This is a genomic window from Streptomyces sp. WMMB 714 (assembly GCF_900090125.1).
In the GTDB taxonomy this organism is placed as follows: Bacteria; Actinomycetota; Actinomycetes; order Streptomycetales; family Streptomycetaceae; genus Streptomyces; species Streptomyces daqingensis.
Genome location: NZ_FMHJ01000006.1, coordinates 396170 through 452629 on the forward strand (window position 1 = coordinate 396170; position 56460 = coordinate 452629).

Annotated in this window: 49 protein-coding genes (2 of these 49 only partly in view); 19 read left to right on the forward strand and 30 right to left on the reverse strand. The window is 71.6% G+C overall.

The window, feature by feature from the left end; all coding sequences use genetic code 11:
* Together H181DRAFT_RS13815 and H181DRAFT_RS13820 are read left to right on the forward strand one after the other, a co-directional pair.
* Positions 1-351: the final stretch of an OFA family MFS transporter gene (locus H181DRAFT_RS13815; RefSeq protein WP_045864671.1), read on the forward strand. It extends 1038 nt beyond the left edge of the window; only the last 351 of its 1389 coding nucleotides appear in the window; its start codon lies beyond the left edge, outside the window; its stop codon occupies positions 349-351.
* Positions 352-741: 390 nt separating this feature from the next.
* Positions 742-1047, forward strand: coding sequence for a hypothetical protein (locus tag H181DRAFT_RS13820; protein WP_045864672.1), 306 nt, complete (start codon positions 742-744; stop codon positions 1045-1047).
* Between the two features lie 81 nt (positions 1048-1128).
* Here H181DRAFT_RS13820 and H181DRAFT_RS13825 read toward each other — a convergent pair whose 3' ends face one another.
* The 10 genes from H181DRAFT_RS13825 to H181DRAFT_RS13870 form a co-directional block, all read right to left on the reverse strand.
* Positions 1129-2160, reverse strand: coding sequence for a sugar phosphate isomerase/epimerase family protein (locus H181DRAFT_RS13825; RefSeq protein ID WP_045864673.1), 1032 nt, complete (start codon positions 2158-2160; stop codon positions 1129-1131).
* On the reverse strand, positions 2157-3545 hold the full coding sequence (locus H181DRAFT_RS13830; protein WP_045864674.1) for an alkaline phosphatase family protein: 1389 nt from the start codon (positions 3543-3545) through the stop codon (positions 2157-2159). The genes H181DRAFT_RS13825 and H181DRAFT_RS13830 overlap by 4 nt, the downstream gene beginning before the upstream one ends.
* Positions 3542-4720, reverse strand: coding sequence for a metabolite traffic protein EboE (eboE, locus tag H181DRAFT_RS13835; RefSeq protein WP_045864675.1), 1179 nt, complete (start codon positions 4718-4720; stop codon positions 3542-3544). Before eboE ends, H181DRAFT_RS13830 begins: the two co-directional genes overlap by 4 nt.
* Positions 4721-4736: 16 nt before the next feature.
* Complete coding sequence (locus H181DRAFT_RS13840; protein WP_045864676.1) at positions 4737-5600, reverse strand: TatD family hydrolase; 864 nt, start codon at positions 5598-5600, stop codon at positions 4737-4739.
* Positions 5600-6433: an EboA domain-containing protein gene (locus tag H181DRAFT_RS13845; protein ID WP_074467851.1), complete on the reverse strand. Its 834-nt coding sequence runs from the start codon at positions 6431-6433 to the stop codon at positions 5600-5602. Before H181DRAFT_RS13845 ends, H181DRAFT_RS13840 begins: the two co-directional genes overlap by 1 nt.
* A complete protein-coding gene (locus H181DRAFT_RS13850) occupies positions 6427-7329 on the reverse strand; it encodes a sugar phosphate isomerase/epimerase family protein (RefSeq protein WP_045864677.1) in 903 nt (300 codons plus the stop codon). Before H181DRAFT_RS13850 ends, H181DRAFT_RS13845 begins: the two co-directional genes overlap by 7 nt.
* Complete coding sequence (locus H181DRAFT_RS13855) at positions 7326-8213, reverse strand: SCO3242 family prenyltransferase (RefSeq protein WP_045864678.1); 888 nt, start codon at positions 8211-8213, stop codon at positions 7326-7328. Before H181DRAFT_RS13855 ends, H181DRAFT_RS13850 begins: the two co-directional genes overlap by 4 nt.
* On the reverse strand, positions 8210-9361 hold the full coding sequence (locus H181DRAFT_RS13860; RefSeq protein ID WP_045864679.1) for an inositol-3-phosphate synthase: 1152 nt from the start codon (positions 9359-9361) through the stop codon (positions 8210-8212). The genes H181DRAFT_RS13855 and H181DRAFT_RS13860 overlap by 4 nt, the downstream gene beginning before the upstream one ends.
* Before the next feature lie 341 nt (positions 9362-9702).
* Positions 9703-11040 carry a ThuA domain-containing protein gene (locus tag H181DRAFT_RS13865; RefSeq protein WP_045864804.1) on the reverse strand — a complete coding sequence of 446 codons (1338 nt, stop codon included), beginning with the start codon at positions 11038-11040 and terminating at the stop codon, positions 9703-9705.
* A 128-nt stretch (positions 11041-11168) separates the two neighbouring features.
* Positions 11169-13610, reverse strand: a complete 2442-nt coding sequence (locus H181DRAFT_RS13870; protein ID WP_045864805.1) for a PQQ-dependent sugar dehydrogenase — start codon at positions 13608-13610, stop codon at positions 11169-11171.
* A 686-nt stretch (positions 13611-14296) separates the two neighbouring features.
* Here H181DRAFT_RS13870 and H181DRAFT_RS13875 point away from each other — a divergent pair.
* Together H181DRAFT_RS13875 and H181DRAFT_RS13880 are read left to right on the forward strand one after the other, a co-directional pair.
* Complete coding sequence (locus H181DRAFT_RS13875) at positions 14297-15190, forward strand: helix-turn-helix domain-containing protein (protein WP_045864680.1); 894 nt, start codon at positions 14297-14299, stop codon at positions 15188-15190.
* Positions 15187-15432: a DUF397 domain-containing protein gene (locus H181DRAFT_RS13880; RefSeq protein WP_045864681.1), complete on the forward strand. Its 246-nt coding sequence runs from the start codon at positions 15187-15189 to the stop codon at positions 15430-15432. The genes H181DRAFT_RS13875 and H181DRAFT_RS13880 overlap by 4 nt, the downstream gene beginning before the upstream one ends.
* Positions 15433-15468: 36 nt before the next feature.
* Here the strand turns inward: H181DRAFT_RS13880 and H181DRAFT_RS13885 are convergent, their stop codons facing one another.
* The 6 genes from H181DRAFT_RS13885 to H181DRAFT_RS13920 all read right to left on the reverse strand — a co-directional run bounded on the left by H181DRAFT_RS13885 (position 15469) and on the right by H181DRAFT_RS13920 (position 24425).
* Positions 15469-16884 carry an FAD-binding oxidoreductase gene (locus H181DRAFT_RS13885; protein ID WP_078895735.1) on the reverse strand — a complete coding sequence of 472 codons (1416 nt, stop codon included), beginning with the start codon at positions 16882-16884 and terminating at the stop codon, positions 15469-15471.
* Between the two features lie 220 nt (positions 16885-17104).
* A complete protein-coding gene (locus H181DRAFT_RS13890; protein ID WP_052708581.1) occupies positions 17105-17605 on the reverse strand; it encodes a hypothetical protein in 501 nt (166 codons plus the stop codon).
* Positions 17606-17961: 356 nt separating this feature from the next.
* Positions 17962-18459 (reverse strand): GNAT family N-acetyltransferase, encoded by a 498-nt coding sequence (locus tag H181DRAFT_RS13900; RefSeq protein ID WP_045864682.1) that lies wholly within the window; start codon positions 18457-18459, stop codon positions 17962-17964.
* A 370-nt stretch (positions 18460-18829) separates the two neighbouring features.
* The gene (locus H181DRAFT_RS13910) at positions 18830-23413 is read right to left on the reverse strand and encodes a putative T7SS-secreted protein (protein ID WP_052708582.1); all 4584 of its coding nucleotides are present in this window, start codon (positions 23411-23413) and stop codon (positions 18830-18832) included.
* Between the two features lie 2 nt (positions 23414-23415).
* A complete protein-coding gene (locus H181DRAFT_RS13915) occupies positions 23416-24042 on the reverse strand; it encodes a hypothetical protein (protein WP_052708583.1) in 627 nt (208 codons plus the stop codon).
* Positions 24039-24425, reverse strand: coding sequence for a hypothetical protein (locus H181DRAFT_RS13920; RefSeq protein WP_045864683.1), 387 nt, complete (start codon positions 24423-24425; stop codon positions 24039-24041). The genes H181DRAFT_RS13915 and H181DRAFT_RS13920 overlap by 4 nt, the downstream gene beginning before the upstream one ends.
* 468 nt (positions 24426-24893) lie before the next feature.
* Here H181DRAFT_RS13920 and H181DRAFT_RS13925 point away from each other — a divergent pair, with 468 nt between their 5' ends.
* Both H181DRAFT_RS13925 and H181DRAFT_RS13930 read left to right on the forward strand, forming a co-directional pair.
* The gene (locus H181DRAFT_RS13925; protein ID WP_045864684.1) at positions 24894-25781 is read left to right on the forward strand and encodes an AraC family transcriptional regulator; all 888 of its coding nucleotides are present in this window, start codon (positions 24894-24896) and stop codon (positions 25779-25781) included.
* A gap of 62 nt (positions 25782-25843) precedes the next feature.
* Positions 25844-26383 carry a flavoprotein gene (locus H181DRAFT_RS13930; protein WP_045864810.1) on the forward strand — a complete coding sequence of 180 codons (540 nt, stop codon included), beginning with the start codon at positions 25844-25846 and terminating at the stop codon, positions 26381-26383.
* A 210-nt stretch (positions 26384-26593) separates the two neighbouring features.
* On the opposite strand, the gene H181DRAFT_RS13935 is transcribed toward H181DRAFT_RS13930, so the two are convergent.
* From H181DRAFT_RS13935 to H181DRAFT_RS13965, 7 genes are all read right to left on the reverse strand, one after another.
* Positions 26594-27592: a sugar phosphate isomerase/epimerase family protein gene (locus tag H181DRAFT_RS13935; protein ID WP_045864685.1), complete on the reverse strand. Its 999-nt coding sequence runs from the start codon at positions 27590-27592 to the stop codon at positions 26594-26596.
* 65 nt (positions 27593-27657) lie between these two features.
* Entirely contained in the window at positions 27658-28863 is a 1206-nt protein-coding gene (locus H181DRAFT_RS13940; protein WP_045864686.1) for a Gfo/Idh/MocA family protein, read from the reverse strand.
* A gap of 76 nt (positions 28864-28939) precedes the next feature.
* Complete coding sequence (locus H181DRAFT_RS13945; RefSeq protein WP_045864811.1) at positions 28940-29953, reverse strand: substrate-binding domain-containing protein; 1014 nt, start codon at positions 29951-29953, stop codon at positions 28940-28942.
* A gap of 98 nt (positions 29954-30051) precedes the next feature.
* Positions 30052-31071: an ABC transporter permease gene (locus H181DRAFT_RS13950; RefSeq protein WP_175439762.1), complete on the reverse strand. Its 1020-nt coding sequence runs from the start codon at positions 31069-31071 to the stop codon at positions 30052-30054.
* Positions 31065-32654 (reverse strand): sugar ABC transporter ATP-binding protein, encoded by a 1590-nt coding sequence (locus H181DRAFT_RS13955; RefSeq protein ID WP_045864687.1) that lies wholly within the window; start codon positions 32652-32654, stop codon positions 31065-31067. The genes H181DRAFT_RS13950 and H181DRAFT_RS13955 overlap by 7 nt, the downstream gene beginning before the upstream one ends.
* Before the next feature lie 357 nt (positions 32655-33011).
* Positions 33012-34193 carry an ROK family transcriptional regulator gene (locus H181DRAFT_RS13960; protein ID WP_045864688.1) on the reverse strand — a complete coding sequence of 394 codons (1182 nt, stop codon included), beginning with the start codon at positions 34191-34193 and terminating at the stop codon, positions 33012-33014.
* A 316-nt stretch (positions 34194-34509) separates the two neighbouring features.
* The gene (locus H181DRAFT_RS13965) at positions 34510-35109 is read right to left on the reverse strand and encodes a helix-turn-helix domain-containing protein (protein ID WP_078895718.1); all 600 of its coding nucleotides are present in this window, start codon (positions 35107-35109) and stop codon (positions 34510-34512) included.
* A gap of 90 nt (positions 35110-35199) precedes the next feature.
* Between H181DRAFT_RS13965 and H181DRAFT_RS13970 the strand changes: the two genes are divergently transcribed.
* Positions 35200-36231, forward strand: coding sequence for an NAD(P)/FAD-dependent oxidoreductase (locus tag H181DRAFT_RS13970; protein WP_078895719.1), 1032 nt, complete (start codon positions 35200-35202; stop codon positions 36229-36231).
* 22 nt (positions 36232-36253) lie between these two features.
* Here H181DRAFT_RS13970 and H181DRAFT_RS13975 read toward each other — a convergent pair whose 3' ends face one another.
* Positions 36254-36931, reverse strand: a complete 678-nt coding sequence (locus H181DRAFT_RS13975) for a GntR family transcriptional regulator (protein WP_045864689.1) — start codon at positions 36929-36931, stop codon at positions 36254-36256.
* Positions 36932-37282: 351 nt separating this feature from the next.
* Here H181DRAFT_RS13975 and H181DRAFT_RS13980 point away from each other — a divergent pair, with 351 nt between their 5' ends.
* From H181DRAFT_RS13980 to fdhD, 8 genes are all read left to right on the forward strand, one after another.
* Positions 37283-37984 (forward strand): class I SAM-dependent methyltransferase, encoded by a 702-nt coding sequence (locus H181DRAFT_RS13980; RefSeq protein WP_045864690.1) that lies wholly within the window; start codon positions 37283-37285, stop codon positions 37982-37984.
* Between the two features lie 172 nt (positions 37985-38156).
* Entirely contained in the window at positions 38157-39566 is a 1410-nt protein-coding gene (locus H181DRAFT_RS13985; protein WP_045864691.1) for an L-lactate MFS transporter, read from the forward strand.
* Positions 39538-39696, forward strand: a complete 159-nt coding sequence (locus H181DRAFT_RS29445) for an MFS transporter small subunit (protein WP_175439763.1) — start codon at positions 39538-39540, stop codon at positions 39694-39696. The genes H181DRAFT_RS13985 and H181DRAFT_RS29445 overlap by 29 nt, the downstream gene beginning before the upstream one ends.
* Positions 39697-39861: 165 nt before the next feature.
* Positions 39862-40839 (forward strand): 2-dehydropantoate 2-reductase, encoded by a 978-nt coding sequence (locus H181DRAFT_RS13990; protein ID WP_045864692.1) that lies wholly within the window; start codon positions 39862-39864, stop codon positions 40837-40839.
* Positions 40836-42788, forward strand: a complete 1953-nt coding sequence (locus tag H181DRAFT_RS13995; RefSeq protein WP_045864693.1) for a molybdopterin oxidoreductase family protein — start codon at positions 40836-40838, stop codon at positions 42786-42788. The genes H181DRAFT_RS13990 and H181DRAFT_RS13995 overlap by 4 nt, the downstream gene beginning before the upstream one ends.
* Positions 42789-42796: 8 nt before the next feature.
* Entirely contained in the window at positions 42797-44776 is a 1980-nt protein-coding gene (locus tag H181DRAFT_RS14000) for an NAD(P)H-dependent oxidoreductase subunit E (protein WP_045864694.1), read from the forward strand.
* Positions 44773-45639 carry a 2Fe-2S iron-sulfur cluster-binding protein gene (locus tag H181DRAFT_RS14005; protein ID WP_045864695.1) on the forward strand — a complete coding sequence of 289 codons (867 nt, stop codon included), beginning with the start codon at positions 44773-44775 and terminating at the stop codon, positions 45637-45639. Before H181DRAFT_RS14000 ends, H181DRAFT_RS14005 begins: the two co-directional genes overlap by 4 nt.
* Before the next feature lie 101 nt (positions 45640-45740).
* Positions 45741-46595, forward strand: a complete 855-nt coding sequence (gene fdhD, locus H181DRAFT_RS14010) for a formate dehydrogenase accessory sulfurtransferase FdhD (protein ID WP_045864696.1) — start codon at positions 45741-45743, stop codon at positions 46593-46595.
* Positions 46596-46719: 124 nt separating this feature from the next.
* Here fdhD and H181DRAFT_RS14015 read toward each other — a convergent pair whose 3' ends face one another.
* The 3 genes from H181DRAFT_RS14015 to H181DRAFT_RS14025 all read right to left on the reverse strand — a co-directional run bounded on the left by H181DRAFT_RS14015 (position 46720) and on the right by H181DRAFT_RS14025 (position 48923).
* Entirely contained in the window at positions 46720-47157 is a 438-nt protein-coding gene (locus H181DRAFT_RS14015) for a VOC family protein (protein ID WP_045864697.1), read from the reverse strand.
* Between the two features lies 1 nt (position 47158).
* Positions 47159-47743, reverse strand: a complete 585-nt coding sequence (locus H181DRAFT_RS14020; RefSeq protein WP_045864815.1) for a DinB family protein — start codon at positions 47741-47743, stop codon at positions 47159-47161.
* Positions 47744-47900: 157 nt separating this feature from the next.
* Entirely contained in the window at positions 47901-48923 is a 1023-nt protein-coding gene (locus tag H181DRAFT_RS14025; protein WP_078895720.1) for a bile acid:sodium symporter family protein, read from the reverse strand.
* 476 nt (positions 48924-49399) lie between these two features.
* On the opposite strand from H181DRAFT_RS14025, the gene H181DRAFT_RS14030 reads away from it, so the two are divergent.
* The 4 genes from H181DRAFT_RS14030 (at position 49400) to H181DRAFT_RS14045 (ending at position 53779) form a co-directional block, all read left to right on the forward strand.
* Positions 49400-51226, forward strand: a complete 1827-nt coding sequence (locus H181DRAFT_RS14030) for an AMP-dependent synthetase/ligase (protein ID WP_045864698.1) — start codon at positions 49400-49402, stop codon at positions 51224-51226.
* A gap of 114 nt (positions 51227-51340) precedes the next feature.
* Positions 51341-52177, forward strand: a complete 837-nt coding sequence (locus tag H181DRAFT_RS14035) for an aldo/keto reductase (protein ID WP_045864699.1) — start codon at positions 51341-51343, stop codon at positions 52175-52177.
* 235 nt (positions 52178-52412) lie between these two features.
* Positions 52413-53000 carry a sigma-70 family RNA polymerase sigma factor gene (locus H181DRAFT_RS14040; RefSeq protein WP_045864700.1) on the forward strand — a complete coding sequence of 196 codons (588 nt, stop codon included), beginning with the start codon at positions 52413-52415 and terminating at the stop codon, positions 52998-53000.
* Positions 52997-53779 carry an anti-sigma factor gene (locus tag H181DRAFT_RS14045; RefSeq protein ID WP_045864701.1) on the forward strand — a complete coding sequence of 261 codons (783 nt, stop codon included), beginning with the start codon at positions 52997-52999 and terminating at the stop codon, positions 53777-53779. The genes H181DRAFT_RS14040 and H181DRAFT_RS14045 overlap by 4 nt, the downstream gene beginning before the upstream one ends.
* 37 nt (positions 53780-53816) lie before the next feature.
* On the opposite strand, the gene H181DRAFT_RS14050 is transcribed toward H181DRAFT_RS14045, so the two are convergent.
* The 3 genes in view from H181DRAFT_RS14050 to H181DRAFT_RS14060 are tightly spaced (each overlapping or abutting the next) and all read right to left on the reverse strand, a layout consistent with a single transcriptional unit that may run on beyond the window.
* Entirely contained in the window at positions 53817-54650 is an 834-nt protein-coding gene (locus tag H181DRAFT_RS14050) for a DUF1295 domain-containing protein (RefSeq protein WP_045864702.1), read from the reverse strand.
* Entirely contained in the window at positions 54647-55930 is a 1284-nt protein-coding gene (locus tag H181DRAFT_RS14055) for an SAM-dependent methyltransferase (protein ID WP_045864703.1), read from the reverse strand. Before H181DRAFT_RS14055 ends, H181DRAFT_RS14050 begins: the two co-directional genes overlap by 4 nt.
* Positions 55927-56460 carry the 3' end of an SAM-dependent methyltransferase gene (locus tag H181DRAFT_RS14060; RefSeq protein WP_045864817.1) on the reverse strand. 750 nt of this gene lie beyond the right edge of the window, so only the last 534 of its 1284 coding nucleotides appear in the window; the start codon falls outside the window, past its right edge — the gene reads right to left on this strand; the stop codon is at positions 55927-55929. Before H181DRAFT_RS14060 ends, H181DRAFT_RS14055 begins: the two co-directional genes overlap by 4 nt.

Consider the following 56460-nt stretch of genomic DNA (forward strand, 5'->3'; position numbering starts at 1 on the left):
TCCGGCGAGGCGAAGTCGATGCCGCTGTTCCTGCTCTGCTCGATGATCTCGGGCTTCGGCGGCGGCGCCATCTTCCCGATGTTCGCGGCGCTGACCGCGGACTACTTCGGTGAGAACAACAACGCCACCAACTACGGCATGGTCTACAGCTCCAAGCTGCTGTCCGGTATCGCGGGCGCCGGGCTGGGCTCCATGGTCGTCAGTGCCTGGGGCTTCGCCGGCGCCTTCTGGCTCGCGGGCAGCACCTCGCTCCTGGCCGGTGTCGTGGCGCTGTTCCTGCACCAGCCGGGCAGGCCGCGCAAGTCCTCGATCAAGCCCAACCCCCAGCCGATCAGCAGGGAAGTGATCTGACCGGGCCGGGACGCAGACGGCTGCCGGGCCACCCGCTCCTGATGGGTGGCCCGGCAGCCGTCTGTCCGGGCGCCCCACGCGCAGCGGTGGAGCCCGGCCGCGTGCCCGCTGCCGCCCCGGCTCCCTGTACACGTCCATGCGCCCCCGATAGCCTGGAACGTTCTGCGCATCCGTGCGGAACGTGTGCCGAACTCCCCTGTGGCGTACGCCGGTTGGTCGCGTCGCCGGGAGCGCGCACACCGGGACGCGCCCGTGCTCGCGGCGGGTGCCGCACCGGCCGGGCAGCGGCCGGTGCCGCGGACGAGGAAGAAGGTGTGGCCGTGCGATTCCGAACCTGGCCGCCCGCCCGGAAAGTCCGGGAGCACGGGCGGCGGTTCCGGAAGGAACACGATGTCCCATACGGACAAGACCAAGCCCCTGCGGGTGCGCCACGCGGAGCACGACCCGCGGCCGGTGCACGACCACCGCTACGGCGCGTGCGATCTTCCCTCTGACCCGCTGTCGCGGGGTCCGGAGACCCGCTGCCGGTGGGAGCACCCCGCGGCCCACCTGTTCTCGGGCAACTGCTGCGCCGGGTGCAAGGTGCGCTCCCACATCAGGGAGTGGCAGGAGTGGAAGAAGGCCGGCAACCGCAGGGAGAGGTACGCGGGCCGCCGTGAGGCCCGCCGTCTCGCGGCCGAAGACGGCGGCGAATAGCACGCGCAGGCGAACAGGACCCGGGGGGCGGGCCGTTCACCTCGGGGCGGAACGACCGAGGTGAACGGCCCGTACGTGCCCTCAGCCCCCCGTCCTCTTCAGCGAACGCAGATGGGCGGCGGACCGGCGTGCCGTCCTGAAGGAGTCGGCCGGATTGTCGTGCTCCACCTGCCAGTTGTGGTGGCGGCCGCCCCGCACGCGGGTGACCTTCCCGATGAACCGCCGGTAGTCGATGTCCCCGTCGCCGACGTCGACCATGCGGTAGCCGTCCTCCGAAGTCTCGTCGTGCTCCCCGTCCTTGACGTGGAAAAGGGGGTAGCGCTCCGGCTGCGCCAGCACGTACTCGACCGGCTCGAAGGGGGCGGGCGTTCCGTCGGGGCGGACGCTGAAGCGGTACTTGCCCGCGAACGCCCAGTAGATGTCCATCTCCAGGTACACCAGCTCCGGATCGGTCTCCGCGAGGAGGACGTCGTACAGGCGCACGTCCGGCCGGTCCTCGGCGAAGCCGAACTCCATCTGGTGGTTGTGCTGGTAGAACTTCAGGCCGCGTCTCCTCGCGGCCGCGCCGTACCGGTTGAAGTCCTCCGCGGCGCGCTTCCACGCGTCGACGGTCCTGCCGTAGCGGTCAGGGGCGGCGGCGGTTCCCACATGGGGCAGGCCGAGTTCGGCGGCGTCGTCGAGCACCTTCTCCAGCTGCGTGTCGAAGGTGTAGTCGTCCGGGTCGTCGGAGTAGTAGCCGACGTGGCTGCCGATGCCGCGCAGCCCGTACTCCCGCAGCAGCCGCCCCAGTTGTGCCAGCGAGATGTCCCCGGTGCCCTGGGTGTAGCCGGCGAACTCGACCTGCTCGTAGCTGTGGCGGGACAGCTCCTCGAAGACGGCGGCGAAGCCCAGGGACTGGACCTTGTCGCGGAGCGTGTAGAGCTGGATGCCGAGGCGGCCCTTCGGCAGCAGGGGGCCGCACCGCCCGGCGTCCGCCGCGGAGGGCGCGGCCGCCTGTGCGGTGCCCGCACCGGCGCCGAGCAGCGAGGCGGCCGCCGCCCCCGCGGCGACGCCCAGGAAGCCGCGGCGGCGCAGGCGGTGTACGAGTTCGGGGTCGTGAGGTGTGCGTCTCATGTGGGCTCTCCCAGAGCGAGGTTGACCAGCAGGGGCTTGATCTCGGTTGCGGCGAGGGGGCCTTCGGCGGCACCGGGCCGGGAGCAGATGAACACCGGTCCCTCGCCGGTGCTTTCGGGGAGCCGGCCGTGGCTGCCGCGTACCGGTGACGGGTCGAGCGGGACGACCGCCATGCGGTAGCGCATCCCGGTCTTCTTCCGTGCCAGGGCCGTCGCGGCGCGCAGCCGCACGTACGGGTCGTGCGGGTCCATGAACAGCTCGGCCGGGTCGTAGCCCGGCTTGCGGTGGATCTCCACCAGCCGGGCGAAGTCGGGCGCCCGGGAGTCGTCGAGCCAGTAGTAGTAGGTGAACCATGCGCCGGGCGCGGCGACGGCGACGAGTTCGCCGGAGCGCGGATGGTCGAGTCCGTGTGCCTTCTTGCCGCGTTCGTCGAGCAGCTGCTCGATGCCCTCCAGTCCTTCGAGGACGTCGCGGGCGGCCGGCAGGTCGGCGGGGTCGCGTACGTAGACGTGCGCGATCTGGTGGTCGGCGACGGCGAACGCCTTCGACATGGTGGGGTCCAGGTACTCCATGCCGTCCTGGGTGTGGACCTCCAGCAGCCCGGCCCGGCGCAGGGCGCGGTTGACGTCGACGGTGCGGTCCACCGCGGTGATGCCGTACTCGGAGAGCACGACGACGGTGCGGCCCTCGGCGCGGGCGTCCTCCAGCAACGGCGCCAGTACGGCGTCGAGTTCGGCCGCCGCCCGGTGGGAGCGCGGGTCGTCGGGCCCGTACCGCTGGAGGTCGTAGTCGAGGTGCGGAACATAGGTGAGGACGAGGTCGGGACGGCGGGTGCGCATCAGGTGCCGTGCGGCACCGGCGATCCAGCGGGAGGAGGCGATGCCGGCTCCCGGGCCCCAGAACTGGAAGAGGGGGAACGTGCCCAGGGCGCCTGTGAGTTCGTCGTGCAGGTCCGGGGGGCGGGTGTAGCAGTCGGGTTCCTTGCGGCCGTCGGCGTAGTAGACGGGGCGCGGTGTGACGGTCCAGTCGGTGCCCGCTCCCATGGCGTACCACCAGCAGACGTTGGCGACGGTGTAGCCGGGGTGCCGGGCCCGGGCCGCGTCCCAGAGCTTCTCGCCGCCGACGAGCGCGTTGTGCTGGCGCCACAACAGCACCTCGCCCAGTTCGCGGAAGTACCAGCCGTTGCCGACGATGCCGTGGCCGGAGGGCTCCAGACCCGTGAGGAACGTGGACTGGGCCGCGCAGGTGACGGCGGGCAGCACCGTGCCGAGCGGCACGTGCGTGCCCTTCCCGGCGAGAGCGCTCAGGACGGGCATGTGCGTGAGGAGCCGGGGGGTGAGCCCGACGACGTCGAGGACGAGCAGCGGCTGCGGTTCCTGCGTCACGGCAGCTCCTTGAGGCCGAGGTCGATGAGCATCTCGCGGGCGGCGTCCAGCTCCGCGGCGATGCCGTCGGCCAACTGGGCGCGGGTGCGGGGGCGTTGGCCTTCGGGGAGGGCCTGCCACGTGTAGGTCTCCACCTCCAGGTGGCGCGTGAGCGGCACGGGGCCGCCGACGAGCCGTCCCAGGGCCGAGCGCAGCACGTCGAGCGTGGAGCTCAGCGGCGGCGGGGGCGGCGCGTGCAGCGGCATGTGGAAGTGGGACCTCCAGGGGACGTCGGGGGGCAGGGCCCCGGGCCGGAGCGCTTCACCGAGGTCGTCCACGGCGAGTACGCCGGTGTCCGTACATGCCCGGGTCTGGTGCAGGAAGCGGGGCTCGGCGAAAGCGGACAGCGCCTCCGACGCGCCGTCCTCGTGCGGGTCCTGGGCGTGCAGCGCGGCGGAGAGCTGGCACTTGACGACGGGTACGTGGGCGGCGGTGAGAGCGGCGAGCGCCCCCTCGGGGTCCTCGAACTGCGTCGCCAGGTGGCAGGTGTCGACGCACACCCCCACCCGGTGGGGCGGCGGCGCTCCCGGGCCGGTCAGCGCCGCCACGGCGTCGTCCGTCGTCTCGACGGTGCATCCGGGCTCCGGTTCGATCCCCACGCGGATGCTGCGGCCCGTCAGCTCCTCCAGGGCGTCCAGCCGACCGGCGAGGGTGCCGAGGGCGGCGAGGGCCGTGCGGCGCCGCTCGGCGGTGAAGCCGGTGCGCCATGCCAGCGGCAGGGTGGAGACGGTGCCTTCGACCGCGTCCTCGGGCAGCAGCGCCGTCAGCAGCCGCGCCAGGTCCGTGGTGTGCTCCAGCCGTTCCGGTTCCGTCCAGTCCGGCCTGTAGACGCGGTACTTGACGTGCTGGTCCCCGAAGCCCCGGTAGGGGAAGCCGTTGAGGGTGACCACCTCCAGGCCGCGCCGGTCGAGTTCGCCGCGCAGCGAGCGCAGCGCCGACGGGTCGGCGGTGAGCGCGCGGGCGGCGTCCCGGGCGAGCCAGAGGCCGATGCCGAGCCGGTCGCGGTGCAGCCTGCGCCGTACGGGTTCGGCGAACTCGCGCAGCTGGGCGACGACGCCGGCGAGGTCCTCGGCGGCGTGCACGTTGGTGCAGTAGGCGAGGTGGACGGTCGTACCGTCGGGATGGCGGAAGCGCACGATGTCCCGGCCTCCCTCATTCCCCGCCGCGCAGGACGGAGTTGCCCTCGTGGGTCGTGGGCGGTGCTCCCGACTGCGGTGCGGCGGCGTCGAGTTCGAGCCGGCCGCTCTGCCCGTAGAAGGCCACCGGGTTGCGCCACAGCACCTGGTCGACCTCGTCGTCCGTGAAGCCCGCGTCGAGCATGGCGTCGCCCACGGCGCGGGTCTTCAGGGGGTCGCTGCGGCCCCAGTCGGCCGCGGAGTTGACGAGCACGCGGGCCGTGCCGTGCAGGCGCAGCAGCCGCACCATGCGGTGCTCGTCCATCTTGGTGTCGGGGTAGATGGAGAAGCCGAGCCAGCAGCCCGAGGCCGCCGCCGCGTCGACGGTCGTCTCGTTGAGGTGGTCCAGCAGCACGCGTTCGGGCGGCAGCCCCGATTCGCGCAGCACGTCGAGCGTGCGGGCGAGGCCCGCGGCCTTGTCCCTGTGCGGCGTGTGGACGAGGGCCGGGAGGCCGTGCTCGGCGGCGAGTTGGAGCTGGGCGGCGAGCGCGGTGTCCTCGGCGGGCGTCATCGAGTCGTAGCCGATCTCTCCCACCGCCACGACGCCGTCCTTGGCCAGGTAGCGGGGCAGTTCCTCCAGCACGGGCACGCAGCGCGGGTCGCCGGCCTCCTTGGGGTTGAGGGCGATGGTGCAGTGGTGGGCGATGCCGTGCTGCGCGGCGCGGAAGGGCTCCCAGCCCAGCAGGGAGTCGAAGTAGTCGTAGAAGGAGCCGGGCGAGGTCCGCGGCTGGCCCAGCCAGAAGGACGGCTCGACGACGGCTCGCACACCCGCTTCGTACATGGCGGTGTAGTCGTCGGTGGTCCGCGAGGTCATGTGGATGTGCGGGTCGAAGATGCGCATCAGATCTCCTCGGGCGGCTGCGGAGCGGCTTCTGCGGGGGCGTGGGCGGGGGTAGCGGTCGGGGCTTCGAGGGCGTCCGGACCCCCAGGGTCGTCCGGACCTTCGAGGGCGTCCGCGGGGGCTTCGGCGATGTCCAGGACGTGGTGGAGGTCTCCGGGTACCCGGCGTCCGGCCGCGCTGCGTTCGTGTGCGAAGTCGCGGAGCATGCGCGCCAGTTCGCCGTCCCCGCGGGCACGCTGCGCCAGTGCGGCGACCGCCTGGAGCGGCACACCGGTGAACAGGCACTTCAGTACGGCGTGCCGCCAGCCGTGCGGGTCGAGGTGCGCGGCGGCGTACGGGCCGACCGCCGCGGCGACGAGACCGGTGTCGTTGGCGCGCAGCGCGTCCTCGACGAGGGGGACGCACTCGGCCGGTGCGGCGTCCGGAAGGTGGGGCAGGGCGCTCAGTACCGCCGTGCGTTCCGCTGCGGTGCCCTGCCGGTAGAGGCGGGTGAGGGTGGCGGTGCCGGCGCGGGCGGCGTGCAGCAGCAGCACGCGGACGTCGCACGCCGCGAGGCGTCCGCAGTGCCGTCCGGCCGAGGCGAAGTGGCTTTCCCACGCGGCGCCTTGGGCGTCGACGCCCTCGGGTGCCCCCGCGGGCGGTGCGGACACCGCCGCGGACGCCGCCGCGTCCACCAGCGCCCGGCGCAGCCAGGCCGCTCGGGCGTCGTCGAGCCGCGCCTCCACGCGTGCCCGGATCTGCGCGGGCGGCACCGGGACGGGGCTGACGGGAAGCCGGTCGGCCGGACCGTCGCCTCCGGGGTACGGACGGGCCGGTTCGGCGGGGCTCAGCATGGGGGCGATCCCTCCTCGGGTCGGAGACCGGACTGCCTGCGGGCGGACTTCTCCGCCTCTTTCAGGAAGCGCAGCGAGTCGCGGGCACGGTCGGGACCGGCGTGGGAGTCCCGGGGCAGCTCCACGGTGACGAGCCCGGCGTATCCGCTCTCGTGGAGCGCCGCCAGCACCGGCGGTACGTCCATCTCCCCCTCGCCGAACGGGAGATGCTCGTGGACGCCGCGCCGCATGTCCTCGATCTGCACGTGCCGGAGCCAGGGCGCGGCCGAACGGACGCACTCCGGCGGGGACTCGGCCTCCAGGCAGAGGCAGTGCCCGACGTCGAGGGTGAGTCCGAGGCCCTCGGGCTCACCGAGGGTCGTACGCAGCCGCTGGAACGCCCCCAAGTCGCCCAGCAGATGGCCCGGTTCGGGCTCGACCGCGAGCGGCACCCCGGTCGCGTCGGCGGCGCTGAGCAGGGCGCCGACCCCGTCGGCGAAGCGCGGCCACGCGGTGTGCGGATCGGCGCCCTCGGGCAGGACCCCGCTGAAGAAGTGCGTGGCGTGCGCGCCCAGATCGGCTGCGACGCGTACGGCCTTCAGCAGCAACTCCAGGCGTGCGCCGCGGCCTTCGGGGTCCGGGTCGAGCAGAGTGGGGCCGTGCTTCCGGCGGGGGTCGAGCACGTAGCGGGCTCCGGTCTCGACGGTGACGGACAGGCCGTACCGGTCGAGTGCCCGTGCGACGGCGGCGGTCCGGCGCGGCAGGTCGCGGGCGAGCGGGTCGAGGTGCATGTGGTCGAGGGTCAGGCCCACACCGTCGTATCCGAGGTCGGCGAGCAGCGCCAGGGCGTCCTCGAGCCGCAGGTCCGCGAGACCGTTGGTGCCGTAGGCGTAGCGCAGCCGTCCGGAGCCGCTCATGTGGGGCTGACCTTCCGTGAGAGCCGCCCGGCCAGGGGCAGCAGGGCCAGCAGCGCGGCGGCGGTGCCGGGGCGGGCGGCGCGGGCGGCGAGAGCCGCCTGGAGCGGGATGGTGGCCCTGATGCCGCCGCCGACCGCGCGCTGCAGAAGCTGCGGCGAGGGGTTCGCCGCGGCGTGTGCGAGGGGCCGGGCGGCAGCGGCGCCGTAGGCGGCGGCGAAGACGGCCGGTACGCGGCCGGCACGTCCCGTGGCGGTGGCCACCGCCGTCGTCGCGCCGAGCGCCGCCAGGGGTACCGCGGCGGGCGCGCCGAGCGTCTCGTGGCGCGACACGGCCGTCACGGCGTACGTGTGCGCGCCGAGCAGCGCGGCGCTGCCCGCGACCGCCCGGCGTCGCCGCGAGCCGTCCGCGGGACGGGTGCCCCGCGTCGCCACGGCACCCAGCACCAGGTCGAGGGCGCGGGCCGCCGCCATGCCCGCCGGTCCGAACGGGGTGTGCTTCAGCCGCATGTCGTACGCCCAGACCGTGCCCGCGAGCGCCGTCGCCGTCAGCAGCGCGGGGCGCCCGGCCGCCGCCGCGAGCCGCAGCCCCGCCGCCGTCAGCACCACGGAGGCGGCGAGCGTGGCGGCAGGGGCGATCCTGCCGGAGGGCAGCGGCCTGCCGGGCCGTTCGACGGCGTCGATCTCCCGGTCGGAGTAGTCGTTGAGGGCCATGCCCGCCTCGTACAGGCACAGGGACGCGCCCATGGCCGCCAGCGTCCCCCGGTCGGCCCGCTGCCCGCAGGCCGCGGCGCCGGCGAGGGCGTCGCCCGGGACGCTGAAGACGGCGGAGATGCGCAGGAGTTGCGCCCAGTCCGCGGCGCGGCCGAACGGCCGCGCGCTCCTCATGCGCCCGCCCTCAGACGGTCGGCGAGGCCGAGCAGCGCACGCCACTGTCCGGGCAGGGCGCTGGGACCGCTGTCGGGGTCCTTGAAGTAGAAGCCGAGTCCGTCGACGGGGCCGCTCATGCCTGCTGCGTGGGCACGGCCGAGGAGCCGGGCGAGGTCGAGGACGAGCGGTGCCGCCAGCGCCGAGTCGCAGCCCTGCCAGATCGTCTGGAGCACCATGCGGGAGCCGAGGAAGCCGTCGAAGGCGACGTGGTCCCAGGCGGTCTTCCAGTCGCCGAGGGCGGGGACGTCGTCGATGTGCAGCTGCCCTTCGGGGAGTTGGCCGAGGCTGTCGGCGAGTACGCGTTCCTTGCCGGAGTTCTTCGCCGCCGCGGCGCCGGGGTCGGCGAGGGCGGCGCCGTCGCCTCCGCCGAGGAGATTGGTGCCCGACCAGGCGCGTACGGACAGGGCCCGCTGCGCGAACATGGGGGCCAGCACCGAACGCAGCAGCGTCTGACCCGTCTTGCCGTCGCGGCCCGCGTAGGGCAGGCCCGACGCGCGTGCCTCGTCCGCGAGCGCCGGGTGGTGGAGTCCCGTGGAGGGCGTGAAGTTGACGTACGGGCAGCCCGCCCGCAGAGCGGCCGCCGCGTAGCGGGAGCTGGGCGGCAGCGCCGCCTCGCCCGCCGCCGGAGCCCCTTCGGTGGAGGCGACGTTGACGACCACGGTGCGGACGAGGCCGTTGGCCCGGCTGAAGGCGGAGATGTCCGCGGCGAGGGAGGCGATGGCCTCGTCCTCCTCGCGCGGGTCCTCAAAGGTCGCCGGGGTGCCGGGACGTATGTACGCGTCCGCCGCGCCGAGTTCGGCGTGCAGGGCGGCCGGGAGACCGTGCGGGAGCACGCCGGCCGCGACGAGCTGCTCGGCGCGTTTCGGCAGCGGACACGACGCGATGTCGTGGCCGCCGAAGACGAGACGCTCCAGTGGCGGGAGGCCGCAGCCGCTGAAGGCGCCGGTCTCGGTGACCATGCCGGTGGGCGGATGCATCCCGGCCGCCACGGCGGCGGATCCGGCGATGGCGGTGGTGGCGACGGAACCGCGGGCGCCGACGAGCCATACGCCGGTGCGGGCGCTGTCGGGGGCGGAAGCGTGCTGCTCGGGTCGCTCTACGGTCACGGCCTGCCTCCGTGGTGAGGGGGTGAGGGGGACTGCTGCCGAGGGGGGTTCGGGTCGATGGGCCGTCAGGCCGGCGCGGCAACGGAGCGTCGGGGCGACGGGAGCCGGACGACGGTCGGCCGGGGTCGCCGGGCGCCCGGCGCTGCCGGAGGAGCGGAAGTCGCAAGCGAGGGGGCAACGTTGTCGGTGGGCGGCGGGGAGGAGTCGGCGTTCTCCTCCCCGCCGCCTGCCCGGCGTCCCACGGCCCCCCTCGGGCCGCCGGACACCGGGCGGGCGAACCGCTGGCTGCGGCTCGTCGTCCGGCGTGCGCCGGACGGTCTCCACGTGCGTCGGGCCGTGCGTCACGAACCCGGGGCGCCGCCTCTTCCCTCGCCGGGGCCCGCGGGGGCCGGCTCCCTCAACCGCACGTCGCGGAAGGCCACTTCGTCCTCGTCGCCGTGGTTCTGCAGGCCGATGTGGCCGTCCGTGAGGCTGCGGACGGGGTCGGTGTTGGTGAAGTCGTTGATCCGGACGCCGTTGAGCCAGACCTGGAGGCGTTCCCCCTCGACGCGGATCTCGTAGGTGTTCCACTCCCCCGGCGGGTTCAGCGCCCGGTCCCGCGCTTCGAGGTCCGCCGACTGGAAGCCGTAGACGGAACCGGTCGTCTTCTCCGGCACGTCGGTGGCGTCGATCTGGATCTCGTAACCCTGGTCGACGGCCGTCCACGGGTCGTCCGACGCGGGGAAGCCGACGAAGACCCCGGAGTTGTCGTCGCCGGACATCCGCCAGTCGAACTTCAGGGAGTAGCTGCTGACTTGCTCGGTGCCGTACCACAGCAGGCCCATGCCGCCGACCGTGGTGAGGGTGCCGTCCTCGGCCTGTTCGAAGTGGCCCGGCCCGGCCTGCTTCCAGCCCTCCAGCCCCGTCCCGCTGTCGTAGACGGCGGTGTAGCCGTTCTCGGGGCGGCAGTCGGCCTGCGCGGCACCCGACGCCCAGCGGATTCCGCCGAGCAGATGCGTGCGGAAGGCCTCGTCGGCGTAGGACTCCTTGGTGTGGCCGTTGCCCGTGTAGAAGGACCTGCCGCCCTCGTACTCCCGGCACCAGGAGATGGGGTGGTCCTCGCCCATGTTGCCGCCGAGGTAGGAGCTTTCGTCGAGCGCGGCGAGCACGCGGACGTTCTCCCGGGGATTGGAGCGGTAGTTGTACCACTCGTCCGTGCGCTTCCACTCCTCGTCGAGATGCGACGTGGCGGGGTGCGCGCGGTCCTGGACCTCGACGGTGGCCGGCTGGATCAGCGGATGGGAGTCGAACCAGGCCCCCACCAGCCCGCCGTACCACGGCCAGTCGTACTCGGTGTCGGCCGCGGCGTGCACCCCGGCGTAGCCGCCTCCCTTCTCGATGTACCCCTCCAGCGCGGCCTGTTGCCCGTCGTCGAGCACGTCGCCGGTCGTCGAGAGGAAGACCACCGCGTCGTACTCGGCGAGCCTCTCCGGGGTGAAGACGTCCGCGTCCTCCGTCGCGTCGACGGTGAAGCCGTTCTCCGCGCCCAGCTCCTGGATCGCCGCGATGCCGTCGGGGATGGAGTCGTGCCGGAACCCCGCCGTCTTGGAGAAGACCAGGACGTGTTCGCCGTCGCGTGAGTGGCCGGGTGGCTCCGCCGCGGCGGAGCCCGGCACGGCGACGGTCAGAGTCAGCAGCATCGCGGAGGCCGCGACGAGCGCCGGCCTGCCGGCCCGGCGGGCGCGCCGGCCCGGACCGGGCACGCGCGACCGGAGCCGCGGCTTTCCTGATTCCGTGTCCGGTGTACGTCTCATCTGCCCTCCTCCTCTCATTCCGTCTTCACCGTGAAGCTGTCCACGTCGAAGAGGTCGACGAGACCGCCGGTGAACACCAGGTACAGCTCGCCGCTGCCTTCCGGTGCGTTCCCGATCGGTGTGGTCACGTCGCTCCAGGCGTCGCCGGCCGCCACGTCGGCCTTGCCGAGCAGGGTGCCGTCCGGCGCTCCCGCACGTACCTCGACGGTGCCGCCGCCGAGACCGGCCGCCTTGACGCGCGCCGTCAACTCCGTGACGTCCGCGGTGACATAGGGCTTGAAGGCGATCCACTGGCCGTTGTCGACCCCGGTCACGGCCTTGCTGCCCTCGGCGCCCTCGACGTCGGCGACGGTGACTCCGTCGGCGGAGTCGGTGAAGTGCTCGGCCTGCCGGTGCTCGGGTTGCAGGATGTTCTGCGCGTGCCCGGTCAGCGGGTCCTGTCCGCCTCCACCGCCGTCGGTGTACTCGGCGTCGAAGACCCCGAAGATGTCGGCATTCGGGTCGTGTTCGCCGTCGGCCGGTGTCTTCAGGGTGCCCTCGCAGCCCTTGGCCGAGGTGATCGGATGGCCGTGGCTGTCGTGACCGAGGATGTAACTGACCTCCACCTTGGAGCAGTCGATCTCCCCGTCCTCCGGATCGGTCACCTCCACCTTGAAGGGCACCTCGTCCCCGAAGGCGAACGGCTGGCCGTCGGCGGGCAGTTGCATCTCCACCTTCGGCGCGGTGTTGCCGACCGTCACGATGACGCTCGCGCTGCCGGTGCGTCCGCCCGGGTCGGAGACGGTGACGGTGGCCGAGTACGTGCCGTTCTCGGTGTAGGTGTGCGTGGGGTTCGCCTCGTCCGACGTGGCTCCGTCGCCGAAGTCCCAGCTGTAGCTGATCTCGTCGCCGTCGGCGTCGCTGCTGCCCTCGGAGGAGAAGGCCACCTCCAGCGGAGCCTGCCCACTGGTCCTGTCCGACTTCGCCTCGGCGATCGGACTGTGACCGTCGGTCGCGTTCTCGATGCGGTAGACGGCGGAGTTCGCGTCACCGTTGAAGTAGCCGGTGCCGTAGTCGAGTACGTACAGAGCGCCGTCGGGCCCGAACTCCATGTCCATCACCTGGGTCCCGTCCCAGGGGAAGGAGTTGATGGACGTCACGCCGCCGTTCTCGTCCTGGTCGACGCGCTTGATCCAGCGGCGGCCGAACTCACCCGCGAAGAAGTCCCCGTCGTACTCCTGAGGGAACTTCACGTCGGATTCGAGGTCTTCGTCGTAGCGGTAGACGGGGCCGCCCATCGGCGACTCGGAACCGTCGCCGAACTCCGGGACGGACGCGCCGTCGTAGGGGATCCACGCGGCCTGGGCCGGGGGCAGCTCGGTGAGTCCGGTGTTGTGCGGCGAGTCGTTCTTCGGAGCGGCGCAGTCGAACTTCTCCCCGGACTCCTCGCTGCCGAAGTCGTAGTCCGTGTACGCGTCGTTGTCGCCCGTGCAGTACGGCCATCCGTAGTTTCCGGCTTCGGTGACGCGGGCGAACTCGACCTGACCGGCGGGACCGCGGGCCGGATCGGCGGCACCCGCGTCGGGACCGTAGTCCCCGACGTAGACCGTGCCGGTCGGCTTGTCGACGGTCATGCGGAACGGGTTGCGGAAGCCCATCGCGTAGATCTCCGGACGGGTCTTCTCCGTCCCCGGCTCGAAGAGGTTGCCCTCCGGGATGCCGTAGGAGCCGTCCTCCTCGACCTTGATCCGGAGGATCTTCCCGCGCAGGTCGTTGGTGTTGCCGGAGCTGCGCTGCGCGTCGAACGCCGGGTTGCGGTCGGCCCGTTCGTCGATGGGCGTGAAGCCGTCCGACTGGAACGGGTTGGTGTCGTCACCGGTGGACAGCAGCAGGTTGCCGTCCGCGTCGAAGGCGATGTCGCCGCCGACGTGGCAGCACAGTCCGCGGTCGGCGGCCACCTCGAGGATGGTCTTCTCGGAGTCCATGTCGAGGGTGCCGTCTTCCGAAAGCACGAACCGGGAGAGGCGGTTGACGCCCTCGAAGGGTTTCCAGTCGTCCGGGTTGCCCGTCTCGGGGGCGTCGCCCTCGGGGGTGTTCATGGGCGGCGCGTAGTAGAGGTAGACGAAACGGTTCTCCGTGAAGTCCGGGTCCACGCCGACGCCTTGGAGACCTTCCTCGTCGTGGCTGTAGACGGGAAGCTCGCCCGCGACCTTCGTGGCGCCACCCGCGTCCGTCAGACGCAGGGTGCCCTCACGGGCGGTGTGCAGCACGCCGCCGTCCGGCAGCACGGCGAGCGTCATGGGCTCGCCGGTCTCGGCGACCCCCTTGGCGAGCGTGACCTGCTGGAAATCGGCGGCGGCAGGCTCGCCGCCGGGGGCTGCGGCCTGGCTCGGCGGTGCGCCGCCGATACTCAGGGCGCCGCCGAGGAGCAGCGTCGCGACGAGTACGGCGGTACGTGAACGGAGCGCGGCGCGCAGCCGGCGACGGCGGGCGTATCTGGTCGATGCGGAAGGTGACTTGACTGGAGAGCGGGTGATCCTGTGCACGCGACTCCTCCTGAGAGGGAGAAACGGTGGTTGACGCAGGTGTCGTTGACCGTCGTGTTCGCACAGGCGCGCGCCGTCGCGCCGACTTGATCGCCGGTGTGGGGCCCGGGATCACCGGATTGCGGTAGGTACGAGTTGCGACGTACCGGTCGTGCGGGAGATCGAGGGGGAAAACAGCTCATGTCCGGTACACCACAAGGACGGTAGCCATCTTCGTCCCGTTCGGAAACCCCTTTGGCAGGGGTCAAGTTGGCTTCTTCCACTATGTGGACAAAGTGTGAGCGTGAGTGTGCGCGGCGAAAGCCGCCCTGAGTCACCGTGCGCCCGGCGGGCAAGCCCCCTCCGCGCCAGGGTCGATCCCTACCCGGACACGCCCGCGACTGCACGCGGCGAGAGCCCTGACGGCGTGAACGCACGTACGGCTATGTCGAGTTGAGCAGCGAGCTTCGCGTACCGGAGGGTCCCGAACGCCCGACTGCGAGGGTCTTTCCTCAGCTCGACGATCCGTACTCGCGACCCGCGTACGAGCGGAAGCAGTGGACAGCTCCAGTAACTCACCGTGACGCTACGTAAGTTCAGAGTATGCGAGGCGTGAACGCGCGAGGGGGACGGCCGACATGGCGGACGGTGTGGACGAGGAATCGGCTGCCGGTAGCGGAACCGCGGGCGGAACGCCGAACGGCAGCTGTCCGGGAGGCGGCGCGGAACCGGAGTCCTCGGACAGCCTCAAAGCGTTCGGGGAAGTCCTCAAAGCCTTCCGGAAGCGGGCCGGACTGACGCAGGAGGAGCTCGCACCGCTGCTGCGCTACTCGCAGCCGACCGTCGGATCGATCGAACAGGGACGGCGCTTCCCGCAACCCGAATTCGTCGAACACGCCGAAGAAGTGCTCGACGCCTTCGGAGCGCTGCGCGGCGCCGCCCGGCACCTCTCACGGCAACCAGGCCTCGCGAGCTGGTTCCGCCAGTGGGCCCGCCTGGAGGCGGAGGCGATCACGCTCAACACGTACGAATGCCGCCTGGTCCCGGGCCTGTTGCAGACGGAGGCGTACGCGCGGACGCTCTTCGTCAACCAGCTCCCGCCCCTGGACGACACGCAGATCGAAGCCCAATGGGAGGCCCGGGCCGAGCGGAAGCGGCTTCTCGCCGAACGCCCCAACACGGCGTACAGCTTCATTCTGGAAGAGCACCTGTTTCTGCGCCGCATGGGCGGAGTGGAGGTGACGCGGGAACTGATCGACCACGCCTTGGAGGTGGGCGAGCAACGGAACGTCGAGATCCAGCTCATGCCGGTGTTGAGGGAGAGCCACGCGGGGCTGCACGGTCCAATCCGGCTTCTGGAGACGAGCGCTCACCGTTGGTTCGGATACAACGAGGGGCAGGAGTGCGGACAGTTCATCTCTGACCCGAAGATCGTCAGTACCCACCAGATGAGGTATGCCAGGATGCGCTCACAGGCACTTAGCCTTGAGGATTCGAAGAGTCTGCTGGAGCAGATGCGGAGGGCGCAATGAGCACCACTGAACGGTCCTGGTTCAAGAGCAGCTACAGCAGCGGTTCGGGTGACGACTGCGTCGAGGTCGCCCTCTCCTGGCAGAAGTCCAGCCACAGCAGTAGTGGCGACGGCGACTGCGTCGAGGTCGCCGCCTGCCCCGACGCCGTCCACGTCCGTGACTCCAAGAACAAGCAGGGCCCTCAGCTCGCCCTCTCCCCCACCGCGTGGAGCAGCTTCATCTCGTACGCGTCCGGGAGTTGAGCCGCCCGAGCGGCTCGATAACAGGCACGACGTACGTCATGGCCGGTGTGCGGCCCGTGCGAACAGTCCCTCCGGGTCGCACGCGGCGCGAATGCGTTCCAGCCGCTCCTCGTGAGGACCGTAGACAGCGCCCTGCAACTCGCTCGCGTCCTCTCCGAGTCCGGCGAAGTTGACGTAAGTGCCGCCGCTCGAGAACGGCTTCATCGCGTCCCACGCCGAACGCGCCCAGGCGATCGCTTCGTCGTCCATCGCAGGGTCCCGCCAGCCGGCGTCGATGCTCACGTTGTAGCGCGCGGACCGGTGCGCGAACGCGCTCTCGTCGCTGCCGACGCGCCGCACGGCGCCACCCAGCGTGCGGATCACGGTCAGGCTCTCGGGAGTCGGCCGCCGAGTGTCCCACTCCACCAGCGTCCGGATCGCCTCGTCGGTCAGCTCGTCCATGAAGTGCGACTTCATGAAGTAGCGCTCCCCGTCAGGGAATCGCCAGGTATTCGCGCTCTGCAGCGTCACGTACGGCATCGTCCCGCTCAAGTCCATGAGCGGTTCGCCCAGTTCACGCAGCGGCGCCACGGCTGCCGCTGCCTCCGCGCCCGGCGGACCGCCGTACACGCCGCCGACCAGGACGCACTTCGCCCTCTGCAGCTCCTCCGGAATCGCCGGGTCGGCGGGCACGCTCCACAGCAGGATCTCCGGCGTGACCGTCTCCGGTGCCGTGAGCGTCACGTCCCGCCAGGCCCGTACGACCGCGTCGGCGTTCTCGTACGGGTAGAGGACAAGCGCACCGGTCACCTCCGGGCCGAGCGGCTGCAGATCGAACTCGAACGAGGTGACGACTCCGACGCCGCGACCACCACCCCGAACCGCCCAGAACAGGTCGGGGTTCTGGTCCCTGCTCGCCGTGTGCACGGTGCCGTCCGCGGTGACGATCTCGACCGAGCGGAGGTTGTCGCAGCTCAGACCGTACGCACGCATCAGAAATCCGAGACCGCCGCCGAGGGTGAGGCCCGCGATGCCCGTCGCCGAGATCTCTCCGCCCGGCGTGAACAGCCCGTGCAACTGGGTCTCACGGTCCAGCTCGCCCCACGTCACACCCGCCTGGGCACGCACCGTCCGGGCTGAGGGGTCGACATGGATGCCCTTCATCGCGGACAGGTCGATCACCAGCCCGTCGTCGCAGACCCCGCTGCCCGCCACCTGATGCCCGCCACCGCGGATGCTGACGACGGGACGATGCTTGCGGGCGACCTCGACCGCATCCACCACGTCCGCGGTGCCTGAGCACAGGGCTATGACGGCCGGCCGGCGATCGATCAGGCCGTTCCACACGGCGCGGGCCTCGTCGTAGCCGGGATGCCCGCGATCGATCACTTCACCTTGGAACGAGACGCGGAGCTGATCGGCGATGGCCTGTTCCGCAGGGGATGTCGCTGTGGCCGTCTGCTCGCCCGACATCGGCGTCACCTCCCGGTGCGCACTGCCGACTGTGGCTGTCGCTCCTTCCACGGTAAGCCCGCCGCGCCGACTCCAACGGGCCGAAGCGGTCCAGCTCCCGGGTGCAACCCCCACGGCGCGGGCAAGACCCGGCATCGGGCCACAGATCCGGGTCGACGGCACCGGAACGTCCGCCGAACGCACAACAGCTTTCTGAACCTTCGCAGCTCAGGTGAGTGACTTACCAGTCCTTGAAGGGACGAATCTGAGCCACACTCGGGCACGTACGGCTCAGGGCAGACTTGAAGTCATTTGCCAGGTCTGCAAAGAGCGCCAAGACGTCGCGCTGGGAAGCCCATTCCCTGCCCGGAATCGGCTCCCAGTCGGTGCGCGAAGAACAGTGAATCGCTACCCCGTCACCGGCCGGGACGAATGTGAGACTCCGCTCGACTCCCTGCCCGTAGAAGTCGATGGTCGTCCTCTCGCCGCATTTCAACGCGGCGATCGCTGACGGCAGTTGCTCCATGACGGACGAGAGATCATAGGAGACGTCCACCGGCCAGTGACTTTGCCCGAACCCCTCGGCATGGAATCTGCACCCCGACTCCGAGAGGAGTTCGCAAGAATTCATCACGAGTGATTCATAATCGGCGGACAGATCAAACTCGGGAACCAGATGCAGCTGCCCGGCCGGTGGAACGATGGAGAGTCGCAACATCACCTCAAACTCCGCTTTCGCCACCGAAGGAATCCGTCAGCCAATCCCAGTCGCCAGGACACTGTCGCAGTTGCGTGACTCCCTCCCGGAGACACTCTCTTAGAGTCACAGCTTCCGTGCGTATATACGCTCGACCTCCCAACCCGGGCCCGGACAGCACCAGAGTCCAGGGTCTACCGCACTCCCGCAACCTCTCCTCATCCACTTTGAGGATCACCGTGACACCTGCCCTGCCGAGCCTCTCCATCAATTGCTCGACATTCACCTCAAATACACTCCCGTCAATCCCGCTCAATCCGCAGAAAACTTCCCTGCACCGCTCCTCATCTTCGACTCTTCGACTCTTCGACAAGGCTCGGCCCTGATCTAGGGAAACGATCCTACGGAGAATCAAGGTCGAGCTGATACCAGCTGCCTTGCTTACCCCCGAGGTCGCCGGGGCCGGCTGGGCCGATCCGCACGAATCCAACCCTTTCCAGCACCTTCCGCGACGCAGTGTTCTCAAGGGCAGTCGCTGCCCGCAGCCTGCTCAACCCGTGCTCCGACCCGGCCAGTCTGCACAGATCGCGAAGCGTCGCTGTCGCCAGGCCACGGCCGGCGACGTGCTGAGCGACCCGGTAGCCGACGTCCGCGGCCCGATCCTCCAAGTCGTACAGGTTGAACCTGCCGAGTACCGAGCCGTCCTCGGCGACAAGGACGTAGAACACGCAGACACCGGCTTCCTGCTCGCCCAGCAAAGCGTCGTACCGTTCCGCGAAATGGTCGAAGTAGTCGTCGCCGCGATCCGGGACGGAGGCCGCGAAGTAGGCGCGGTTCGCCAACTCGAACGCCAGGACCGCCGGGGCATGGTCAGCACTCAGTCGTCTCAGCTCGGGCACCCGCCGACCCTATCCAGACGGCACTGTGAGCTCATCCGGGTTTAAGAGAGCTCTCGGGTCCTTCGTCGTTCGAGTCGGTAAGGTTCGTTCGCGCTTGCAGCCACCTCTGTGGGTAGCCCAGTACCCCCTGAGGCGTGGAGTCCTCATTACCGAAGTTCGACACCGCAGCAAGGGCGGCTCTCAAACACTCGACCTCACATTAGATGAACCTCAACCGTGAAACCCTTAGTAAGGACTCCGTTCAGACACTCGGCATGAGCACCCAAGAATTGTCGAGTTTCTACCCTTTCCGCGGTGATCTCCAAGCGCACATAATCAAGGGCGTTCTCGGTATCTAGACCGCATACGCAACACCGGAGCCGTCGCTCACTCATTCCCACATTCCCTTTTCAATCTTGTTGTCGACATATCTTTGAGTGGCATCCTTGATCGTGGTGGTTGGGGCACCGCTCGGGTTCCCGAGATCCCTGACCACGATATCGTAGGTGCCGTTCCCGCTTTCCAGAATCTTGACGATCTGCCCATCCTGCTGGATATACATCTCGCCGTTATCCCAAACGTTGTCAACATCCACCCCTCGCTCGGTTTGCCGCCCCCGCCCATGGACATCTCGTTCGTTGATTGACGGGCCCTCGTCCCCGCAACCGGCCAGCCCCAGTGGGTCTGCCCATGTGTGCGGGTTGTGGACGTAGGTGACCGGGTTGGGGGACGGGTCGAGGCCCAGGGGGTCCTGGGAGAGGTAGCGGGCCGTGGTGGGGTCGTAGTGGCGGTGGAAGTTGTAGTGCAGGCCCGTCTCCGGATCCGCGTACTGGCCGGGGAAGCGCAGCGGCGTGTACGCCGTCGCATCCGCGTTCCACGTCGTCGTCCCCCACAACGTGCTGCGGGTGCGCCACGCGATGCCGCCGCTCTCATCCAGCAGCTCCGTCGGCGCACCCACCAGATCCGTGGCGATCGCGAAGAACCGCGAGTCGATCTCCGCCTGCGTCGTCTCATCCGTGATCCGCTCGGTCTGCGTCAACGGACGCAGACCGTCGTGGTCCCAGGTCAGCGTGACGGGGTCGGGCAGGTTGGGAGCGCTCGTCGTCTGCTCGACGAGAGTCGGCCCGTCCCAGGTGAAGTCCACCTGTTCCAGCACCCGTTGACCGTCCTCGCCGAGACGCTGCTTGGCGATCCGCCGCCCCAGCGGGTCGTACAGATACCGCCACCGCACACCGTCCGGCGTGACCACCGACGTCAGATGGTCCTCGCCGTCCCAGACGTACCGCCACGTGTCCGGCTTCTTCGACAGCCGCGACTTCTGGCGCAGCACCGCACGGCCCGCATCGTCGTACTCGTAGCGGACCGACCCGGCCGTCAGCAGCTTCGTACCGCTGTAGCTGCGCTCACCGCGGGCGTCCGAACCGGCATGCCGGGCAGGCCAGTCCGCCGACGTCTGGTTGCCCGCCTCGTCGTACGCGTACGTCTCCGACCAGTTCTCCGCCCGTACTGCCGTGACGCGTCCCGCCCTGTCCAGGTCGTAGAGCTGCGTGCCGTTCAACTGGTCCTCGACGCCCACGAGATGGCTGTCCGCGCGGTAGCGGTACGTACGCCGCTGCACCGTGCCCGCGGCGGGACCGGCGATGGTCTGGGACGCCAGACGCCCCGTCGGGTCCCAGAGGCTGGTGAAGGTGAGATCGGTGTCGCCGACGCGGCGGCTGGTCTCGCGGCCCGACTCGTCGTGGCCGAAGGTGAGCGTGTGCCCGTTCGTGGTGAGTGAGGTGCGGTTGCCGGCGGCGTCGTACGTGTACGTGGTGACGGTTCCGGCGGGTGTGACGCGGCGGGTGCGGCGGCCGAGCGCGTCGTAATCGTGGGTGAGGACACGGCCGTTGACGGCCTCGTCCTTGACGCGTCCGAGCCTGTCCCGCCGGCAGAGCAGGTCCACGCCCTGCCCGTGGGCGGATATCAGGCGTCCGGCCGCGTCGTAGGTGTAGTCCGTGGCGTCGCCGTCGGCGTTCTTCCTGATGACGCGGCCCATGGCGTCGCGGGTGAAGCTGATCGTCTGGCCCGCCGGGTTGGTGCGGAAAGCGAGTCCGCCGCCGGCGTCGTGGCCGTACTGCATGGTGCGGTCGTCGAAGTCGGTCTCGGATATCAGGCGGCCCGCGGGGTCGTAGGTGTAACTCCAGGTCAGGCCCTGGGGGTTGGCGACCTGAACGAGCCGCAGTTCGGTGTCGTAGGCGAAGGTGTGGCGGACGCCGTCGGGACCGGTCTGGGCCGTCCGCAGGTCGAAGTGCGTGTACTCGTAGCGGGTTTCACCACCGGCCGCGTCGGTGTGGCTGAGGCAGTTGCCTTCGCCGTCGTAGGTCCAGGTGTGCACCTCGCCCCCGGGGTCGACGCGGCGCACGAGCCGCCCCTCCGGCGTCCACTCCAGCCGGGTCACGGCACCCGCCGGGTCGGTGACGGTGACGGGACGCCCGAAGGCGTCGCGCACGTAGGTCGTGGTCCCGCCGAGGGGATCGGTGATCTGAAGGGGAAGCCCCGCCCTGTCGCAGCGGACGGCGCTGGTCGCGCCCAACGGGTCGGTCACGGCGGTGAGATGGCCGCGCGCGTCGTAGCCGTACGCGGTGGTGGAGCCCGCCGGGTCGGTGACGGCCGTGAGGAGGCCCCGCTCGTCGCGGGCATAGCCCCACTCGGCGCCGTCCGCGTCGGTCCTGCGGACCGGACGGCCGTGCTCGTCGTATTCGACGGTGACCTCGCCGCCGTCCGGCAGCACGACGCGCAGCGGGCGCCCGGCGTCGTCGTAGCGGTACCGGACGGTGCCGCCGTTGGGGTCGGTGACGGTGAGCGGGCGATGCTGGAGGTCGTAAGTGGTGTGTGTGGTGCCGCCGTTGGCGTCGGTCTCCGCAACGATCCTCAGCTTGCCGTCGACCAGGTAGTGCTTGGTGTGGCCGAGGGAGTCGGTGACGCGGGTGGTCGTGTGCCCGGGTGTCTCGGACGGCAGTCCGTACTCGAACGTCGTACGGAGATGGCCGGCCTCGCCCGTGTGGAAGACGCAGCGGTCGTCGTCGTCATAGGTGTAGGAGAACGAGCGGTCGTTGCTGTCGGTCCAGGAGACGATGCGGCCCCGCTCGTCCACGCCGTAGCGCAGCGTCGCTCCGGTGGAGTCGGAGACCGACGTCAGGTGGCCCGCCTCGTCGTAGCCGTAGGACTTGAGCTGCTGGTCCGTTCCGTCCGGCGCCCCTCCCGCCAGGGACAGGGCGCGGATCCGTCCGCCCTGGCACTGGAACTTCAGCTCGTAGCCGCCGGAGTGGGTGACGGAATGCGGCGCGCCGGTCTCGTCGTCCCACTCGAACGACGCCCAGCCGCCGGTCTCTTCGCCGAGCGCGGCGATGCGTGCGACGCCGTCACCGCCGGGTGCGGCGCCTTCCGGGGCGGCGAAGGTACGCGTCACGCCACTGACCGGATCGGTGAGGGTGTACGAGCCGTCGACGCGGCGGTCCAGCGGCAAGGGCAGGCCCTCCTCGGGGAGGACGGGAACGCCCGGCGCGGGGTGCGGGTAGGGGCGGGCGCTGCCGTCGGCGGAGACGTAGACGACGCCTTCGGCGTCCACCTCCAGCCGCTCGTCGAGGGTCGAGGCCCAGGCGGGACCGAACCAGCCGCCGAGGCGGTACGCGGATTCGAAGGTGCGGGTGAGGGCCAGCGGGAAGGAGCCGGGGAGGGCGGCGTCGGTCTCCTGGAGGACCATGCGCCCCGTGGCCATGTCCACCGGTTCGTTGCGCAGGACCTTGCACTTGAACTGGCGGCGCAGATCGCTCAGCCGCTCCTTGAGCGTCTTCCGCGCGCCCTGCTCCGCGCCCTCCTTGATGCCGTGCTTCAGCGCGCCCTTGAGTCCGCCCTTCGCGGCTCCGCCCGCGCCCTTGCCGCCGGCGAGGTCGACGAGGAGCTTCCCCGCGGCCTCCCCGGGATCGCGCCAGTTCTGGTTCTTGACCATCCCGACGAGGCGTTCGGGGTGGGCGGCGGTGGAGGCCAGGCCGGTGAGGACACCGTTCATGTTCTGCACGTACTGGCCGGGGTGGGTCATGTTGTACGGGTCGGTCGGGTTCAGCATCCGCGCGAGGCCGACCAGTTCACCGACGCCCTTCAGCGCACCGCCCGCGATGTGCATGCCGTTCAGGGCCATGCCCTCGAACATGTCCCGGCCGGTCATCTTCATGGTCTCCCAGGCGCCGGGCAGCTCCGGGGCCTGCTCCACCAGTCCGCGCATGGCGTCCTTCGCGCGGCGCGCGGCGTCGTCGCGCTGGCTGCGCGCCTCGCGGACCATGTGCTGGGCGCGGTCCAGTCCGGCCTTGCCGGGGTCCTCGAACGGGGGCGGCTTCGGCCCGGGGTCCTCACCGGACTCGTTCTTGCGGTTCCAGGCGTCGGCCTTCGCGTTGTAGTCGTCAACTGCCTTGTCCGAGGCGGCTTTCGACTTCTTGTACAGGGCGACGGCCTCCTTGGCCTCCCCCTGGGCCCACTCCACGGTGGACGCGTACTGGACGATCTGCTTCCCGGCGGACTCGCAGGCGTCCGCCGCCTTGATCCAGAACTTCGGCTGCGGCTCGAACTCGGACCGGAAGGCCTCGCCCGCCTCGCCCTCCCAGCCGTGCACGTCGAGGCGCTTCAGGCCGGTGCCGAGCTTGTCGAAGGCCCTGTAGAAGTCCCGCAGATGCTCGGCCCGTTCGGTCAGCTTCTCCACGTCGCCGTGGATGATCTCCTTCGGGTCCTCCGTCTCGCCGAGCTGCCTCTCGGCGACGTCGGCGCCGAGCTTGTCCGCCGTCCACTCGCCCGCGTCCCGCACACCCTCCGCGGCGCCCTCGAGGCCGATCTCGTCGAGGCCGTCGGCGGCCTTGCCGCCGGCCCACTCGACGCCGTCGCCGACCTTCTCCAGGCCGCCCTTCACCGCGCCGAGCGGGTTGTCGAACGCCTCCCCCAGTCCCACGGTCAGTTACCCCCGTCGCCCCTGTCGTTCCCCTGACCGCCCTGCCCCTGCTCGGGCGGCGGCCCGTCCCACTGCCAGTCCGAGTCGTCCCAGCGGTCCGGGCCGGCCACGTCCTGCCACGGCGAGTCGCCGAAGTCGTCACCGACCTGGCCCCACTGGTCGCCCATCTCGTCCATGTCCGGCATGGAGGCGTCGAACTCCGGTGCGCGGGGCTTCACATCGCCCCACACCTCGCCCCAGGACTTCTCCCCCGCGTTCTCGCCCTCCGCGAGACCCTGCTGCGGGTTGTACGAACTGGACGTGACGACAGCCTCCTTGAGGGTGTCGTTCACGTACTGCTCCTGCTCGTGGTACAGCCCCGCGGACAGGCCGAGCCGCTCCGCGATGTCGTTCAGGTCCTGCATCTTCCCGTTGATCGCCATCCCCCACCGGCCGCAGAACTGCCCGAAGACGGAGGCGAGTTCACCGTTGCCCATCTCCATGCCGGACATCTGAAGGAACTGGAACCCCTGCCCCTGCTGCGCGTTGATCGAGAAGAAGCCGGTGTCCTCCAGCTCCGCCGTCGCCGCCTTCAGACCCTGCTGGACGAGCTTCGCCGCCTGCGGGTCGAACTTGTAGCCGCCGCTCATTCCGCTGCCCCCTCCGGCTCCCCGTCCACGGCCGCCTCGTCGGGCACGATCCCCTTCACCGGCGGCAGCAGGAACGCCCCCTCGCTGCCCACGTCGACCGCGACCCCGCACGGCACGCCGACCTCCGCGAGGGTCTCGTCCAGCAGGCGGGCCCCGTACACCTGCCGGAACTCCCATTCCCCGCCCTCGCCGCGGGCCCGCGCGAAGGCCGTCAGCGTGTCCGTGCCGGTGAACGCGTAGATCCACCGCAGACCGCCCTGGTCGCCGGTGAGGACGCCGCCGTACCGGATCGGCACGAGCAGCAGGGATCTGCGGAACTCCCCCAGCGTGGCGGCCACGTGCTCCCGTGCCGCCTCGACGTCCGTGAAGTCCTCCGTCAGCATGACACCCCCGGTCGGTCGATGGTGCGGGCCGCCAGGGCGGGGAGGCCGCGTGCGGCACGCGCAGGCCGAACGCCCGCGTCCGAGGCCGTCGAGGCGCGGGCAGGCAGCGGCGGCAGACCGGTGCGATGTCCGAACTCCCCCACCGCGGCCGCTGTTTCGGGCGTGCCCGTGCGGCCGTCCGCGGATGCTGCCGCTTCCCCCGGCATCCGGTACAACTCCCCGTCCCCCGACGTCTCTACGCTGCTCCTCACCGTACACGCGGGGTGCGACGCCGCCCGGTGGCGGAGACCGGATGAGGCAGTGATCACGTCCGGGTGTCGAACGCGCGGCACCGGCACCGTTGTTGAGGCGCCGCACGGACCGTGCCGGGGTGAGCGCGCCCGACCCGACCGTTCCGGGCACAGGATGGCGGGCCGGGAGGGGCGCGGCCTTCCTAGCGTGAGTGGCCGTGAAGGGAAGGAGACCGCGGTGCTGGAAGGGCTGAACGAGGCCATGGAGCACATCGAGGAGCGGCTGTGCCGGTCCATCGGCGTGGCCGATCTCGCACGCGCCGCCGCGACGTCGGAGTACCACTTCCGCCGGCTGTTCTCGGCGCTCGCCGGCATGCCGCTCTCGGAGTACATCCGCCGGAGGCGGATGACGGTGGCGGGTGCCGAGGTGCTGGCCGGCGAGGTGACGCTGCTGGACGTGGCGACGCGCTACGGCTACAGCTCCGGCGAGGCCTTCGCCCGCGCGTTCCGCGCCGTGCACGGTGTGGGGCCGGGTGAGGCGCGGCGGACGGGAGCGGCGCTGCGTTCCCAGCCGCGGATGTCCTTCCGCCTCGTCGTCGAAGGGAGTACCGGCATGCGGTACAGGATCGTGGAGAAGGACCGTTTCCGAGTGGTCGGCAGGAAGGCCCGTGTGCCGCTCGTGCACGAGGGGGCCAATCCGGCGATCGCCGGGTTCGTGCGGAGCATCGACGAGGGGACGTTGCGGCGGCTCGCCGGGATGTCCGACCAGGAGCCGGAGGGCATCGTCGGAGTGAGCGACCAGCTCGACCCGGGACGCGCGGAGGGCACCGAACTCGACTACTACCACGCCGTGTTGACCGGCGTTGGGGGTGAAGCGCCGTCGGACCTGGACGTGCTCGACGTCCCGGCGGGCACGTGGGCCGTCTTCGGGAGCTCCGGTCCCTTCCCGCAGACCCTGCAGCATCTGTGGCGGGACGTGTTCACGCAGTGGTTCCCCTCCAACCCCTACCGGAGCAGGCCCGGGCCGGAGATCCTGCGCGTCGCCCTGTCCGGGGGCGGGGAGCACGCCGACGCCGACCTGTGGATTCCGGTGGAGCGCGCCGAGGGCTCCGGGCCTTCCGCCTGAGCGCCGCGCGCTGCTGTCCGAACGTCCGCGAGTCGCCGTCCCGGCGTGGTGGGATGCCGTCCATGACGAACAACCGCGTGCTGTACCTGCTCGGCTCCGCCGCGCCGCCCGTGCTCGGCATCGCGGACGTGGTCCGCCGCGCGCAGGCCGACGGCTGGGACGTGTGCGTCGGTCTGACGGAGACCGCGGCGGTGTGGCTCGACGAGCAGCTGCCCGCCCTGGAGGCGCTGACCGGGCGTCCCGTGCGCAGCAGCGTGCGGCAGCCCCGGGACGCGGAGGTGTGGCCGCGCGCGGACGTGGCAGTGGTCGCACCGGCGACCTTGAACACCGTCAACGTCGCCGCGCTGGGGCTCACTCCGCACTTCGTCGGCGGCTACGTGGCCGAAGCACTGGGGAAGCGCTGGCCGTTGGCGGTGATGCCGTGCGTCAACAGCGCCTACGCCACGCACCCGCAGTTCGGGCGCAGCATCGGGACGCTGCGCGAGGCGGGGGTGCGGGTGCTGTACGGCGAGGGCGGGTTCGAGCCGCTGCCGCCGGGCCGGGCCGATCCGGCCGACTACCCGTGGCACCTCGCGCTGGAGGCCGCGGCCGCGATGGCGTGACCGGCGGGACGGGGCGGGACGCGCGGCGGGAGGGAGGGGCAGCGGGACGGAGGAGCGGAGCGGCAACGTGGTGCGGCCGCCCCTGAGTTGACCGGTTCCCAGGGTCCGGCGTCCCGGCCTGCCGCGGCGGCGCAGTATCCGAATGGACGCCACGTCGGCTCGCGGCGGGCCCGTGCCGCCGCGAGCCCGTCCGTCCCGCCGCGGCGGCCGTCAGGAGCTGAACGCCGCGTCGAAGGACGACGACGGCGGGTCGTAGTCGAAGGCTTTCAGCCGCCGCAGCGCCTCCGGCGCGCCCGCCAGGCGGTCCATGCCCGCGTCCTCCCATTCCACGGACACCGGGCCGTCGTAGCCGATGGAGTGGAGCATGCGGAAGACGTCCTCCCAGGCGACGTCGCCGTGCCCGGCCGAGACGAAGTCCCAGCCGCGCCGCGGGTCGCCCCACGGCAGGTGGGAGCCCAGGCGTCCGTTGCGGCCGTCGAGACGGGTGCGGGCCTCCTTGCAGTCGACGTGGTAGATGCGGTCGCGGTAGTCGTAGAGGAACCCGGTGGGGTCGAGGTCCTGCCAGACGAAGTGGCTGGGGTCGAAGTTGAGGCCGAAGGCGGGACGGCGGCCGATCGCCTCCAGCGCCCTGTGCGTCGTCCAGTAGTCGTACGCGATCTCGCTGGGGTGCACCTCGTGGGCGAAGCGGACGCCCTCCGCGTCGAAGACGTCGAGGATCGGGTTCCAGCGTTCGGCGAAGTCCTCGTAGCCGCGGTCGACCATGTGCGGCGGCACCGGCGGGAACATGGCGACCAGGTGCCAGATCGAGGAGCCGGTGAAGCCGACGACCGTCCGCACTCCCATTGCGGCGGCGGCGCGGGCGGTGTCCGCCATCTCCGCGGCCGCGCGCCGCCGTACGCCCTCGGGTTCGCCGTCGCCCCAGATGCGGGCGGGCAGGATGCCACGGTGCCGCTCGTCGATGGGGTCGTCGCAGACGGCCTGGCCGACGAGGTGGTTGGAGAGGGCCCAGCACTTCAGGCCGTACTTCTCCAGAAGGGCATGCCGGCCTTCCACGTAGCCGCTCTCGTTGAGAGCGCGGTCGACCTCGAAGTGGTCGCCCCAGCACGCGAGTTCCAGGCCGTCGTAGCCGAAGTCGCGGGCGTGCGCGCAGACTTCCTCCAGCGGCAGGTCCGCCCACTGGCCGGTGAAGAGCGTGAACTGACGTGGCATGTTTCGGGGCCTCCTGGTCTCGCGCCGGCGCCGGGCCGGCTGACTGGCGGTGACAGGCCGGGACTTCAGCCGGCGACGGGGGTGTACGCGCTGTTCTTCGACGCGCTCTCCTCGACGGCTGCCAGCACCCGCTGCACCTGCAGGCCGTCGGCGAAGGAGGGTTCGGGATCGGTGCCGGTGGCGACGGCGTGGAGGAGGTCGCGGGCCTGGTGGACGAAGGTGTGCTCGTAGCCCAGCCCGTGTCCCGGCGGCCACCACGCCTCCAGGTAGGGGTGGTCGGGCTCGGTGACGAGGATGCGGCGGAACCCGGACTCCCGGGCCGCGTCGGTGTGGTCGTGGAAGTGGAGTTCGTTGAGGCGTTCCAGGTCGAAGTCCAGCGACCCGCGCGTGCCGTTGAGTTCGACGCGCAGGGCGTTCTTGCGGCCCGCGGCGACCCGGCTCACCTCGAACGACGCCAGCGCCCCCGTGGTGAGGCGGCCGTTGAAGACGGCGGCGTCGTCGACGGTGACGGGCCCCTTCTCCCCGTCCGGCGGCTGACCGGGCAGGGGCCGCTCCGTCACGAACGTCTCCGTCTGCGCCGAGACGCCCGCGAGCGGGGCCCCCGCCAGGTGCTGCGCGATGTCGACTGCGTGCGCCCCCAGGTCGCCGAGGGCCCCCGAACCGGCCGCCTCACGGCGCAGCCGCCACGCCAGGGGGAACGCCGGGTCGACGAGCCAGTCCTGCAGGTAGGAGACGCGTACGTGGCGCAGCTCGCCCAGCCGTCCCTCGTCCACCATCCGCTTGGCGTGCGCGAGGGCGGGCGTGCGGCGGTAGTTGAAGCCGACCATCGTCAACTGGCCGCGTGCGCGGGCCTCTTCGGCCGCGTCCGCCATCGCCTCGGCTTCCGCGACGGTGTTGGCGAGCGGCTTCTCGCACAGCACGTGCTTGCCGGCCTCCAGGGCGGCGACGGCGATCTCCGCGTGGCTCTCCCCCGGAGTGCAGATGTCCACGAGGTGGACGTCGTCGCGGGCGATCAGTGCGCGCCAGTCCGTCTCCGCCGCGCTCCAGCCGAGCCGCTCGGCCGCCGTCCGGACGGCTTCGCCGTCCCGTCCGCAGACCGCCCTCATGGCCGGGGCGAGCGGCAGGCCGAAGACGCGGCCGACGGTGCGCCAGCCCTGCGAGTGCGCCGCCCCCATGAAGGCGTAGCCGACCATTCCCACACCGAGCGGTGGCGCCGACCCGGACTGTTCGGGACGTCCGGGCGCGGGGGCGGGCGCGGTCTCGTTGGACATGGGACTCCTCCCTGTCGGGATGTGCGGTGTGGGGGGCGGGCTGCCCGGCGTGGTGCGTCGAGGGCGCGCGCCGGGCCTACTTGAAGCCGGTCGGGAGGTATTCGTCGACGTTCTCCTTGGTGACGACGGCGGAGTAGAGCGTGAGGGAGGCGGGGATCTCGAACTCGGAGAGGCCGCCGATGCCCTTGCCCTGGCCGAGCGCGCGGGCGAGGTCGATGGCGGAGGCGGCCATCGTCGGCGGGTAGAGGACCGTGGCCTTGATGACGCCGTCGTCCTTCTTGATGGCGTCCATGACGCGCCGCGAACCGGCGCCGCCCACCATCAGGAACTCGTCCCGCCCGGCCTGCTCGATGGCGCGCTCGGCGCCGACGCCCTGGTCGTCGTCGTGGTTCCACAGTGCGTCGAACTTCGGTTCCGCGCGCAGCAGTTGAGCCATCTTCGACTGGCCGGACTCGACGGTGAACTCTGCGGCCTGACGGGCGACCTTCTTGATGTTGGGGTAGTTCTTCAGGGCGTCGTCGAAGCCCTTCGTGCGCTCCCGGGTCAGCTCCAGGTTGTCGATGCCGGCGAGTTCGACGACCTTGGCGTTCTTCTTGTCCTTCAGCTTCTCGCCTATGTAGCGCCCGGCGTTGAGGCCCATCCCGTAGTTGTCGCCGCCGATCCAGCACCGGTAGGCCTGCTGGGAGTCGAAGACGCGGTCGAGGTTGACGACGGGGATTCCCGCGCGCATGGCCTTCAGGCCGACCTGGGTGAGCGCCTTGCCGTCGGAGGGGAGGACGACGAGGACGTCGACCTTCTTGTTGATCAGCGTCTCGATCTGGCCGATCTGCTGCGCGTTGTCGTTGGAGCCCTCGGTGGCCTCGAGGGTGACGTCCTCGTACTTCTTCGCCCTCGCCTCGGCCTGCTCGTTGATGGCGTTCAGCCAGCCGTGGTCGGCCTGCGGCCCGGCGAAGCCGATGGTGACCTTCTTGCCGGGCCTGTCGTCGGCGATGTCGGCCTGGCCCTGGGCCTCCGCGGCGTCGTTGCTCTTGTTGCTGGTGCAGCCCGCGCCGAGCAGGGCGGCGCCGGCGGCTGCCGTTCCGAACAGCATCCTCCTGCGCGAGGTGGGTGAGGTGCGCGCGTCCGCGGCGGAGCCGGACGGGGCGGCGGTGTCGTGGCTGGGTGCGTTCCGGCTGTCAGGCATCTCGGTCATTGCGTCTTCCGACCCTTCTGGACCAGGACTGCGGCGACGATGATCGCCCCCTTGGCGATCTGCTGGACGTCGCTCTGGAGGTTGTTGAGAGCGAACAGGTTGGTGATCGTGGTGAAGACGAGGACTCCCAGCACGGAGCCGGTGATGGTGCCCCGGCCGCCGCTGAGCAGGGTGCCGCCGATGATCGCGGCGGCGATGGCGTCGAGCTCGTAGAGGTTTCCGTTGGTGTTCTGACCGGACCCGGTGAGGACGATCAGCATGAAGGCGGCGATGCCGCAGCACAGTCCGGACAGCAGGTACAGCAGCAGCCGCTGGCGTCGCACCGCGATGCCCGCGAGCCGGGATGCCTCAGCGTTGCCGCCGACGGCCACGGTGCGCCGCCCGAACGTGGTGCGTCCCAGGACGAGCCAGCCGAGTACCGCCACGGCGGCGAAGACCAGCACGAGCGGCGGCACGCCCAGCACGTAGCTGTCGGAGACGCCCAGGCCGAGGACGGAGTCGACGGTGACGACCTGTGTCTTGCCGTCGCTGATCAGCAGGGCCAGGCCGCGCGCGGAGGCGAGCATCGCCAGCGTGGCGATGAACGGCACCATCGGCCCGTACGCGATGAGCACGCCGTTGACGAGCCCGCAGCCCAGCCCCACGCACAGCGCGCACAGCAGCACGCCGCCGAGGCCGTACTCCTGCGTGGCGACCGTCGTCGCCCACACGGAGGCGAGTGCGACGATCGCGCCGACCGACAGGTCGATGCCGCCGCCGATGATGACGAAGGTGACGCCGACGGTCACGACGCCGATGACGGAGGACTGGGTGAGGATCAGCTGGAGGTTGTCGCCCGTGAGGAACTGCTCCGGCCTGGTGATCGCGCCGACGGCCACCAGCGCGGCCAGCACCCCGAGCAGCGACAGGTGGCGCACCCCGATCCGCGGGGCGCTGATCCCCCGCCGGGCCGGGGGGAGTTGAGTCGGCGGCGGCGCGGGCTCCTTGACCGCGTCGGAACCGGGTGAGCTCAGCACGACGGGCTCCCTTCCATGACGAGGTCGAGCACCCGGTGCTCGTCGAGCTCCCGGGCGGGGGCGGTGTGCACGACGCGGCCCTCCCTCAGCACCAGCACCCGGTCGGCCAGGCCGAGGACTTCGGGCACTTCGCTGGAGACGAGCAGGATCGCGACGCCGGAGTCCGCGAGGCGGCGGATGACGGAGTACAGCTCCGCCCTGGCGCCCACGTCGACGCCGCGGGTGGGCTCGTCCAGGAGGAGCACCTTGCAGTCGCGCAGCAGCCAGCGGGCCAGGACGACCTTCTGCTGGTTGCCGCCGGAGAGCGTGCGCACGGGGCGGTCGGGGTCGTCGGGGTGGAGGGCCAGATCGCGGGTACGGGCGCGGGCGGCGGCGCGTTCGGCCCGGCGGTCGAGCCATCCGCCGCGCGAGAAGCGGGGCAGCGCGGAGACGGAGACGTTGCGGGTGACGGATTCCAGCATCAACAGCGCCTGGGCCTTGCGCTCTTCGGGCGCGAGACCGATGCCCGCGCGCACGGCGGCGGTGACGTCCCCGGGCCGCAGCGGCCTCCCCTCGACGAGGACGCGTCCCGACGTGGGGCGGCGCGCCCCGGAGAGGGTCTCCAGGATCTCCGAGCGTCCCGAGCCCACGAGTCCCGCGAGTCCGACGATCTCGCCGCGCCGGAGTCGCAGGTCCAGCGGGGCGAACTCGCCCTCACGGGCGAGCTTTTCGGCGCACAGGACGGGCGGCGGCGGCGCGGCGTGCAGGACGCGGTCCTCCAACGGCTCGGTGGAGACGGGCCGTTCGGGGAACGCGTACTGCACGTCGCGGCCGGTCATCAGCGCCACCAGATCCGCGGTCGCGGTCGTACGGGCCGGGAGGCCGGCGGCCGCGACCCGGCCGTCCTTGAGGACGGACACGCGGTCTCCGATGCGGCGGATCTCCTCCAGCCGGTGGGAGATGTAGACGACGGCGACGCCGTCCGCGGTGAGTTCCCCGACGATGCGGAAGAGGTTGTCGACCTCGTCGGGGTCGAGCGCCGCGGAGGGCTCGTCCATCACGATGAGGCGCACGTCGTGGGAGAGGGCCCGCGCCATGGAGACGATCTGCTGGCCCGCGGCCGGGAGGGCGCCCACGGGGACGTCCGGGTCGATCTCGGGGTGCCCGAGGCGCCGCAGCAGTTCGGCGGCCCGCTTGCGGGCGTCGCGGGCGCGGATGAAGCCGCGTACGGCGACCTCGTTGCCGAGGAAGATGTTCTCGGTCGCCGACAGGTGCCGCACCAGGTCGAGTTCCTGGTAGATGGTCGCGACGCCCAGCCGCATCGCCGCCACGGGAGTGTGCAGCCTGACGGGCCGGCCCTTCCAGCGGATCGCCCCCGTATCGGGCTGGTGGGCACCGGCGAGGACCTTGATGAGCGTGGACTTCCCCGCGCCGTTCTGCCCCAGCAGGCAGTGCACTTCGCCGGCCTCGACGTCCAGGTCGACGCCGTCCAGGGCCCGCACGCCGGGGAAGGTCTTGGTGATCCCGGACATGCTGAGCAGCGGGGACGGACGGTCCGGTGACGGGGGTTCTTCCGCGGGAGCGGGACGGGCGGGTGGAGCCATGGAGGGCCTCCGTGCGTGCGGGCAGACGGGACCGGGCGGCGTTGCGGACGTGCGGCGGTGCGTCGTGAGAGCTGCGGAGCAGGAGTGCGGCCTTGCTTCGGGGGTGCGGGAGTACGGGGGTGCGTGAGTACGGGAGTACGGCTGGCCGGATACGTCGGTGCGTGGTGCGTGGACGAGCGGTGCCTCGCGGTGCTGCGTGCGGTGCCTTGCCGGCAGTGCTTCGGGCCGGCGGGTGTCGCGGCGTGGAGCGGTGGTGCGGGCGGTGCGGGCGGTGCGACGCGCTGTGCTACGGGGCCGGCCGCTGTGCCGCGGCCGCTGCCGGACGGGCGGACGGGCGGAGCGCCCGGCCAGGTGATCTCAGGCCGGGGAGAACAGGTGGTCGCTGATCAGGCGGGCGGCCCCCGTCACACCGGCGGCGGGGCCCAACTCGCCCAGGACGATGGGGAGGTTGCCGGTCGCCAGGGGCAGCGACTGGCGGTAGACCTGGGTGCGGATGCTGGCGAGCAGCGTGTGGCCGAGGCCCGTCACACCGCCGCCGATCACCACGAGTCCGGGGTTGAAGAAGCTGACGAGCCCCGCGATGACCTGCCCGACGCGGGCTCCTCCGTCGCGGATGAGGTCGAGCGAGGTGCCGTCGCCGGCCGACGCGGCGGCGGCGACGTCCTCGGCCGTCAGCCGTCCCGCGCTCTCCAGGCGGGCGGCCAGCTCGGCGGAGAGGCCTTCGCGGGCGGCGTTCTCGGCGTCACGCGCGAGGGCGGAGCCGCCGAAGTAGGCCTCCAGGCAGCCGCGGTTGCCGCACGGACACGGACGTCCCTCGGGCTCGACCTGGATGTGCCCGATGTCGCCGGCGCTCCCGGTGGTGCCCCGGTGCACCTCGCCTCCGGCGACGATGCCGCAGCCGATGCCGGTGCCGATCTTCACGCAGAAGAAGTCCCGTACCGAGCGGGCCACTCCGGCCTGCATCTCGCCCATGGCGATGAGGTTCACGTCGTTGTCGACCATGACGGGGCAGCCGAGTTCCTGGCTGAGCGCCTCCCGCACGGGAAAGCCGTCCCAGCCGGGCATGATGGGCGGCGCCACCGGGACGCCCTCGGGGAAGCGCACCGGCCCCGGCACGCCGATGCCGGCGCCGTCGAAGCCCTCGGCGACACCGGAGTCGCGGAGTTTGGCGACCATGGCGAGCACCTGGTCGAAGACGGCGACGGGGCCCTCTCGCACGTCCATGGGCTGGTTGAGGTGGCCGAGGATCTCCAACTCGGGGTTGGTGACGGCCACATCGATGGAGGTGGCGCCGATGTCGACGCCCAGGAAGCGCAGTTGAGGTGTGAGCCGCACGTTGTGCGAGCGGCGGCCGCCTCGCGACGCGGCGAGCCCGTCGGCCACGACGAGCCCGGTCTCCAGCAGCCGGTCGATCTCCACGGCGAGCTTGGAACGGGAGAGGTCCACCTGATCGCCGAGCTCCGCGCGGGAGTTGGGGCCCCCGTCGCGCAACAGCCGGAGCAGCCGCGCCTGGTGGGGATTGGCGGGCCGTGCCGTCATGCGTCTCATCGCCGGCCTCCCTCCCCTGCCGATGTCCGACGGCCCGAGCCACGGACGCGAGTTGGATGTTCCCGGAGCCGCGACGCCGCGGACACTGTCCGGGATTGACTGGGAACGTACCAGCGCTCTGCGCAACGGGGAAGAAGTTCTGCAGGAATCCCTTCGACTTTTCCCATGCAGAGGACAAAGCTGTGACACGGGGAGCCAGTTCAGGCCCCGGCACCGAGCTCCCCGGCGACGATCACTCCGGTGACGATCACTCCGGCCGGGCCGGCTGCCCGTCACGTCCCGCCCGTCCCGCCTCTCGGCCTCCCGCTCACTCGCCGGCTTCGCCCCGGGCGCGCGGTCTCGCGCGGACGTGCATCCGCTCGCCCTGGCGGCCGAACAGGCTGAGGACCTCGACGGGGCCCGCCCCCGTACTGCCGAACCAGTGCGGCAGCCTCGTGTCGAACTCGGCGGCCTCGCCGGGCCCGAGGACGAGGTCCTTGCCCGCCAGGACGAGACGCAGCCGGCCGGCGAGCACGTAGAGCCACTCGTACCCCTCGTGCGTGCGGGGGTCGGGCTCCGTCCGGTCGGCCGGGACGATCATCTTGTAGGGCTGCAGCGGCCCCGGCTGCCTGGTCAGCGGGATCACGGTCTGGCCGTGCACCCGCGTCGGCTTCAGCCGGATACGGGGGTCGCCCACCTCGGGCGCGCCCACGAGTTCGTCCAGCGGCACCTGGTGGGCCTGCGCGATGGGCAGCAGCAGCTCCAGGCTGGGACGGCGCTGACCGGCCTCCAGGCGGGAGAGCGTGCTCTTGGAGATCCCCGTGGTCTCGGAGAGCGCGGCGAGCGTCACGCCCCGGCCCGTACGCAGACGCTTGAGGCGGGGGCCGACCTCGGCGAGGGCCTTGGCTGCGGCAGAGGAAGGGTCCACGCCTCCATTGCATCCCGCCGTCCCGGAAACGGCAACAAAGATTGCCGTTCTCGCACGTTCCTCAGCAGGGTGAACGCGGAGGTGAGGGTCATGAACGACAACAGCGGTGCGGCAGGGAGTGGAAGCGGCGGCGGCCCCGGCGGGGCGAGCGGCGGGCCGGGCGGCAGCGCGTCCTACGACGTGGTGGTCGTGGGCGGTGGAGCGGGCGGCCTGAGCGCCGCGCTGGTGCTGGCACGCTCGCGGCGTCCGGTCGCCGTGGTGGACTCCGGCTCTCCGCGCAACGCGCCGTCGGCGCATGTGCACGGCTTCCTCTCCCGCGACGGGCAGGCACCGTCGGACCTCGTCGGCGCCGGACGGGCCGAAGTCGCCGGATACGGCGGCGAGTTGATCGACGGGCGGGTACGGAGCATCGAGCCCGGCTTCACGGTCCGACTGGACGACGGCCGGGCGCTCCGCGCACGCAGAGTCGTCGTGGCGACCGGGCTGCGCGACGAACTCCCCGCCATCCCGGGGGTACGTGAACGCTGGGGGCAGGACGTACTGCACTGTCCCTACTGTCACGGATACGAGGTGCGCGACCAGCCCATCGGCGTGCTCGGCAGCGGGCCGGGCGCGGTGCACCAGGCGCTGCTGCTCGGCCAGTGGTCACGCGACGTCGTCCTCTTCCGGCACCGTCTGCCCCTGTCCGCGGAGGAGGCGGAGCAGCTCACCGCGCGCGACGTACACATCGCGGACGGCGAGGTCGAGCGGCTCGTGACCGCCGGGGACCGGCTGGAGGGCGTCGCGCTGGCCGGGGGCCGGGTGGTGCCGCGCCGCGCCGTCTTCGTCCCCCCGCGCATGGTTCCCGCCGACGGGTTGCTGACGGATCTGGGCTGCGAGCGGGACGGGAGCGGCTGGGTCGCCACGGACGGTTCCGGGCTGACCGGCGTGGCGGGGGTGTGGGCGGTGGGGAACGTCGCCGACCCCATGGCAGCGGTGGTCAACGCCGCTGCGGGAGGCGCGTCCGCCGCGATCGCGGTGAACCGCAGCCTGGTCGAGGAGGAGGTGGCACGGGCCGTCGCGGACCACCGCGCGGGCGGCCGCACACGCGACCCGGGCGCACGCGCCGCGGCGGCGTCCTGACCGCGGGCCGGCACGCGCGGGCTCAGGCAGGTTCGCGCTCGTGGTACGAGCTGCGGGTGTGCTCCGTGTGCTCCCTCATGACGGCTGTCGCCCGCGCCTCGTCGCCGTCGGCGATGGCGGCGATCAGCGCGCGGTGCTCGATCCACGACTGGGCGCCGCGCTGCCGCGCCACGGGCGTGTAGTACCAGCGCACGCGGCGGTCGACCTGGCTGGCCAGCTCGGCGAGGACGGGGTTGCCCGCGAGCTGCATCACCCTCGCGTGGAACGCCGCGTTGGCCTCCACGACCGCGTCGACCTGGTCGCCGCCGACGGCCTCCTCGCCGCGGCGGCACAGCTCCTCCAGCTCCGCGACGCCCTGGGCGTCCGCGTTGACGGCGGCGAGCCGGGCGGCCTCGGCCTCCAGCAGCGTCCGGACGGTCAGGAGCTGGTCGGCCTCGTCCTCGGTGGGCTCGTGCACGAACGCACCCTGCGCGGGACGCAGATCGACCCATCCGTCGGTGTTCAGACGCTGCAGCGCCTCCCTCACGGGCTGGCGCGAGACACCGAGGTGCTGGGCGAGCTCGCTCTCGACCAGGTGCTGGCCCGGTCTGAGCGCGCGGGTGGTGATGAGCTGCAGCAACGCCTCGTAGACCCGCTCACGCAGCGGGCCGGGGCGCTCCAGCTTGGGCATGGTGCCTTCCGGCAGTCCGGCGGACAGCATTCCGCGACTCCTGACCCTCGACCGATTCTGGCTATTGAATACAGTCTACGAGGTGCATTGTCACTCCCGCGGGGAGCGGTGCCATCTTCTCCCACGTGTGACGCGTCACACGTGGCCCCCAACAGCCCACGTGCACGGGGGAGATGGCGATGCGAGGCGCCCACGGAACGGCCTCGCAGAACGGTCCACGCGCTCCGGACGGGAGATTCTCGCACGGCGGCACGTCCGTACATGCCCGGCGGAGCGGGCCGTCCCCGCAAGCTCGGACCCGGGGCCCGGCCGGCAGAGGACGACCGCACCCGCGGTTATTGCCGCGCGCCGCCACCGCCCGCCGTGCCACTCTCACCGTCCATGGACCCCGACTGGTTGCTCGACGAACTCGCCCACGCCGGCCCGGAACACCTGGACCCGGACTTCGTCGCCGGCTTCGACCGGAAGCAGGGCCGTCCCGATCCGGGCCCGGACATCGAGTTGCTGCTGGCGCACGGGCTGGGCGAGGACTCCGTGGTCGTGGACATCGGTGCCGGAACCGGGCAGTTCGCCGTACCCGCCGCGCGGCACTTCGGACGCGTCGTCGCTGTGGAGATCTCGCCCGCGATGCGGGACGTGCTGCGCGAGCGCGCCGCGAGGGCGGGTCTGACCGCTCTCGAGTGCGTTCCGGGCGGCTTCCTCGGCTACGAGCACGCCGGGGAGCCCGCCGACGCGGTCTTCACCCGCCACGCGCTGCACCAACTCCCCGATTTCTGGAAGGTGTTCGCACTGCGCCGGATCCACGCGGCGCTCAGGCCCGGAGGAGTCCTGCGACTGCACGACCTCGTCTACGACTTCGCCCCCGCCGACACGGAGACCGTCCTGGAGGGCTGGCTGTCGGGCGTGGCGGACGACCCCGCCGTCGCCTACACCCGGGCGGATCTCGCCGAGCACGTGCGCACCGAACACAGCACCTTCACCTGGCTGCTGGAGCCCATGCTCACCGCCGCGGGCTTCGAGATCACCGACTCGGCCGTGCGCGACTCGGTGTTCGCCTCCTACACCTGCGTGCGGACGGGCTGACCGCGCGGCCCGCACCGGACGGAGGAGGGCCTCACCCAACCGGCGCGCCCCGTACGGAGGTTGCACGCACCCGCACCGCGGCACGCACCCTCGTCGGCACCGCAGCGCATACAGTCGACAAATCCTGCCGCATCTATGGTCATCGGCGCGGCGCCTGCCTACAGTTCCGGCCATGACGCCCGGGTTTCTTGATCGCTCCCACACCGTCGCACCTCCCGGATGGAGCCGCTGGCTGGTTCCCCCGGCTGCGCTCTCGGTACATCTCTCCATCGGCCAGGCCTATGCCTGGAGCGTCTTCAAACCCCCGCTGGAGTCCTCTCTCGGGCTCTCCGGGACGGCCAGCGCGCTCCCCTTCCAGCTGGGCATCGTCATGCTCGGCCTCTCGGCGGCCTTCGGCGGGACGCTCGTGGAGCGCAACGGCCCCCGGTGGGCGATGTCGGTCTCGCTCCTGTGCTTCTCCTCCGGATTCCTGCTCGCCGCGCTCGGCGCCGCCCTCCAGCAGTACTGGCTCGTGGTCTTCGGCTACGGGTTCGTCGGCGGTATCGGGCTGGGCATCGGCTACATCTCCCCCGTCTCCACACTCATCAAGTGGTTCCCGGACCGCCCCGGCATGGCGACCGGGATCGCGATCATGGGATTCGGCGGGGGCGCGCTGATCGCCTCGCCGTGGTCGGCGCAGATGCTGGAGACGTTCGGCTCCGGCAGCGACGGGATCGCCGCGGCCTTCCTCGTCCACGGCCTGGTCTACGCGGTCTTCATGGCGCTGGGCGTACTGCTGGTCCGCGTGCCCGCGGAGGGCTGGCGGCCCCCGGGCAACCGGACGCCGCAGGAAAAGCAGGCCGAGCGGAGGCTGGTGACCACGGCGGACGTCTCGGCCCGCAACGCCGTCCGCACGCCGCAGTTCTGGTGCCTGTGGGTCGTGCTGTGCATGAACGTGACGGCGGGCATCGGCATCCTGGAGAAGGCCGCCCCCATGATCGGCGACTTCTTCGCCGGCACCTCCACCCCCGTCTCGGCCTCGGCCGCCGCCGGCTTCGTCGCGCTGCTCTCGCTGGCCAACATGTGCGGACGCTTCCTGTGGTCCGCCACCTCCGACATCATCGGCCGCAAGAACATGTACCGCGTCTACCTCGGCGTCGGGGCGCTGATGTACCTGGCCATCGTGCAGCTCGGCGACTCGTCCAAGCCGCTGTTCATCACGTGCGCACTGGTCATCCTCTCCTTCTACGGCGGCGGCTTCGCGACCGTACCGGCCTATCTGAAGGACCTGTTCGGCACCTACGAGGTGGGCGCCATCCACGGGCGGCTGCTGACGGCCTGGTCGACGGCGGGCGTGCTCGGCCCGCTCATCGTCAACTGGGTCGCCGACTCCCAGGAGAGCGCGGGGCGTTCGGGGCCGGGCCTCTACGGGCTCTCCCTCACCATCATGATCGGGCTGCTGGCCGTCGGCTTCGTCGCCAACGAGCTGGTGCGCCCCGTGAACCCCAAGTACCACGAGCCGCGGGCCGTTTCGGGCCACGAGGCCGGCGAGGCAGACGAGGAGGTGCCCGGCGATGACGACCGGCGACAGCAGCACACCTGACGGCGGCACCGTCCAGGCGGGCGGTGCCCGGGCGCCGCTCGGCGTCCTGGCGTGGCTCTGGGTCGGCCTGCCCATGGCGTACGGGCTCTACGAGCTGATCCAGAAGGCCGCCCAGCTCTTCACGGGCTGACGGAGGCGCCGCGGCGCCTGTAGCGGGGCAATTCGGGCTCACACGGAGCGGGATCGACCACTGCACGCCTCTTGCCCCGCGTGGAGGGCGAAGTGTATACAATATTCAGTCGACCATCCAAGTTCCATCCCACGCTCGGTCCCCTCAACCGATCGGAGAGCGGATATGAAAGTCGCAGTGGTCGGTGCCGGTGCAATCGGCGCCTACGTCGGAGCAGCGCTGCACCGCGGCGGCGCGGACGTGCACCTCATCGCCCGTGGCGCGCACCTGGCCGCCATGCAGGAGAACGGCGTACAAGTCCTCAGCCCGCGCGGTGACTTCACCGCACGCGTGCACGCCACCGACGACCCGGCCTCCATCGGGCCGGTCGATTACGTCTTCCTGGGCCTGAAGGCCAACTCCTATGCGGCGTGCGGGCCGCTGGTCCATCCCCTCGTCGGCGAGGACACGGCCGTCGTCGCCGCGCAGAACGGCATCCCCTGGTGGTACTTCCACGGCCTCCCCGGCCCGTACGAGGGCCGCCGCATCGAAAGCGTCGACCCGGGCGGCTCGGTCAGCGAGGTGCTGCCTCCCGAACGCGCCGTCGGCTGCGTCGTCTACGCCGCGACGCAGCTGGCGGGGCCCGGCGTCGTGCAGCACATGGAGGGCACGAGGTTCTCGATCGGCGAGCCGGACACCACCGACTCCTCGCGGTGCGAGGCGTTCAGCGAGGCCATGCAGGCGGGCGGCCTCAAGTGCCCCGTCGAGGCGGACATCCGCAACGACATCTGGATCAAGCTGCTCGGCAACATCGCCTTCAACCCGCTCAGCGCGCTCTCCCGGGCGACCATGGCGCAGATCTGCCGCCACCAGGACACCAGGGCGCTGGTCGAGACGATGATGCGCGAGACCCTCGCGGTGGCCGAGGCCGTCGGCTGCCGCCCCGACATCTCCGTCGAACGACGCCTCGCAGGCGCCGAGCGCGTCGGCGACCACAAGACCTCCACCCTCCAGGACCTGGAGAGCGGCAAGCCGATGGAGCTGGACGTGCTCCTGGCCGCGGTGGTCGAACTCGCAGCGCTGACCCGGACTCCCGTGCCGAAGCTCTGCGCCATCCACGCCGTCACCGACTTGCTGGCACAAACCGTAAGGAGCGCAGCATGAGGCAACGCGACCGCGGTAAACCGCCGTCGACGCAGTACACCCGCCTGACCCACCCCCTGGTACGGGACGAGAAGGGCGGGCCCCTCCGCAGGGCGACCTGGGAGGAGGCCCTGGAGAAGGCGACGGAGGGCTTCCGCCGGACACGCGACGAGCACGGCCCTGACGCCTTCGGGATGTTCTCCTGCGCGCGGGCGACGAACGAGATGAACTACGTCGCGCAGAAGTTCACCCGCGTCATCATGGGCACCCACAACGTCGACTCGTGCAACCGCACCTGCCACGCGCCCAGCGTCGCCGGCCTCTCCGCGGCCTTCGGCTCCGGCGGAGGCACCTCCTCCTACGAGGAGATCGAGACGACGGACCTGATCGTGATGTGGGGCTCCAACGCCCGGTTCGCGCACCCGATCTTCTTCCAGCACGTACTCCGGGGGATCCGCAACGGTGCCCGTATGTACGCCGTCGACCCGCGCCGTACGTCGACCGCCGAGTGGGCGGAGAGCTGGCTCGGCCTGAACGTGGGCACGGACATCCCGCTCGCCCACGCCATCGGGCGCGAGATCATCCACGCCGGGCTCGCCAACCACGCCTTCATCGAGCGGGCCACGACCGGCTTCGAGGAGTACAGGGACGAGGTCGAGCCCTGGACGCTGAGCGTCGCCGAGCAGGTCACGGGCGTGCCGGCCGACGCGATCCGCGACCTCGCGCACGCCTACGCCACCGCTGAACGCGCCCAGCTGTGCTGGACGCTGGGCATCACCGAGCACCACAACGGCACCGACAACGTACGGGCGCTGATCAACCTCTCGCTGCTGACCGGCCAGGTCGGGCGGTACGGCGCCGGCCTCCAGCCGCTGCGCGGGCAGAACAACGTGCAGGGCGGCGGCGACATGGGCGCCATCCCCGACAGGCTGCCCGGCTTCCAGAACGTCCTCGACCCCGAGACGCGGGAGAAGTTCGAGGCGGCCTGGGGCACCGCTCTGGAGCCGCGGCACGGGCGCAACCTCACCAAGATGTTCGAGGCCATGGAGAGCCGCGAACTGCGCGCCGTCTACTGCATCGGGGAGAACCCGGCGCAGTCGGAGGCCGACAGCGGGCAGGCCGTCGAGCGGATGCAGATGCTCGACCACCTCGTGGTGCAGGACATCTTCCTGACGAAGACCGCGGAACTCGCCGACGTCGTCCTGCCCGCCACGGCCGCCTGGTGCGAGACGGACGGCACCACGACCAACAGCGAACGCCGCGTGCAGCGCGTGCGCAAGGCGGTCGACCCGCCCGGCGAGGCCCGCGAGGACATCGACATCATCTGCGACATCGCGGCACGCCTGGGCCACGACTGGAAGTACGCGGACTCGGAGGCCGTCTGGGACGAGCTGCGTTCCGTCTCACCGCAGCACCACGGCATGACGTACGAGCGCCTCGCCGAGCACCACGGCATCCAGTGGCCCTGCCCCAGCACCGACCGGCTGGAGCCGACCTACATGCACGGCCGGCTGTGGGAGAAGGACCCGGAGAAGCGCGGCAAGCCGGCGCCCTTCGGCATCGTCAAGCACGACCCGCCCGTCGACCTCACCGACGAGGACTACCCGCTGCGGCTGACCACGGGCCGCCGGCTCGACTCGTACAACACCGGCGTGCAGAGCGGGAGTTTCGCGTCCCCGCTGCGGCGCGGCGAGTACGTGGAGCTGAGCCCCGAGGACGCCGAGCACTACGGCGTCGTCACGGAGGAGGAGGTGCGGGTCACCTCGCGGCGCGGGTCGGTGGTCGCGCCCGTCTGGGTCGACCCGATGCTCCGGCCCGGGCTGGCCTTCATGACGATGCACTTCCCCGACGAGGTCGACACCAACCAGCTGACCATCGAGGCCAACTGTCCCATCGCCGGGACCGCCGAGTTCAAGGCGTCAGCGATACGGATCGAGAAGCTGCCCGTCGCGGCAGCCGTGAGGAGCTGAGGGCTGCGATGGATCTGCGCTTCGGTGACAGCAAGCCGACGGACGAGGAGAAGGCCGCCGTCGACGAACTGCTCGGGCCGCCCGCGAGCGCCTGGGAGGGGGCGGACGACCGCAGCACCGGCGACCTCCGCTGGGCCCTGGGCGGACGGGACGCGCGGGAGCGCCGCGACCTGCTGCTGCCGGGGCTGCACGCGGTCAACGACAGGGTGGGCTGGATCAGTGAGGGAGCCCTGAGCTACCTCTGCCGGAGGCTGACCGTCCCCCCTGCCGAGGCCTACGGGGTGGCGACGTTCTACTCGATGTTCTCGATGCGTCCCCGGCCCTCCACGGTCGTGCACGTCTGCACGGACATCGCGTGCGCGGCGGCACCCGGCGCGGACGCCTTCCGGGCGGACGTCGAGCAGCGCCTCGGCCCGGCGGGCCGGGCTCGCGACGGAGTGGTCTGGGAGCCGAGCCCGTGCCTCGGCCTGTGCGAGCGCGCTCCGGCGGCGCTGGCGATACGGGCCGGGCAGGGCTGCCCGTCGGCCGCCGGGCCGGGCGCGGGCGCCGCGGAAGCGGCGTCGGCGCCTTCACCGAACGGCGCGAACGGCTCCGTGAACGGCGCGAACGGTTCCGGGCCCGCCTCCCCCGGCGCACCACGGGAGGACGCGTACGCGACCGCCGTCGTCGCCCCCGCCACGGCGGAGGCCGTCGAGGCGGCGGCCCGGGCCCCGCAGGCCGCTCCCGGGGAGCCCGGCGCGGGGCTGGCCGTACCGCAGGCCGGGGACCCGTCGCTGAAGCTGCTGTCCCGCATCGGCGTCGTCGACCCGGAATCCCTCGACGACTACCGCGCGCACGGCGGATACCGGGCGCTGCGCCGCGCCTTCGCGATCGGCCCGGCCGCCGTCCTGCGGGAGGTCACCGACTCGGGTCTGGTGGGGCGCGGCGGCGCGGCCTTCCCGACGGGCCGCAAGTGGCAGGCCACCGCGGCCCAGCCGGACCAGCCGCACTACGTGGTCTGCAACGCCGACGAGAGCGAACCGGGCACCTTCAAGGACCGGGTGCTGATGGAGGGCGACCCGTACGCGCTGATCGAGGCCATGACCATCGCCGGCTACGCGACCGGCGCGCACCAGGGCTACCTCTACCTGCGCGGCGAGTACCCCCGTGCGCTGCGGGTGCTGACCGGCGCCATCCAGCAGGCGCGTGCCCGGGGGCTGCTCGGCCCGGACGTGCTGGGGCAGGGGTACGCCTTCGACATCGAGATCCGGCGCGGCGCGGGCGCGTACATCTGCGGCGAGGAGACGGCTCTCTTCAACTCCCTGGAGGGCAACCGCGGCGAGCCCCGCTCGAAGCCGCCCTTCCCGGTGGAGAAGGGGCTGTTCGGGAAGCCGACGGCCGCGAACAACGTCGAGACGCTGGTGAACGTGCTGACCGTCCTGGAGCTGGGCGCCGAGGCGTACGCCGCCATCGGCACCGGCAAGTCCACGGGCCCCAAGCTCTTCTGCGTCTCGGGCAGCGTGGCGCGGCCCGGCATCTACGAACTGCCCTTCGGTGCCACGCTCGGCGAGCTGCTGTCCCTCGCGGGTGTCTCCGGGGACCTGCGGGCCGTCCTGCTCGGCGGCGCCGCCGGCGGCTTCGTCCGGGGCGACGAGCTGGACATCCCCCTCACCTTCGAGGGCACCAGGGCGGCCGGCACGACGCTCGGTTCGGGCGTGGTCCTCGCGCTGGACTCGAGCGTGCCGCTGCCGCGCATCCTGCTGCGCATCGCGGAGTTCTTCCGTGACGAGTCCTGCGGCCAGTGCGTGCCCTGCCGCATCGGCACCGTCCGGCAGGAGGAGGCCCTCGGACGTCTCGCCGAGCGGGCCGGCGGTCCGGAGGCGGCCACCGACATCGCGCTGCTCCGCGAGGTGGGAGAGGCGATGCGCGACGCCTCGATCTGCGGTCTGGGCCAGACCGCGTGGAACGCCGTGGAGTCCGCCATCGACCGACTGGGAGCCTACGCATGACCGCCGTACCGCTGAATCCCCCGCGCCGTCTCGTGGAGTTCACACTCGACGGCGAGCCCGCCCGGGTCCCCGAGGGCTCCACGATCCTCGACGCCTGCGACGCGGCCGGCAAGGACGTCCCGACGCTGTGCTACGGCGACACGCTCACGCCGAAGAACGCCTGCCGCGTCTGCGTCGTGGAGGTGGAGGGGTCGCGCACGCTCGCCCCGGCCTGCTCGCGCAAGGCGGAGCCCGGGATGGAGGTGCGCACCGACACCGAGCGGGCCCGGCACAGCCGGAAGATCGTCCTGGAACTGCTCGCCTCCGCCGCCGACCTGTCCACGACGCCGCGCGTCGCCGAGTGGATCAAGGAGTACGAGGCGAAGCCCGACCGCTTCGGCGAGGACGCCGCCATCCTCAACGACGGGCCGAAGGTCGACAACGACCTGTACGTCCGCGACCTGGACAAGTGCATCCTCTGCTACAAGTGCGTCGACGCGTGCGGGGAGCAGTGGCAGAACACCTTCGCCATCTCCGTGGCGGGCCGGGGCTTCGACGCCCGGATCTCCGTCGAGCACGACGGGCCCCTCACCGAGTCGGCGTGCGTCTACTGCGGCAACTGCATCGAGGTGTGTCCGACGGGCGCCCTCAGCTTCAAGTCGGAGTTCGACATGCGCCAGGCCGGCACCTGGGACGAGGAGCGGCAGACGGAGACGACGACGGTGTGCGCGTACTGCGGTGTGGGCTGCAACCTCACTCTCCATGTGCAGGACAATGAAATCGTCAAGGTCACCTCACCGCACGACAATCCGGTGACGCACGGCAATCTCTGCATCAAGGGCCGATTCGGCTATCAGCACGTCAGCAGCGGGAACGCGCCATGACGGACCGCTGACCGGCCGCGGTCCGGCCGGTCAGCGGCTCCACCGCACCCGGGGAACCGGCCGGACCGGCCACTGACGGACTCACCGACGGGACTGATCGAATGGGACGGGTCACAGAGCGACGGCGCGTGCTGCGCATCCGCGACGGGGCGGTCAGCACGCGCCCCGACACCCTCGTCGCCGAGGAGCCGCTGGAGATCCGGCTGAACGGCAAGCCGCTCGCCATCACCATGCGGACGCCGGGGGACGACTTCGCGCTGGCCGCGGGCTTCCTCGTCAGCGAGGGCGTGCTCGGCGCGGCGGACGAACTGGCGAACATCGTCTACTGCGCGGGCGCCACCGACGAGGGCCTCAACACCTACAACGTCGTCGACGTCCGTCTCGCGCCGGGCGTCGCCGTCCCCGACATCGCTCTCGAACGCAACGTCTACACCACCTCCTCGTGCGGGCTGTGCGGCAAGGCCAGCCTCGACGCCGTGCGCACGACCGCCCGCTGGTCCGTGGAGGACCCGCAGGACGCTCCCGTGCGCCTCGAACCCGAGGTGCTCTCCGCCATGCCGGACCGGCTGCGGGAGGCCCAGCGGGTCTTCGACCGGACGGGCGGCCTGCACGCCGCGGGCCTCTTCACGCCCGAGGGGGAGCTCCTGGACCTGCGGGAGGACGTGGGCCGGCACAACGCCGTCGACAAGATCGTCGGACGGGCGCTCCAGCAGGGGAGGCTGCCTCTGCGCGAGTGCGTCCTCATGGTGTCGGGGCGCGCTTCGTTCGAACTCGCGCAGAAGGCGGTGATGGCCGGGATCCCGGTCCTGGCCGCCGTCTCCGCACCGTCGTCGCTGGCGGTGGACCTGGCCGCGGAGAGCGGACTGACGCTCATCGGCTTCCTCCGCGGCGCTTCGATGAACGTGTACGCAGGTGAGCACCGGCTTGCTCTGCGCACAACAGCCGGCTGGGCCTGACGGTCTCGCCTGCTGCACGGGAAAAGGGCCCGGCCGGCGGGAGGCGCCCCCTGCGTCGGCCGGGCCCTGCCTCCCCGTGGTCCCTCCTGCCCGCGGCCGCTCCTCCCGCGCAGCCGGCCGCTGTTCAGTCCAGGCAGAACTCGTTGCCCTCGGGGTCGGCCATGATGATGAAGCCGGCGCCGAGAGGGGGATCCGGCTCATGGCGCGCGAGCCGTACGGCGCCGTGGGCGAGGAGCCGCTCGGCCGCCTCCTCCAGGGCCGCCATCCGCGCCTCGCCCTCCAGTCCGGGAGCGGCCCGCACGTCCAGGTGGACGCGGTTCTTGACCTGCTTGCCCTCCGGCACCCGCTGGAAGAACAGGCGCGGCCCGGAGCCGTCCGGGTCCACCACCGCGGAGGCGTCGTTGCGCTTCTCGGGCGGTACGCCCAGGGCTTCGAGGGCCTGGTCCCACGTGTCGTAGCCCGGGGGCGGGTCCTGAAGCCGGTAGCCGAGTGCCTCGGCCCAGAAGGCGGACAGCGCGGCCGGGTCGGCGCAGTCGACGGTGATCTGGATGTCTCGGGCCATGTCAGTTCGCCTCCTGGCGGGACGGCCGGCGGGTGTGGGCGTAGAGGTCGCGGAGCAGGCAGACCTCCGCGAGGTGGTGGGTCAGCTCGCGGTTGATGTGCAGCACCAGGGCGGCCAGCGGACGCTCGGCGTACGGTCCCTCGGCGGCGCCGCACGGGCGCATGAGACCGGACTCCCCGAGGGACTCGGCTCCGGCCCGCCACGCGGCGTACTCGGCGTCGAGCTGGGCCAGTGCCTCGTCGGCGGTCGCCGCGTAGTCGAAGGACTGGTAGTCGGCGGGCGCGCGGCCGAAGTGCGCGGCGTTGCGCACCGCGAGCACGCCGACGATGACGTGCCCCAGCCGCCAGGCGATCGTCGTGAGGGGCGCCGGGTCGGGCTCCGGCACGGCGAAGTCGATGGTCATGGCGCCGGAGCCGGCCTGCACGGGTGCGGTGCCCGTGCCGCGCGGCCGTACGCTCCAGCAGCCGGGCGCCGGCTCCCAGGTGTACTCGTCGTCGGTGAGCCCGTCGAGGCGGGGGCGCAGGTGGTTGCTCCAGTGCCAGTCGATCTGTTCCCGGAGCAGGGGATTCCAGGTCTGGTCGGTCATGGCGCCCACCCTTCCGCACATTGCGGACAGGGGCGTTCCTCGATCCGCCGGACGGGGAGAACGCGTGCCCCAGTGAGACGCGCGGCCCCCGGGCGGGCGACGGCAGCGGAACGCCGGGCCCGGCAGGCGCGGCTGCCCGAGCGCCCGGCCGGGAGTCCTACTTGCTGTACGTGAGCGACGGACTCTCGCCGTCTGCCCGCCTGGCCCCTCCCGAGGCGCGCACCTGCGGTGCCCCGGCCGCCCAGCGGCGGGAGACGAACGCGCAGACGATCAGCTGCATCTGGTGGAAGAGCATCAGCGGAAGCACGGCCAGCGCGGCGTGCGCCCCGAAGAGGACGCTGGCCATGGGCAGTCCGGCGGCCAGCGACTTGTTGGATCCGGCGAAGAGGGTCACCACACGGTCCTCGCGGGCGAAGCCCAGCCTGCCCGAGCCGTACCAGGTGAGCGCCAGCATCAGAGCCAGCAGCGCGGCCTCCACGCCGACGAGGGCGGTCATCCGCAGCGGCGTGATCTGCCCCCAGATCCCCTCGACGACGCCCTGGCTGAAGGCCGTGTAGACGACCAGCAGCACCGACCCCCGGTCGACGGCGCCGAGGACGCGCCGCCGGCGCGTGAGGAAGCCGCCGATCCAGCGCCGCAGCAACTGCCCGGCCAGGAACGGCGCGAGGAGTTGGCAGACGATGCCCACCAGCGCGTCGGCGCCGATCGCGGCGTGGCCGCCGATCAGCCAGGCCGCCAGGAGCGGCGTCGCGGCCATCCCGATGAGGCTGGAGTACGTCCCGGCGCAGATGGCCGCGGGCACGTTGCCGCGCGAGACGGAGGTGAAGGCGATGGAGGACTGGACGGTGGACGGCACCAGGCACAGGAAGAGCAGCCCCGCCTGGAGCTCCGGCGTCAGCACGTACGGCACGAGCCCGTGCGTCGCCAGTCCCAGCAGCGGGAAGACGGCGAAGGTGCAGGCGACGACCGTCAGATGGAGCCGCCAGTGCCGGACGCCCTGCAGCGCCTCCCGCGAGGAGAGCCGGGCGCCGTAGAGGAAGAAGATGAGCCCGACGGCGGCCTTGGTGCCCCATCCGAGAGCCGTGGCGGCGCCGCCGCTCGCCGGCAGGAGGACGGCGAGGAGGACGGTGCCGAGAAGCAGTGCGATGTAGGGGTCGGCCAGTCGTGCCAGGCGGTGCAAGGAACTCCCTCTGAAAATGCGGCTGCTGCGTACGGACGCATTCGCCGTACGGGCCGTGTGCACCGGAAAGGCGCGGTGCATCCCCGGAGATCGTATCGGCGCGGCCGGTGCCCCCGGAGCGCGGAGAGGCCCCTGCGGCATGGTCCGTGCGGTGTGATGCGTCACGGCGCCGGGGAGCGTTCGCCGTATCCGGTGTGCGCGGAAGCCCGGCGGCACGGCGCCCGGCGGGGGCGATTCGCCCCGCGCCGGGGGGTTCGCGGCTTGCCCTCGTCACGCGTACTGAGCGACCGGTTTACTCGGGGAGGTTCAGTGCAGAAACGTCGCGCGGGGTGCAACAACCTGGGAACGAGTTTCCGGAATGCCCGCAAATGCCAGGCTTGTTGGAAACAGCACCCCTCCCCACCAGCCGTTTCATCGGATACGGTCGCTCGCGCTGTGCAATACAGCTGTGCACTGCATGTCGAGGAGCAGAACCATTGCGCGAGTTCACCGTCCCGGCTGTGGCGCCCACGCCCCAAGTTGGGGGGCTGGCTGACGCCGTTTTCGACTATGCCACCGAGGACCCCGACCGGGTCGCGCTGTGCCGTAAGGATTCAGCAGGCCAGTGGCAGGACGTGACCGCCGCCGAGTTCCGCGACCAGGTACTGGCCATGGCCAAGGGGCTGCTGGCCGAGGGGATCCGCTTCGGGGACCGGGTCGCCCTGATGTCCCGCACGCGCTACGAGTGGACCCTCCTCGACTTCGCGCTGTGGTCCATCGGCGCCCAGGTCGTGCCCATCTACCCCACCTCCTCCGCCGAGCAGGTCTGCTGGATGATGCACGACGCGGAGGTCGCCGCGGCCATCGTCGAGCACGAGGACCACGCCATGACGGTGGGCTCCGTGATCAACCGGCTGCCGCGCCTGAAGCGGCTGTGGCAGCTGGACGCGCAGGCGGAGAAGGAACTCATGGCCGCCGGCACCCACCTCGACGACGACATCGTCCACCGCCACCGGCTCGCCGTCACCCCGGACTCGACGGCCACGATCATCTACACCTCGGGCACGACGGGACGCCCCAAGGGCTGCGTGCTCACGCACGCGAACTTCCTCGCCGACTCCGACGCCCTGATCCACCGCTACCAGAAGGTCTTCAGCTCCAAGCCGGGCGAACCGCCCTCGCTGCTGCTCTTCCTGCCGCTCGCGCACGTCTTCGGGCGGATGGTGCAGCTGGTGTGCGTCCGCGCGAAGCTGAAACTGGCGCACCAGCCCGTCATGGCGGCCGAGGCGCTGCTGCCGGACCTGGAGTCGTTCAAGCCGACGTTCATGCTCGCCGTGCCGCACCTGTTCGAGAAGATCTTCCAGGCGTCGCGCCGCAAGGCCGAACTCGAGGGCAAACTCGGCCCGTTCGAGAAGGCGGTGGACGTGGCGGTGCGCTACGCGGAGGCGGTCGAGCACAAGACCTTCCGCACGGGACCCGGCCCGAGCCCGGCCCTGCGGATCAAGCACCAGCTCTTCGACACCCTCGTCTACAGCAAGCTCCGCGACGCCATGGGCGGACGCTGCCACTCGGCGATGTCGGGCGGCTCGGCGATGGAGCGGCGCCTCGGGCTCTTCTTCGACGGCATCGGCATGCGCATCTACGAGGGCTACGGCCTGACGGAGACCAGCGCCGGAGCCTGCGTCAACCCGCCCGACAAGACCAAGTTCGGCACCGTCGGCCAGCCCCTGCCCGGAACGACGGTGCACATCGCCGACGACGGGGAGGTCTGGCTCCGCGGCGGCCAGGTCTTCCAGGGCTACCTCAACAACCCCAAGGGCACCGACGAAGCGCTGCACGACGGCTGGCTCGCGACCGGCGACCTCGGCTCGCTCGACGAGGACGGCTACCTGACGATCACGGGGCGCAAGAAGGAGATCCTGGTCACCTCGAACGGCAAGAGCGTCTCCCCCGGCGTCCTGGAAGAACGCGTCCGCGCGCACCCCCTGGTCGCCCAGTGCATCGTCGTCGGCAACGACCGCCCGTACGTCTCGGCTCTCGTCACCCTCGACCCCGACGCCGTCACGCACTGGCTGGCGATGCGGGAGAAGCCGGAGATGCGGGCGCAGGAACTGGTGCGCGACCCGGACCTCGAGACCGAGGTGCGCCGGGCCGTGGTGGCCGCCAACACGCAGGTCTCGCAGGCCGAATCGATCAGGACCTTCCGGATACTGGCCGCGCAGTTCACCGAGGAGCACGGCTTCGTCACCCCGTCCCTGAAGCTGAAGCGGAAGGCGATCGAGACCGCTTACGCGGTGGAGATCGAAGCCCTGTACCAGCACTGACCGCAGGTGGGGGTGCTCACGGCCCAACAGGAATGCCCCGCCGCGGATGATCGTTGAGTCATGTGGAAGAAGGACCTCGAACCACTGACCGACTCGACGTGAGGACGAACGCTCGTGAGCAACGTTCCCGCCATCACCCTCAACAACGGCAGCGCCATGCCGCAGCTCGGCTTCGGCGTCTGGCAGGTGCCCGACGACGAGGCGGCGCGCGCCGTGGGCACGGCGCTCGAAGCGGGCTACCGCAGCATCGACACGGCGGCCGTCTACGAGAACGAGCGCGGCACCGGCCGGGGCATCGCCGCGTCCGGCGTGCCGCGCGAGGACATCTTCGTGACGACCAAGCTGTGGAACTCCGACCAGGGCCACGACTCCACGCTGCGCGCGTTCGACGCTTCGCTGGAGCGGCTCGGCCTGGACTACGTCGACCTCTACCTCATCCACTGGCCCATGCCGGACACCGGCACGTACGTGGACACCTGGAAGGCGTTCGAGAAGATCTACGCGGAGGGCAGGGCGAAGGCCGTCGGCGTCTCGAACTTCCACGAGCCGCACCTGCGGCGGCTGCTGGAGGAGACCGGCACCGTCCCGGCCCTCAACCAGGTCGAGCTCCACCCGCATCTCCAGCAGAGCGCTCTGCGCGCGTTCCACGCGGACCACGGCATCGCGACGGAGGCGTGGTCCCCGCTGGGCCAGGGCAAGGAGCTCCTCCAGGAGCCGGCGCTGAAGGCGGTCGCCGAGAAGCACGGCAAGACGGCGGCTCAGGTGGTCCTGCGCTGGCATCTCCAGGTGGGCAACGTCGTGATCCCGAAGTCCGTCACGCCCGCCCGCATCAGGGAGAACATCGACGTCTTCGACTTCGAGCTGGACGCGGGGGACCTGGAGGCCGTCGCCGCCCTCGACTCCGGCACCCGGCTGGGGCCCGACCCGGACTCGATGCACTTCACCGGCTGAGGGCCGCCGGCGCGGGGCGCGGTCGCGACCGCGCCCCGCGCCGGCCGCTCGTCACCATCTGGTTCCCGGACCAATCCGGCGGGACCGCGGCCACGAAGCACCTCTGTGGACACATCCCGGGAGGAACCATGACCACGGCCAGGCTCCGCCGTTCCGCGCGGCACCGTATCCAGGCGGCCGGCGCCCCGCCCATGTGCGCGCCTCGCGTCCCCGAGCGGGAGGACGGTGGCGCACCGTGAACGAGGCCGTGCACGTCGCCGGTACGGAGGGCGGGGCCGGGCCCGACCTGGCCGAGCTGCTGACGGAGGTCGCACGCGGCGACCAGGACGCCTTCGCCGAGGTCTACGACCAGATCGCCGGCCCCGTGCTCGGGCTGGTGAGGAGCGTGCTGCGCGACCCGGCGCAGTCCGAGGAGGTCGCCCAGGAGGTGCTGGTGGAGGTGTGGCGTACGGTCGCGCAGTTCCAGCCGGACAAGGGCAGCGCCATGTCGTGGGTGATGACCTTCGCCCACCGGCGGGCCGTGGACCGGGTGCGCTCGGCACAGGCGACCTCGGACCGCGAGCACCGGGCCGCGCTGCTCGACCAGACACCCGCGTTCGACGAGGTCACGGAGGCCGTCGAGGCGAGGCTGGAACGCGAACAGGTCCGCAGGTGCCTGCGCACCCTGACCGAGCTCCAGCGCCAGTCGGTGGTCCTCGCCTACTACCGGGGCCTGACCTACCGCGAGGTCGCCGAACTGCTCGCGCAGCCGCTCGGCACCGTGAAGACCCGGCTCCGGGACGGGCTGATCCGGCTGCGCGACTGCCTGGGGGTGACGGCGTGAGGGCCGGCGCCGAACTGCACACGCTGACGGGCGCGTACGCCCTGCACGCGCTGCCGGAGGCCGAACGCGAGGAGTTCGAGCAGCACCTCGCCGCATGCCCTTCCTGCGACGGGGAGGTCGCGGAGCTGAAGGCCACGGCCGTACGGCTGGGTCTCGCTGTCTCGGCACCGGCGCCGCCCGAGATGCGCGACCGGGTGCTGCGCCGGATCGCCGAGGTCCGCCAGGAGCCCCCGAGGCTGAAGCACGGCGGGCGGCCAGGGGCGGAGGGCCCGCGCGGAGGCGGAACGTCCCCGGGCCTGCGTGCGCTGCCCCGCTTCGCGCTCGCGGCCTGTCTCGCCGCGGCGGCCGCGTTCGGCGGCATCGCCGTGTGGCAGTACGAGTCGGCCCGCAACGCCCGCGAACAGGCGGAGCAGACGCGGCAGCAGCAGGCGGAGCTGGCCCGGGTGCTGGCCGCGCCGGATGCGAGGACGACCGGCCGGAGCGCGCTGCCGGGCGGCGCCACGGGCGCCGTCGTCGTCTCCCGGGACCGCGACCGGGCCGCTTTCCTCGCCTCCGGGATGGCGGCGCCGCCCGACGGCAAGGTCTACCAACTGTGGTTCGCCGACGGGGAGAAGATGCGCTCCGCCGGGCTGATGGAGTCGGCCGGCGGCAGCGACGCCGTGCTGATGGAGGGCGGCGTCGGCGAGGCGTCCGCCATGGGCATCACCGTCGAGCCGGCGGGCGGTTCACGCCGGCCGACGAGCGAGCCGCTCGCCCTGGTGGAGCTGCCGGGGGCCTGAGGGCCCTGGGGCCCCGGGTCCGTGCCGGGCCCGGGGCTCAGTGCTGTGCGGTGCCGTCCCGCGCTCGGGGAGGCATCGGGAAGAAGCCGCTGGTACGGGCGGCGTACGCGGCGTACCCGGGGCGGTCCGCCAACTGCCGCTCCAGCAGCCGCTTCCCGCTCCCCACGGTCAGCAGCAGGCTCATCACCACGGGGGAGACGACGGCCGCCGCGGCGACTGCCCAGTCGCCGCAGGCCAGCAGGTAGAGCCCCCACCAGACCATGAAGTCCCCGAAGTAGTTCGGGTGCCGGGTGAGCCTCCACAGGCCGCGGTCCATGACGCGGAAGCCGTTCCGGTCGCGTGCGCCGGGATCGTCCTTGAAGCGGGCGAGCTGGGCGTCGCCGACGGTCTCGAAGAAGAAGCCCGTCAGCCAGGCCGTCACACCGAGGGCCGCGAGGGCGTTCATCGGGCCGGGCAGGTACTGCGCGGCCTGCACCGGCAGCGAGACCAGCCAGACCAGTGCGCCCTGGAGCAGATACACCATGCGCAGGGCGTACAGGTCCGGGTTGCCGGGGGCCTTCGCCAGCATCCGCGCGTACCGCGGGTCCTCGCCGTGGCCCCGGCCGCGCAGCGCGATGTGCCCGGCGAGCCGCAGTCCCCAGGCCGCCGTCAGCACCGTCACGATCAGCCGCCGCCCGTCGTGGCCCTGCCCGTCGGAGAGCACGAAGGTGAGCAGGGCGACGGCGGTGAAGGCGAGCCCCCAGGCCACGTCGACGACGCGGTGCACTCCCTTGACGACGGCGACGCCGAAGGTGGCCAGCATGACCGCGAGGGCCGCGCCGCCGGACGCGGCAAGGTTCAGCCAGAAGTGGCCCCACGGGAAGCCGCTCACCTGACGCCCCCTGCCATTCCGCTGCGGCCGTCGGCGTCGGCGCGCACGGCCAGGATCTGGTCCACGCCCATCCGTCCCTCCTCGAAGGCGAGCATCCCTCCCGCCAGGTACAGCCGCCACACGCGGGCGGTCTCCTCGCCCGCCAGCCGCACCACTTCGGCCCGCCGCTCCTCCAGGGTCCGGTGCCAGGCCGCGACGGTGCGCACGTAGTCCTCGCGCAGCGACTCCACCCCCCGGACCTCCAGACCGGCCCTCTCCAGGAGCGAGACGGTGTCGCCGAGCGGACGCATGTGCATGTCGGGGGCGATGTAGCTCTCGATGAAGGCGCCGCCGCCCGGGGCGACACTCCCCCGGGACATCTGCTGGACGAGCACCCGGCCGCGCGGGCGGAGCATCGCGCGCAACGAGTCGGCGAACGCGGGGTATTCGGCGTCGCCGACGTGTTCGCCCATCTCGATGACGGCGACCGCGTCGTACGTACCCGGTGGGATGTCGCGGTAGTCGCGCAACTGCACGTCGACCAGTTCCTCCAGGCCCTCCGCACGGACCCGCCGGGTCACGGTCTCCGCCTGCTCCCGTGCCAGGGTGACGGCCGTGACCCGGGCCTTGTGATGACGCGCGGCGTGCACGGTGAGCGAGCCCCAGCCGCACCCGACGTCCAGAAGGGTGTCCCCGGGGCGCAGGCCCAGCTTGCGGCAGACGGCATCGAGCTTGTCGTGCTGGGCGTCGGCGAGGCCGTACGCGGGGTCGCCGGGGCGCCGCCAGTAGCCGCAGGAGTACGCCATCGACGCATCCAGGAACAGGGCGTAGAAGTCGCTGGGCAGGTCGTAGTGGTGGCTGATCGCGGCGCGGTCGCGGGCGCGGCTGTGCAGCCGTCCGGCCGGGCTGGCCCGGAGGGCGGGCACGGGAGGCCGGGGGCCCGCGGCGCCCAGCCGCAGCAGTGTGACCAGCGCGCGGGCACGGTCGCCCGTGCTCAGCCGGGTCGGGCGGGGACCGCGTGACCGCACGGTGCCCCGGACGGTGCGCAGTGCGTCGGCCAACTCGCCCTCGACGTCCAGGTCCTGGGTGATGTACGCCTCGGCGAGGCCGAGTTCGCCGGGCTGCCACAGCAGCCGGCGCAGTGCGCGCGGCGAACGGAGCACTACGACGGCTGCGTCTTCGGCCGCCTCGCCGGGGGCGGTCCCGCTGCCGTCCCAGGCGCGCAGCCGGACGGGCAGAGGGTTGCCGAGCACCGCGCGGAGCAGGGGTGAGAGGCGTTGTGCGGCACCGTCCGGGTTCATGCGCTCTCCTCGTTCGCGGGATCCGCGGTGTCGTCGGGACGGGTGAGCAGCAGCTGCCTCACGTCGAGGTAGCCGGAGCGGAACCCCGCCTCGGAGTAGGCGAGGTAGAAGGTCCACATCCGCTCGAAGGTGGAGTCGAAGCCGAGGGCCGCGACGTCGGGGGCGCGTTCCGTGAACCGCTCCCGCCACAGCCGCAGCGTCTCCGCGTAGTGCGGTCCGAAGGCGTCCTGCCGCGCCAGGCGCAGCCCCGTCGCGTCCCGCGCCGTGCGGGTGAGGGCGTCGAGCGAGGGCAGGAAGCCGCCGGGGAAGACGTACTTCTGGATCCAGGTGTAGGTACGCCGGGTTGCCAGCATCCGCTCGTGCGGCATGGTGATGGCCTGGAGGGCCGCCCGTCCGCCGGGCGCCAGCAGCCGGTCGACGGTCTCGAAGTAGACGGGCCAGAACTCCGCGCCCACGGCTTCGATCATCTCGACGCTGACGACGGCGTCGTAGGAGCCGGTCAGCTGCCGGTAGTCGCGCAGCAGCAGGGT

Bases quoted from the DNA above. Each gene is read 5' to 3' on its own strand.
- H181DRAFT_RS14055 (WP_045864703.1), bottom strand. From the start codon at position 55,930: ATGAACCCGGACGGTGCCGCACAACGCCTCTCACCCCTGCTCCGCGCG.
- H181DRAFT_RS13920 (WP_045864683.1), bottom strand. From the start codon at position 24,425: ATGCTGACGGAGGACTTCACGGACGTCGAGGCGGCACGGGAGCACGTG.
- H181DRAFT_RS13880 (WP_045864681.1), top strand. From the start codon at position 15,187: ATGAGCACCACTGAACGGTCCTGGTTCAAGAGCAGCTACAGCAGCGGT.
- H181DRAFT_RS13915 (WP_052708583.1), bottom strand. From the start codon at position 24,042: ATGAGCGGCGGCTACAAGTTCGACCCGCAGGCGGCGAAGCTCGTCCAG.
- H181DRAFT_RS13955 (WP_045864687.1), bottom strand. From the start codon at position 32,654: ATGGCTCCACCCGCCCGTCCCGCTCCCGCGGAAGAACCCCCGTCACCG.
- H181DRAFT_RS14020 (WP_045864815.1), bottom strand. From the start codon at position 47,743: ATGACCGACCAGACCTGGAATCCCCTGCTCCGGGAACAGATCGACTGG.
- H181DRAFT_RS13960 (WP_045864688.1), bottom strand. From the start codon at position 34,193: ATGACGGCACGGCCCGCCAATCCCCACCAGGCGCGGCTGCTCCGGCTG.
- fdhD (WP_045864696.1), top strand. From the start codon at position 45,741: ATGGGACGGGTCACAGAGCGACGGCGCGTGCTGCGCATCCGCGACGGG.
- H181DRAFT_RS13885 (WP_078895735.1), bottom strand. From the start codon at position 16,884: ATGTCGGGCGAGCAGACGGCCACAGCGACATCCCCTGCGGAACAGGCC.
- H181DRAFT_RS13875 (WP_045864680.1), top strand. From the start codon at position 14,297: ATGGCGGACGGTGTGGACGAGGAATCGGCTGCCGGTAGCGGAACCGCG.
- H181DRAFT_RS13940 (WP_045864686.1), bottom strand. From the start codon at position 28,863: ATGTCCAACGAGACCGCGCCCGCCCCCGCGCCCGGACGTCCCGAACAG.
- H181DRAFT_RS13825 (WP_045864673.1), bottom strand. From the start codon at position 2,160: ATGAGACGCACACCTCACGACCCCGAACTCGTACACCGCCTGCGCCGC.
- H181DRAFT_RS13845 (WP_074467851.1), bottom strand. From the start codon at position 6,433: ATGCTGAGCCCCGCCGAACCGGCCCGTCCGTACCCCGGAGGCGACGGT.
- H181DRAFT_RS13865 (WP_045864804.1), bottom strand. From the start codon at position 11,040: ATGCTGCTGACTCTGACCGTCGCCGTGCCGGGCTCCGCCGCGGCGGAG.
- H181DRAFT_RS13990 (WP_045864692.1), top strand. From the start codon at position 39,862: ATGAAAGTCGCAGTGGTCGGTGCCGGTGCAATCGGCGCCTACGTCGGA.
- H181DRAFT_RS13975 (WP_045864689.1), bottom strand. From the start codon at position 36,931: ATGCTGTCCGCCGGACTGCCGGAAGGCACCATGCCCAAGCTGGAGCGC.
- H181DRAFT_RS13985 (WP_045864691.1), top strand. From the start codon at position 38,157: ATGACGCCCGGGTTTCTTGATCGCTCCCACACCGTCGCACCTCCCGGA.
- H181DRAFT_RS29445 (WP_175439763.1), top strand. From the start codon at position 39,538: ATGACGACCGGCGACAGCAGCACACCTGACGGCGGCACCGTCCAGGCG.
- H181DRAFT_RS13945 (WP_045864811.1), bottom strand. From the start codon at position 29,953: ATGCTGTTCGGAACGGCAGCCGCCGGCGCCGCCCTGCTCGGCGCGGGC.
- H181DRAFT_RS13980 (WP_045864690.1), top strand. From the start codon at position 37,283: ATGGACCCCGACTGGTTGCTCGACGAACTCGCCCACGCCGGCCCGGAA.
- H181DRAFT_RS13995 (WP_045864693.1), top strand. From the start codon at position 40,836: ATGAGGCAACGCGACCGCGGTAAACCGCCGTCGACGCAGTACACCCGC.
- H181DRAFT_RS13820 (WP_045864672.1), top strand. From the start codon at position 742: ATGTCCCATACGGACAAGACCAAGCCCCTGCGGGTGCGCCACGCGGAG.
- H181DRAFT_RS13840 (WP_045864676.1), bottom strand. From the start codon at position 5,600: ATGCGCATCTTCGACCCGCACATCCACATGACCTCGCGGACCACCGAC.
- H181DRAFT_RS14015 (WP_045864697.1), bottom strand. From the start codon at position 47,157: ATGGCCCGAGACATCCAGATCACCGTCGACTGCGCCGACCCGGCCGCG.
- H181DRAFT_RS13970 (WP_078895719.1), top strand. From the start codon at position 35,200: ATGAACGACAACAGCGGTGCGGCAGGGAGTGGAAGCGGCGGCGGCCCC.
- H181DRAFT_RS14000 (WP_045864694.1), top strand. From the start codon at position 42,797: ATGGATCTGCGCTTCGGTGACAGCAAGCCGACGGACGAGGAGAAGGCC.
- H181DRAFT_RS14005 (WP_045864695.1), top strand. From the start codon at position 44,773: ATGACCGCCGTACCGCTGAATCCCCCGCGCCGTCTCGTGGAGTTCACA.
- H181DRAFT_RS13850 (WP_045864677.1), bottom strand. From the start codon at position 7,329: ATGAGCGGCTCCGGACGGCTGCGCTACGCCTACGGCACCAACGGTCTC.
- H181DRAFT_RS13935 (WP_045864685.1), bottom strand. From the start codon at position 27,592: ATGCCACGTCAGTTCACGCTCTTCACCGGCCAGTGGGCGGACCTGCCG.
- H181DRAFT_RS13855 (WP_045864678.1), bottom strand. From the start codon at position 8,213: ATGAGGAGCGCGCGGCCGTTCGGCCGCGCCGCGGACTGGGCGCAACTC.
- H181DRAFT_RS13930 (WP_045864810.1), top strand. From the start codon at position 25,844: ATGACGAACAACCGCGTGCTGTACCTGCTCGGCTCCGCCGCGCCGCCC.